Annotated in this window: 56 protein-coding genes (1 of these 56 only partly in view); 20 read left to right on the forward strand and 36 right to left on the reverse strand. The window is 67.9% G+C overall.

Features of this window, described 5'->3' with window-relative positions; translation table 11 throughout:
* The 5 genes from BKA02_RS01635 to BKA02_RS01655 all read left to right on the forward strand — a co-directional run.
* Window positions 1-889 carry the 3' portion of an ATP-binding protein gene (locus BKA02_RS01635; protein ID WP_179430670.1) on the forward strand. 602 nt of this gene lie to the left of the window's left edge, so 889 of the gene's 1491 nt are visible here — the last part of the coding sequence; its start codon lies off the left edge, out of view; the stop codon is at window positions 887-889.
* Window positions 886-1434 (forward strand): hypothetical protein, encoded by a 549-nt coding sequence (locus BKA02_RS01640; RefSeq protein ID WP_218844400.1) that lies wholly within the window; start codon window positions 886-888, stop codon window positions 1432-1434. The genes BKA02_RS01635 and BKA02_RS01640 overlap by 4 nt, the downstream gene beginning before the upstream one ends.
* Window positions 1431-3182: a type IV secretory system conjugative DNA transfer family protein gene (locus BKA02_RS01645; RefSeq protein ID WP_179430672.1), complete on the forward strand. Its 1752-nt coding sequence runs from the start codon at window positions 1431-1433 to the stop codon at window positions 3180-3182. Before BKA02_RS01640 ends, BKA02_RS01645 begins: the two co-directional genes overlap by 4 nt.
* Window positions 3183-3290: 108 nt before the next feature.
* Window positions 3291-3788, forward strand: a complete 498-nt coding sequence (locus BKA02_RS01650; RefSeq protein WP_179430674.1) for a single-stranded DNA-binding protein — start codon at window positions 3291-3293, stop codon at window positions 3786-3788.
* A 20-nt stretch (window positions 3789-3808) separates the two neighbouring features.
* Complete coding sequence (locus tag BKA02_RS01655; RefSeq protein ID WP_218844402.1) at window positions 3809-4444, forward strand: hypothetical protein; 636 nt, start codon at window positions 3809-3811, stop codon at window positions 4442-4444.
* A 63-nt stretch (window positions 4445-4507) separates the two neighbouring features.
* Here BKA02_RS01655 and BKA02_RS01660 read toward each other — a convergent pair whose 3' ends face one another.
* The 7 genes from BKA02_RS01660 to BKA02_RS01690 form a co-directional block, all read right to left on the reverse strand.
* Window positions 4508-4762 carry a helix-turn-helix domain-containing protein gene (locus BKA02_RS01660; protein ID WP_246285956.1) on the reverse strand — a complete coding sequence of 85 codons (255 nt, stop codon included), beginning with the start codon at window positions 4760-4762 and terminating at the stop codon, window positions 4508-4510.
* Between the two features lie 19 nt (window positions 4763-4781).
* Window positions 4782-6068, reverse strand: a complete 1287-nt coding sequence (locus BKA02_RS01665; protein WP_179430676.1) for a tyrosine-type recombinase/integrase — start codon at window positions 6066-6068, stop codon at window positions 4782-4784.
* A gap of 365 nt (window positions 6069-6433) precedes the next feature.
* Window positions 6434-7411 (reverse strand): class 1b ribonucleoside-diphosphate reductase subunit beta, encoded by a 978-nt coding sequence (gene nrdF, locus BKA02_RS01670; RefSeq protein WP_179435125.1) that lies wholly within the window; start codon window positions 7409-7411, stop codon window positions 6434-6436.
* Between the two features lie 37 nt (window positions 7412-7448).
* The gene (nrdE, locus tag BKA02_RS01675) at window positions 7449-9548 is read right to left on the reverse strand and encodes a class 1b ribonucleoside-diphosphate reductase subunit alpha (RefSeq protein WP_179435127.1); all 2100 of its coding nucleotides are present in this window, start codon (window positions 9546-9548) and stop codon (window positions 7449-7451) included.
* Between the two features lie 41 nt (window positions 9549-9589).
* Window positions 9590-10039 carry a class Ib ribonucleoside-diphosphate reductase assembly flavoprotein NrdI gene (nrdI, locus tag BKA02_RS01680; RefSeq protein WP_179430678.1) on the reverse strand — a complete coding sequence of 150 codons (450 nt, stop codon included), beginning with the start codon at window positions 10037-10039 and terminating at the stop codon, window positions 9590-9592.
* 50 nt (window positions 10040-10089) lie between these two features.
* A complete protein-coding gene (gene nrdH / locus BKA02_RS01685) occupies window positions 10090-10320 on the reverse strand; it encodes a glutaredoxin-like protein NrdH (RefSeq protein ID WP_179430680.1) in 231 nt (76 codons plus the stop codon).
* Between the two features lie 391 nt (window positions 10321-10711).
* Window positions 10712-11641, reverse strand: a complete 930-nt coding sequence (locus BKA02_RS01690) for a hypothetical protein (protein WP_179430682.1) — start codon at window positions 11639-11641, stop codon at window positions 10712-10714.
* A 62-nt stretch (window positions 11642-11703) separates the two neighbouring features.
* Here BKA02_RS01690 and BKA02_RS01695 point away from each other — a divergent pair, with 62 nt between their 5' ends.
* Both BKA02_RS01695 and BKA02_RS01700 read left to right on the forward strand, forming a co-directional pair.
* Window positions 11704-12921, forward strand: a complete 1218-nt coding sequence (locus BKA02_RS01695; RefSeq protein WP_179430684.1) for an MFS transporter — start codon at window positions 11704-11706, stop codon at window positions 12919-12921.
* Window positions 12922-12956: 35 nt separating this feature from the next.
* A complete protein-coding gene (locus tag BKA02_RS01700; RefSeq protein WP_179430686.1) occupies window positions 12957-13727 on the forward strand; it encodes an alpha/beta fold hydrolase in 771 nt (256 codons plus the stop codon).
* A gap of 9 nt (window positions 13728-13736) precedes the next feature.
* On the opposite strand, the gene BKA02_RS01705 is transcribed toward BKA02_RS01700, so the two are convergent.
* Window positions 13737-14084, reverse strand: coding sequence for a GntR family transcriptional regulator (locus tag BKA02_RS01705; RefSeq protein WP_179430688.1), 348 nt, complete (start codon window positions 14082-14084; stop codon window positions 13737-13739).
* Complete coding sequence (locus BKA02_RS01710; RefSeq protein WP_179430690.1) at window positions 14081-14971, reverse strand: hypothetical protein; 891 nt, start codon at window positions 14969-14971, stop codon at window positions 14081-14083. Before BKA02_RS01710 ends, BKA02_RS01705 begins: the two co-directional genes overlap by 4 nt.
* Window positions 14972-15089: 118 nt before the next feature.
* Between BKA02_RS01710 and BKA02_RS01715 the strand changes: the two genes are divergently transcribed.
* On the forward strand, window positions 15090-16247 hold the full coding sequence (locus BKA02_RS01715; protein WP_179430692.1) for an acyl-CoA dehydrogenase family protein: 1158 nt from the start codon (window positions 15090-15092) through the stop codon (window positions 16245-16247).
* 80 nt (window positions 16248-16327) lie between these two features.
* Here the strand turns inward: BKA02_RS01715 and BKA02_RS01720 are convergent, their stop codons facing one another.
* The 10 genes from BKA02_RS01720 to BKA02_RS01765 all read right to left on the reverse strand — a co-directional run bounded on the left by BKA02_RS01720 (window position 16328) and on the right by BKA02_RS01765 (window position 26526).
* Window positions 16328-17296 (reverse strand): Gfo/Idh/MocA family oxidoreductase, encoded by a 969-nt coding sequence (locus BKA02_RS01720; protein ID WP_179430694.1) that lies wholly within the window; start codon window positions 17294-17296, stop codon window positions 16328-16330.
* Window positions 17293-18420 (reverse strand): aminotransferase class V-fold PLP-dependent enzyme, encoded by a 1128-nt coding sequence (locus tag BKA02_RS01725; RefSeq protein WP_179430696.1) that lies wholly within the window; start codon window positions 18418-18420, stop codon window positions 17293-17295. Before BKA02_RS01725 ends, BKA02_RS01720 begins: the two co-directional genes overlap by 4 nt.
* Window positions 18417-19454 carry an ATP-binding cassette domain-containing protein gene (locus tag BKA02_RS01730; RefSeq protein WP_179430698.1) on the reverse strand — a complete coding sequence of 346 codons (1038 nt, stop codon included), beginning with the start codon at window positions 19452-19454 and terminating at the stop codon, window positions 18417-18419. The genes BKA02_RS01725 and BKA02_RS01730 overlap by 4 nt, the downstream gene beginning before the upstream one ends.
* A complete protein-coding gene (locus tag BKA02_RS01735; RefSeq protein WP_179430700.1) occupies window positions 19451-20467 on the reverse strand; it encodes an ABC transporter ATP-binding protein in 1017 nt (338 codons plus the stop codon). The genes BKA02_RS01730 and BKA02_RS01735 overlap by 4 nt, the downstream gene beginning before the upstream one ends.
* Window positions 20464-21378: an ABC transporter permease subunit gene (locus BKA02_RS01740; protein ID WP_179430702.1), complete on the reverse strand. Its 915-nt coding sequence runs from the start codon at window positions 21376-21378 to the stop codon at window positions 20464-20466. The genes BKA02_RS01735 and BKA02_RS01740 overlap by 4 nt, the downstream gene beginning before the upstream one ends.
* Window positions 21375-22319, reverse strand: a complete 945-nt coding sequence (locus BKA02_RS01745; RefSeq protein WP_179430705.1) for an ABC transporter permease — start codon at window positions 22317-22319, stop codon at window positions 21375-21377. Before BKA02_RS01745 ends, BKA02_RS01740 begins: the two co-directional genes overlap by 4 nt.
* Before the next feature lie 64 nt (window positions 22320-22383).
* Window positions 22384-23970, reverse strand: a complete 1587-nt coding sequence (locus tag BKA02_RS01750; RefSeq protein WP_179430707.1) for an ABC transporter substrate-binding protein — start codon at window positions 23968-23970, stop codon at window positions 22384-22386.
* Window positions 23967-25088, reverse strand: a complete 1122-nt coding sequence (locus BKA02_RS01755) for a D-cysteine desulfhydrase family protein (RefSeq protein ID WP_179430709.1) — start codon at window positions 25086-25088, stop codon at window positions 23967-23969. Before BKA02_RS01755 ends, BKA02_RS01750 begins: the two co-directional genes overlap by 4 nt.
* On the reverse strand, window positions 25085-25558 hold the full coding sequence (locus BKA02_RS01760; RefSeq protein WP_179430711.1) for a RidA family protein: 474 nt from the start codon (window positions 25556-25558) through the stop codon (window positions 25085-25087). Before BKA02_RS01760 ends, BKA02_RS01755 begins: the two co-directional genes overlap by 4 nt.
* Window positions 25558-26526 carry a 5-dehydro-4-deoxyglucarate dehydratase gene (locus BKA02_RS01765; protein WP_179430713.1) on the reverse strand — a complete coding sequence of 323 codons (969 nt, stop codon included), beginning with the start codon at window positions 26524-26526 and terminating at the stop codon, window positions 25558-25560. The genes BKA02_RS01760 and BKA02_RS01765 overlap by 1 nt, the downstream gene beginning before the upstream one ends.
* Before the next feature lie 113 nt (window positions 26527-26639).
* Here BKA02_RS01765 and BKA02_RS01770 point away from each other — a divergent pair, with 113 nt between their 5' ends.
* Genes BKA02_RS01770 through BKA02_RS01790 form a run of 5 tightly spaced genes read left to right on the forward strand, consistent with a single transcriptional unit; the run spans window position 26640 to window position 31966 of the window.
* Window positions 26640-27440, forward strand: coding sequence for an IclR family transcriptional regulator (locus BKA02_RS01770; RefSeq protein ID WP_179430715.1), 801 nt, complete (start codon window positions 26640-26642; stop codon window positions 27438-27440).
* Entirely contained in the window at window positions 27437-28261 is an 825-nt protein-coding gene (locus BKA02_RS01775; RefSeq protein ID WP_179430717.1) for an amidohydrolase family protein, read from the forward strand. Before BKA02_RS01770 ends, BKA02_RS01775 begins: the two co-directional genes overlap by 4 nt.
* A complete protein-coding gene (locus BKA02_RS01780; RefSeq protein ID WP_179430719.1) occupies window positions 28254-29516 on the forward strand; it encodes an amidohydrolase family protein in 1263 nt (420 codons plus the stop codon). Before BKA02_RS01775 ends, BKA02_RS01780 begins: the two co-directional genes overlap by 8 nt.
* A gap of 12 nt (window positions 29517-29528) precedes the next feature.
* On the forward strand, window positions 29529-30479 hold the full coding sequence (locus BKA02_RS01785) for a carbon-nitrogen hydrolase family protein (protein ID WP_179430722.1): 951 nt from the start codon (window positions 29529-29531) through the stop codon (window positions 30477-30479).
* Window positions 30476-31966 carry an aldehyde dehydrogenase (NADP(+)) gene (locus tag BKA02_RS01790; RefSeq protein ID WP_179430724.1) on the forward strand — a complete coding sequence of 497 codons (1491 nt, stop codon included), beginning with the start codon at window positions 30476-30478 and terminating at the stop codon, window positions 31964-31966. Before BKA02_RS01785 ends, BKA02_RS01790 begins: the two co-directional genes overlap by 4 nt.
* Before the next feature lie 13 nt (window positions 31967-31979).
* Here BKA02_RS01790 and BKA02_RS01795 read toward each other — a convergent pair whose 3' ends face one another.
* From BKA02_RS01795 to BKA02_RS01850, 12 genes are all read right to left on the reverse strand, one after another.
* Window positions 31980-32252, reverse strand: coding sequence for a metal-sensitive transcriptional regulator (locus BKA02_RS01795; protein WP_179430726.1), 273 nt, complete (start codon window positions 32250-32252; stop codon window positions 31980-31982).
* 65 nt (window positions 32253-32317) lie between these two features.
* On the reverse strand, window positions 32318-34492 hold the full coding sequence (locus BKA02_RS01800) for a N,N-dimethylformamidase beta subunit family domain-containing protein (protein ID WP_179430728.1): 2175 nt from the start codon (window positions 34490-34492) through the stop codon (window positions 32318-32320).
* Between the two features lie 26 nt (window positions 34493-34518).
* On the reverse strand, window positions 34519-35541 hold the full coding sequence (locus tag BKA02_RS01805; protein ID WP_179430731.1) for a sugar ABC transporter substrate-binding protein: 1023 nt from the start codon (window positions 35539-35541) through the stop codon (window positions 34519-34521).
* 76 nt (window positions 35542-35617) lie between these two features.
* Window positions 35618-36565: an ABC transporter permease subunit gene (locus BKA02_RS01810; RefSeq protein ID WP_179430733.1), complete on the reverse strand. Its 948-nt coding sequence runs from the start codon at window positions 36563-36565 to the stop codon at window positions 35618-35620.
* A gap of 92 nt (window positions 36566-36657) precedes the next feature.
* Window positions 36658-37488: an ATP-binding cassette domain-containing protein gene (locus tag BKA02_RS01815; protein WP_179430735.1), complete on the reverse strand. Its 831-nt coding sequence runs from the start codon at window positions 37486-37488 to the stop codon at window positions 36658-36660.
* 46 nt (window positions 37489-37534) lie between these two features.
* On the reverse strand, window positions 37535-38302 hold the full coding sequence (locus BKA02_RS01820; protein ID WP_179430737.1) for an SDR family oxidoreductase: 768 nt from the start codon (window positions 38300-38302) through the stop codon (window positions 37535-37537).
* Between the two features lie 66 nt (window positions 38303-38368).
* Entirely contained in the window at window positions 38369-39175 is an 807-nt protein-coding gene (locus tag BKA02_RS01825; RefSeq protein WP_179430739.1) for a sugar phosphate isomerase/epimerase family protein, read from the reverse strand.
* A complete protein-coding gene (locus BKA02_RS01830; protein ID WP_179430741.1) occupies window positions 39172-40668 on the reverse strand; it encodes an FGGY-family carbohydrate kinase in 1497 nt (498 codons plus the stop codon). Before BKA02_RS01830 ends, BKA02_RS01825 begins: the two co-directional genes overlap by 4 nt.
* Before the next feature lie 2 nt (window positions 40669-40670).
* Window positions 40671-41168: a YjbQ family protein gene (locus BKA02_RS01835; protein ID WP_179430744.1), complete on the reverse strand. Its 498-nt coding sequence runs from the start codon at window positions 41166-41168 to the stop codon at window positions 40671-40673.
* A gap of 50 nt (window positions 41169-41218) precedes the next feature.
* Window positions 41219-42124 (reverse strand): carbohydrate ABC transporter permease, encoded by a 906-nt coding sequence (locus tag BKA02_RS01840; RefSeq protein ID WP_179430746.1) that lies wholly within the window; start codon window positions 42122-42124, stop codon window positions 41219-41221.
* Window positions 42121-42969, reverse strand: a complete 849-nt coding sequence (locus tag BKA02_RS01845; protein WP_179430748.1) for a carbohydrate ABC transporter permease — start codon at window positions 42967-42969, stop codon at window positions 42121-42123. The genes BKA02_RS01840 and BKA02_RS01845 overlap by 4 nt, the downstream gene beginning before the upstream one ends.
* 107 nt (window positions 42970-43076) lie before the next feature.
* On the reverse strand, window positions 43077-44468 hold the full coding sequence (locus BKA02_RS01850) for an extracellular solute-binding protein (RefSeq protein ID WP_179430750.1): 1392 nt from the start codon (window positions 44466-44468) through the stop codon (window positions 43077-43079).
* A 258-nt stretch (window positions 44469-44726) separates the two neighbouring features.
* On the opposite strand from BKA02_RS01850, the gene BKA02_RS01855 reads away from it, so the two are divergent.
* From BKA02_RS01855 to BKA02_RS01875, 5 genes are all read left to right on the forward strand, one after another.
* Window positions 44727-45506 (forward strand): DeoR/GlpR family DNA-binding transcription regulator, encoded by a 780-nt coding sequence (locus BKA02_RS01855; RefSeq protein ID WP_179430752.1) that lies wholly within the window; start codon window positions 44727-44729, stop codon window positions 45504-45506.
* Complete coding sequence (locus BKA02_RS01860; protein ID WP_179430754.1) at window positions 45503-46231, forward strand: triose-phosphate isomerase; 729 nt, start codon at window positions 45503-45505, stop codon at window positions 46229-46231. The genes BKA02_RS01855 and BKA02_RS01860 overlap by 4 nt, the downstream gene beginning before the upstream one ends.
* Before the next feature lie 123 nt (window positions 46232-46354).
* Entirely contained in the window at window positions 46355-47647 is a 1293-nt protein-coding gene (locus tag BKA02_RS01865) for a DUF445 domain-containing protein (RefSeq protein ID WP_179430756.1), read from the forward strand.
* 27 nt (window positions 47648-47674) lie between these two features.
* Complete coding sequence (locus tag BKA02_RS01870; protein WP_179430758.1) at window positions 47675-48592, forward strand: agmatinase family protein; 918 nt, start codon at window positions 47675-47677, stop codon at window positions 48590-48592.
* Entirely contained in the window at window positions 48589-48948 is a 360-nt protein-coding gene (locus tag BKA02_RS01875; RefSeq protein ID WP_179430760.1) for a DUF2568 domain-containing protein, read from the forward strand. The genes BKA02_RS01870 and BKA02_RS01875 overlap by 4 nt, the downstream gene beginning before the upstream one ends.
* Before the next feature lie 12 nt (window positions 48949-48960).
* On the opposite strand, the gene BKA02_RS01880 is transcribed toward BKA02_RS01875, so the two are convergent.
* Genes BKA02_RS01880 through hutH form a run of 4 tightly spaced genes read right to left on the reverse strand, consistent with a single transcriptional unit; the run spans window position 48961 to window position 53978 of the window.
* Window positions 48961-49605 (reverse strand): NAD(P)H-binding protein, encoded by a 645-nt coding sequence (locus tag BKA02_RS01880; protein ID WP_179430762.1) that lies wholly within the window; start codon window positions 49603-49605, stop codon window positions 48961-48963.
* Between the two features lie 9 nt (window positions 49606-49614).
* Window positions 49615-50766: an imidazolonepropionase gene (gene hutI, locus BKA02_RS01885; RefSeq protein ID WP_179430764.1), complete on the reverse strand. Its 1152-nt coding sequence runs from the start codon at window positions 50764-50766 to the stop codon at window positions 49615-49617.
* A 4-nt stretch (window positions 50767-50770) separates the two neighbouring features.
* Window positions 50771-52444 (reverse strand): urocanate hydratase, encoded by a 1674-nt coding sequence (hutU, locus tag BKA02_RS01890; protein ID WP_179430766.1) that lies wholly within the window; start codon window positions 52442-52444, stop codon window positions 50771-50773.
* Window positions 52437-53978, reverse strand: coding sequence for a histidine ammonia-lyase (hutH, locus tag BKA02_RS01895; RefSeq protein WP_179430768.1), 1542 nt, complete (start codon window positions 53976-53978; stop codon window positions 52437-52439). Before hutH ends, hutU begins: the two co-directional genes overlap by 8 nt.
* 68 nt (window positions 53979-54046) lie before the next feature.
* Between hutH and BKA02_RS01900 the strand changes: the two genes are divergently transcribed.
* Window positions 54047-54856 (forward strand): IclR family transcriptional regulator, encoded by an 810-nt coding sequence (locus tag BKA02_RS01900; protein WP_179430770.1) that lies wholly within the window; start codon window positions 54047-54049, stop codon window positions 54854-54856.
* A 45-nt stretch (window positions 54857-54901) separates the two neighbouring features.
* Here BKA02_RS01900 and BKA02_RS14465 read toward each other — a convergent pair whose 3' ends face one another.
* Window positions 54902-55036: a hypothetical protein gene (locus tag BKA02_RS14465; protein WP_281370257.1), complete on the reverse strand. Its 135-nt coding sequence runs from the start codon at window positions 55034-55036 to the stop codon at window positions 54902-54904.
* Between the two features lie 164 nt (window positions 55037-55200).
* On the opposite strand from BKA02_RS14465, the gene BKA02_RS01905 reads away from it, so the two are divergent.
* Window positions 55201-56121, forward strand: a complete 921-nt coding sequence (locus BKA02_RS01905; RefSeq protein ID WP_179430772.1) for an AEC family transporter — start codon at window positions 55201-55203, stop codon at window positions 56119-56121.
* Window positions 56122-56123 lie beyond the last annotated feature (2 nt).

Below are 56123 nucleotides of genomic sequence, written 5' to 3' on the forward strand. Positions count from 1 at the left end.
GCTCGACGAGGGCCACCGGCCCTCGGGTCTGACCGATGTCGAGTGGGCGTCGCAGATCGCCTCACGGCGGCGCGAACTCATCGGCGCTCTCGCCGAGACCGTCCTCGAGCGGTCCCTGTCGCCGTTGGAGCACACCGCGATCGACGTCGCCCTCGCCGCCGTCGTCGCCGGCAACGATGTCCCGATTCTGCCTATGGTCGTCGACCGCATCCTCACCCCGGACCGTGGGGGTGATACGGACAGTCGTCTCGCGGAGGACGGCCGGCTCGTCGGTCATGCGCTGAGGCGGCTCGTGGCCGGCGACCTCCAGGGACTGTTCGATGGGCCGTCCACGGTCGTGTTCGACCCGACGCTGCCGATGATCTCCCTGGATCTGTCACGGGTGGCGGAGAACTCGACTTTGATCTCGGTGCTGATGACGTGCTCGTCGGCGTGGATGGAGTCCGCGCTGCTGGACCCGGCCGGCGGGCAGCGGTGGGTGATCTACGACGAGGCGTGGAGGCTCATGTCCCATCCGGCTCTGCTGAAGCGGATGGACGCGCAGTGGCGGCTCGCGAGGCATTTCGGCATCGCCAACATGTTGATCTTCCACAAGCTGAGCGACCTCGACAACGTCGGCGACTCCGGGTCCGCGATGCGCGCCCTCGCTTCCTCGCTGCTGGCGAACGCGGAGACCCGGATCATCTACCGGCAGGAAGCCGACCAGCTCGGCGCGACGGCGACCGCGCTCGGCCTCACCGGCACTGAACAGTCCCTTCTGCCGGGTCTGGGCACCGGGCAGGGCTTGTGGCGGATTAAGGAGCGGTCTTTCGCCGTCCAGCACCAGATGCACCCGGACGAGTTGTCCACGTTCGACACGACCACGCGGATGATTGGGCGGCAAAAATGAGCGAACATGCACCCTCACGCCGCTCCCGCCGTAACCACGCCGCGACGGGCGAATCCGGCCGGGATCTCGTGGTGCCTATTGTACTCCCGCACCTGGTCGTCCGGGTAGACGCGAACGATCGGATCAGCGTCGACCTCGACGGTGGGGCGGTCACCGGGGAGCCGGTTGGCAGGCACGCCCTCGGCGGTCTGATCGACGAGATCCTGCGTCGGCGGAAGGTGCCGGTGCGGGTGGAGATCATCGAGCACGACGGCACCACCTACACGGACGTGCTCACCCCGCCGGCCCCAGAATCCGATCCTGCGCCGACCGCGACGGCCGAGCCCGCGGCGGCGCGGGAGCTGCCGCTGCTGTACGAGGCGACCGGGGACGGTTTCGTGCCTGGGGAGGACGTCGCCCTCGCCGTGATCCTCCGTCATTCCTCCTCTGATGGTGACGGTCATGTGCGGCACATGATCGAGGATCGTGAGCTGCCCGAAGGCGGCGAGGTGGTGCTGTTCGGCCGGATCTCCGGCACGACTCACGTCGTCAGGGGCATGGGATGAACCCGCACCAGCCTTCCCAGGTGCTCGCGAACCTGGGGCTTGCGGCATTGGCTGGTTTCGCGATTCTCGCCGGGCTGCTCCGTGCCGCCGGTAGTGCCGCCGCGTTGCTCACCGGGCATCCGCAACCCACCGGTGGGCCTTCCGCCGGGCTCGGCGTGCTGCTCGCCCCGGCCGACCCGGGGCAGGCCCTCGGTGCTCCGGGGCTGAACCCGGTCGTCTACTGGCTGGTCCTCGCCCTCGCTCTCGCGATCCTCGGAGCTGTCGCGTGGTGGGTGTGGCGGATCGTCGCCCGTGCGAAAGAGACCCGAGCGCAGGACCCACGGCTGCTCCGGGGCACCGCTACGCCGCGTGATGTCGCCAAGGCCGCCGGAGCGAAGGCCCTCGCGAAACGAGCGGGCACGTTCCGCCCTTCGTTGGAAGACCCGTCTCCGGAGGACGTCGGTTACCTCCTCGGCCGGTCGAAAGGGCAACAGGTGTGGGCGACGGTCGAAGATTCGATTCTGCTGATCGGCCCTCCCCGCTCCGGCAAGGGGCTGCATGTGGTGATCAATGCGATCCTCGACGCCCCCGGTGCCGTCATCACCACCTCCACCCGGCCGGACAATCTCACCGCGACGCTGAAGGCACGTCAACGCGTCGGACCCGTCGCGGTGTTCGATCCGCAGCGCCTCGCCGACGGGCTTCCCGCGGGGATGAAGTGGTCTCCGGTGCGGGGATGCGAAGACCCTCTGACGGCGATGATCCGGGCCACTGGACTTGCGACGGCTACGAACTTCGGGTCCGTGTCCGGCGGTGACTTCTGGCAGGGGAAGACCGCGGCCGCCATCCAAGGGCTCCTCCATGCTGCGGCGCTGGATGGACGGGACGCGGCGACGCTGTATCAGTGGGCGTTGAACCCGACTGCTGCAGCGGATGCGGTACGGGTCCTGCAGTCCCACCCGCAGGCGGCGCCCGGCTGGGCGGACTCGCTCGACGCGATGCTGCAAGCAGACCCCAAGACGCGCGACTCGATCTGGCAGGGCGTCTCCCTCGCGTTCAGCGCATTCGCCGATCCGCGGGTGCTGGCGGCGGTGACACCGGGTCCGCGGGACCGGTTCGACCCGGAGACGTTCATCCGGTCTCGCGGCACTCTCTATCTCCTCGCCACCGGTGCCGGCGCGGGGGCATCTTCGGCGTTGGTGGCGGCATTCATCGAGGACCTGGTGGAGACCGCCCGGAAGATCGCCGCGACCTCTGCCGGTACGCGGTTGGACCCGCCGATGCTTCTCGCCCTCGACGAGATCGGCAACCTCGCGCCGTTGCCGTCCTTGCCCACGCTCATGGCGGAAGGCGGCGGCACGGGCATCACCACTCTGCCGGTGCTGCAATCGCTCGCCCAGGCGCGGGAGAAGTGGGGGGAGAACAACGCCAACGCGCTGTGGGACGCGTCGATCGTGAAGGTCATCCTCGGCGGCGCGTCGAACTCGCGAGACTTGCAGGACCTCTCGGCGCTGATCGGAGAGCGAGACGAGATCACCGACTCGGTCACCATCGGCGAGCAAGGACACCGGTCCGCGCAACGTTCGATCCGGCGGGTCGCGATCATGCCCCCGGACGTGATCCGCACCCTGCCGTTCGGGATCGGGGTGGTGATGCTCCGCACCGCCCGGCCCATCATTACTGATCTGCGCGCCTGGCCGACACGCAAAGATGCTGCTCAACTGAGCCACGACCGGAAGGAGATCGAGAAGCTCCTGCGCCGATCCTGACTCGGCGCGGGCTCGCGCCTGGGGTCTGGACCACGCACCTGTCTGGTGTCTCCGCTGTACCGCGGGACACCAGACAGTTCGTTGTTATCAGGAAGGACCTCAGTTCTCATGGCGATCAAGACCTCGCAGGCGATCAACGGCTTCATCTCCGCCGACCCCCGCCTCACCTTCTCCGAATCCGGGCAGGCACGCTTCTACGCGCGCGTCGGCATCAACCACTACGAGCCCCAGCAGGACGGGTCGTTTCGCAAGCTCGACCCGACCTATCACGACCTGATCCAGTTCGGGAAGTCCGCCGAGATGTCGGCAGACCGGTACGTCAAGGGCGACGACATCGTCGCTCAGGGCTACACCCGCGAGTACACCCGCGACGTCAACGGCGAGGAGCGCACCGACGAGCAGTTCGTCGCCAAGCGCATCGCTCCCGATCCGAACATCACCGACTTCACGATCGACCGGCGGCCCGCCGCCGAGCGTCAGGTGGAACGCGAAGCGGAACGTGAGGTCGAGCGTGAGGAGCCCGACCGAGCAGCACAGCTCGGCTCGCCCACTCCGACCGCGTCGCGGGAGACGGAAGCACCCGCGATGGAAGCCGTCGGCCGGTAACGACTCAGGAGGACAGCGACGTGGCCGACACGGACCCGACCCACGACCCCGAACCGGGCGACCCGGATGTGGACTTCGAGCCCGAGACCGACGAGCCCGACATCGAGGACTCCGGCGACGGTCCCGACGAGGGCGAGACCGGGGAGGGCGGCAGCCCGGCAGGCACGGGCGGGAGCGATGATCTCCCGCCCGTGCCTCGTCCGATCAACTGGCGCACCCTGTCTTCCGACGACGCCGAACATGAGTGGCTCGACCTCAACGAGTGGGTGAACTGGCTACGACACGAGTTCGCCCTTCCCGCCCAGATCATTCCGCCGATGTGGCACCGTCATCGCGAGCTCGTCTGGGAGCTCTCCGCGCTCTACACCCGGTGGCTGGGCTGTTACGACCCTGAGCAGGACGCCGCCGGCCCCATCTCGTTCATGACCGACTTCGCCGCCGCGCGCACCAGGTTCCGCGAGTGGGTGCAGATCGCCGGCACCCGGCTCGATCGCGACCGTCCCTCCCGGCAGACGGTGTGGCCCGGCGAAGATCCGATCTCGGCAGGCGAAGAGACCCCGATCACCGATCGGGACGAGGACTTCGTCGACTTCGTCGTCGAGGACGTCACCCGTCGCGCGGAGGCGGAGGCCGCGTTCCTGCGCGGCGAGCCGTAGAGCATGTCCCCAGGAGCACATGGATGTGGGCGGGTCCTTTCGGACTCGCCCACATCCATGCGCTCACTTCGCGGATGGCATCTCGATGAGCAACTTCTCGCGAAGCTCGTCCGCGTCGACCCGAATCAGTCGGCCCACCCGGTAGCCGTGCACGGTGCCATCCGAAATGCGGCGACGCAGCGTCTTGATGGACACTCCGTACGTCTCAGCGGCAACCGCCAACGAGACCAGCGTGAGCGCCGAGGACTGTGAACGATCATGAACGGCCACGGGCCTACCTCCCTTGTTGATGAACTCTTTCCCCACATAGGTGTCCATGGCTGTCCCACGGCGACTCTCACACCTTCCTCGTCGCGTTGATCTGTTCCGCGACACGATCGCTCATGCGATCGGCGAGCTCGCGATCGCGGGCCATCGTGGCGTGCTGGTAGCGGAGGACGACTCGGATGTCGGCGTGTCCGCCGCGGCGCATCAGCTCTGCGAGCGTGGCGCCTTCCTGGGCGAAGATCGTCAGGCCCGTGTGACGGAGGTCGTGGAAGCGGAATCGCGGCCGGAGATCCGCGACACCGTCTCGAGCATCCGCCCAGACGTATCCCCAGCGCGTGTTCGACAGCGGGACGCTGCCGCGGATGTTCGTCGGGATCAGTGGCGCCTTGGCTTCGGTCGCCACGTTGTCCCGCAAGTGGTCTCTGAGCCGGTCGATCATGAGCTTCGGGATGCTGAGCGTCCGCCTTCCCGCGTCGCTCTTCAACCGCTCCGAGTAGTCGCCGGTGTTCGCGTTCAGTTGCCGGCGCACATGCAGGGTCGCGGTAGCGTCGTCGTGCCACTCGATGTCCCTGCGCTGCAGCCCCAGGCACTCTCCGCGGCGCAGCTGGCACCATGCGGCGAAGAGCACCATGATCGCCCAGCGATCCGGCGTCGCCGCATACAGGGCCTCGACCTGTTCCGGGCTCGCGACATCTTCGTCCTCGTCGTGGTCGGCATCGTGCCGCACAGCCTCCTGCTTCGGGATCGAGATGTTCGGCGCAGCCGGGATGATCCCCTCGCGGGCTGCCTGACGCAAGATCATCATGAGCACGATCAGCACCGGTCGCGTGATGCCGTTGAACTTCGACTTCGGATTCAACGGCGAGGGGATCGCGTCGAGGCGATCGGTCATCTCTCGGATGCGCGCCTCGTCGATCTGCCGTACCGGTGTGTCTTCGAACTCCGGGACGAGGTAGCCGTCGACCTTGCTCTTGTAGGAGCGCACAGTGGCGATGGCGCGTTTCCTCCCGCTGCGGTTCGGCTGCGTGCGGATCAAGGCAACCCACCGTTCCGCGTACTCGGAGAATCCGATGGATCGCGCCTTCTCCGCTTCCGCGACCACACGGCGGCGAGCGGCGACCACCGAAGGCGGCTCCCACTGCTGACGGGCGATCTTCGTGTGGACGCTGGCGAGCCACGCACGCGCGTCGGTCTTCGTGAGGAACGTCAGCGGCTTGTCGTCCTCCGTCCGGGCGGTGTACATCTCACCGTCGGGTGCGGGGTAGCGGGCCTGCCACCGGCCGGAGGGGAGCTTGCGAAGGCTCCCCCAGCTCTCACGCCTGACTGCTGCTATCTCCCGGGTCTTGGTGGCGCTCATCGTGTCCTCCGCTGGTCTCGAGCGTACTCACGCGAACCGTCGTGCCACTCCGTGCCACAAAAGGCCAGGAATCCCCAAAACTGGCTTCCCACCTGGCTTTTCTTGTCGCACTTGACATGCCCTATGGCACGCTGTGGCACGAGGTCGGTGGCACGCCAGGACCGAATTTCGGCCGACGGACCACCCCGCTCTCTCCTGGAAGGTGCGGGCGTGCCACCCGCGTGCCACACCCAACGACTGCTGACGTCCATATCCGTCCTCCTCTGTTCTCAGGAAGGCGGCACAAAAAGAGGCCCGGATCTGCAGAAACCTGCAGATCCGGGCCTCCCATCAGCCCTTTTCCGGGCCGGACGAGAACCGGTGCTTTAGAAGTCCCAGTCCTCGTCTTCGGTGGCGACGGCCTTGCCGATGACGTACGACGAGCCCGACCCCGAGAAGAAGTCGTGGTTCTCGTCGGCGTTGGGCGACAGCGCCGACAGGATCGCCGGGTTCACGTTCGTCACATCGGAGGGGAACATCGCCTCATACCCGAGGTTCATCAGCGCCTTGTTCGCGTTGTAGTGCAGGAACTTCTTGACGTCCTCCGTCAGCCCGACACCGTCATACAGATCCTGCGTGTACTGCACCTCGTTCTCGTACAGCTCGAACAGCAGGTTGAACGTGTAGTCCTTCAGCTCCTCACGGCGCTCGGGCGTCTGCGTCTCCAGACCGCGCTGGTACTTGTAGCCGATGTAGTAGCCGTGCACGGCCTCGTCGCGGATGATCAGACGGATGAGGTCTGCCGTGTTCGTCAGCTTCGCCTTCGACGACCAGTAGATCGGCAGGTAGAAACCCGAGTAGAACAGGAACGACTCCAGCAGCGTCGAGGCGACCTTGCGCTTCAGCGGGTCGTCGCCCTGGTAGTAGTCCATGATGATCTGGGCCTTCTTCTGAAGGTTCACGTTCTCCGTGGACCACCGGAACGCCTCATCGATCTCCTTCGTCGATGCGAGGGTGGAGAAGATCGACGAGTAGCTCTTGGCGTGCACCGACTCCATGAAGGCGATGTTCGTGTACACCGCCTCCTCGTGCGGGGTGATCGCATCCGGGATGAGCGAGACGGCGCCAACCGTGCCCTGGATCGTGTCGAGCAGCGTGAGTCCGGTGAACACGCGCATCGTGAGCAGCTGCTCCTCGGGCGTGAGCGTGTTCCACGACTGCACGTCGTTCGACAGCGGCACCTTCTCGGGCAGCCAGAAGTTGTTCACCAGACGGTTCCAGACCTCGAGGTCCTTGTCGTCTTGGATGCGGTTCCAGTTGATCGCCTGCACGTGGTCGACCAGCTTGAGCGATTCGGGGGTCATCATTCTTCCTGTCTCAAAATCCCTGATCAGCAGCCAATTACAGCATGCAGCTGACGCACTCGTCCATGTTCGTGCCCTCAAGGGCGAGCTGGCGCAGACGGATGTAGTAGATCGTCTTGATCCCCTTGCGCCAGGCGTAGATCTGAGCCTTGTTGATGTCGCGCGTGGTGGCGGTGTCCTTGAAGAACAGCGTCAGCGACAGGCCCTGGTCCACGTGCTGGGTGGCGGCGGCGTACGTGTCGATGACCTTCTCGTACCCGATCTCGTAGGCGTCCTGGTAGTACTCCAGGTTCTCGTTCGTCATGAACGGGGCCGGGTAGTACACGCGACCGAGCTTGCCTTCCTTGCGGATCTCGATCTTCGACGCGATCGGGTGGATCGAGCTCGTCGAGTTGTTGATGTACGAAATCGACCCGGTCGGCGGCACGGCCTGCAGGTTCTGGTTGTAGATGCCGTGCTTCTGGATGGACTCCTTCAGCGCGGCCCAGTCCTCCTGCGTGGGGATGTGCTTGCCGGCGAACAGCTCGGCGACCTTCTCGGTCTCGGGCTGCCAGGCGCGCTCGATGTACTTGTCGAAGAACTCCCCCGACGCGTATGTCGAGTCCTCGAACCCGTCGAAGGCGGTGCCGCGCTCGATCGCAAGCTGATTGGAGGCCCGCAGCGCGTGGTACAGCACGGTGTAGAAGTAGATGTTCGTGAAGTCCAGACCTTCTTCGGACCCGTAGAACACGTGCTCGCGGGCGAGGTAGCCGTGCAGGTTCATCTGCCCCAGGCCGATCGCGTGCGAGCGGTCGTTGCCGTCTTCGATCGAGCGCACCGAGCCGATGTGGCTCTGGTTGCTCACGGCGGTGAGGGCACGGATCGCGGTCTCCACCGTCTTGCCCAGATCGTCGGCATCCATCGCGAGCGCGATGTTCATCGAGCCGAGGTTGCAGGAGATGTCCTTGCCGATCTCGCCGTACGACAGATCGTCGTTGTACGTGGTGGGCGTGTTCACCTGCAGGATCTCGCTGCAGAGGTTCGACATGTTGATCCGGCCCTTGATCGGGTTGGCCTTGTTCACCGTGTCTTCGAACATGATGTACGGATAGCCCGACTCGAACTGGATCTCGGCGAGGGTCTGGAAGAACTCGCGCGCCTTGATCTTGGTCTTCTTGATGCGCGGGTCGTCGACCATCTCGCGGTACTTCTCGGTGACCGAGATGTCGCCGAACGGCACCCCGTACACGCGCTCGACGTCGTACGGCGAGAAGAGGTACATGTCCTCGCCGTTCTTGGCCAGCTCGAACGTGATGTCGGGCACGACCACGCCCAGTGAGAGCGTCTTGATGCGGATCTTCTCGTCGGCGTTCTCGCGCTTGGTGTCGAGGAAGCGCATGATGTCGGGGTGGTGCGCGCTGAGGTACACCGCACCGGCGCCCTGACGCGCACCGAGCTGGTTGGCGTAGCTGAAGCTGTCTTCGAGCAGCTTCATGACGGGGATGATGCCCGAGGACTGGTTCTCGATCTGCTTGATCGGTGCACCCGACTCGCGGATGTTCGACAGCAGCAGCGCCACGCCGCCACCGCGCTTGGACAGCTGCAGCGACGAGTTGATGCCGCGGGCGATCGACTCCATGTTGTCTTCGATGCGCAGCAGGAAGCAGCTGACGAGCTCGCCGCGCTGCGCCTTGCCCGCGTTGAGGAAGGTGGGGGTCGCCGGCTGGAACCGGCCGGAGACGATCTCCTCCACGAGGTCGATCGCGACCTGCTGGTCGCCGTCGGCGAGGGCGAGCGCGGTCATCACGACGCGGTCCTCGAAGCGCTCCAGGTAGCGCTTGCCGTCGAAGGTCTTCAGCGTGTAGCTCGTGTAGTACTTGAACGCGCCCAGGAACGTCTCGAAGCGGAACTTCTTCGAGTAGGCGAGGTCGTTGAGCCTCTGGATGAAATCGAACGGGTACTTCTCGAGCACGGCGCCTTCGTAGTACTCCTTCTCGACGAGGTAGTCGAGCCGCTCCTTGAGCGAATGGAAGAAGACGGTGTTCTGGTTCACGTGCTGCAGGAAGTACTCCCGCGCGGCGCGCTTGTCGGCGTCGAACTGGATCTTCCCGTTCGCGTCATAGAGGTTCAGCATGGCGTTGAGGGCGTGGTAGTCCATCCCCTCGTACGCCGGGTTGACCTTGAAGGCCGCCTGCTCGGTCACTGCCTGCTCATCAACTGCGGTGTCCACCATCGTTCCAATCCGTCGCTCACGCGATCGACGTCTTCCTGCGTGCCGAATACCTCTAGCCGGTACAAGTGAGGCACATGGCACTTGCGGCTGACGATCTCGCCGGCGAGGCAGAAGGCCTCGCCGAAGTTCGTGTTCCCCGCGGAGATCACTCCGCGGATGTTGCTCCGGTTGCGCTCATCGTTGAGGAACCGGATGACCTGCTTCGGGACCGCGCCCTTCTCCTCGCCCCTGCCCTGGCCTCCGCCGTAGGTGGGGGTGACGAGGACGAACGGCTCGTCCACGACGAGGGGCTCGTCCTGCCGGTGCAGCGGGATGCGCCGCGCCGGCAACCCCAGCTTCTCGATGAAGCGACCGGTGTTGCCGGAGACGCTCGAGAAATAGACCAGGAGAGGCGCAGTCGTAGCGACGGTGCTCATCGCGCCCTCCCTCCGTCTGGACTGTTCGTCTGGACTCGTCGTCTCAGGCGTCAGAGGCGAGCGGCGAGCTCGTCGATCTTGTCCGGGCGGAAGCCGGACCAGTGGTCCTCATCGGTGATGACGACCGGCGCCTGCATGTAACCCAGCGCCTTGACCTGCTCGAGTGCCGCGGGGTCCTCGGAGAGGTCGTGCACCTCGTAGTCGATGCCCTTCGCGTCGAGCGCGCGGTAGGTCGCGTTGCACTGCACGCAGGCCGGCTTCGTATAGACAGTGATCGACATGGATTCCGCCCCTTCTTCCCTCAGATCCGCATGTTTTCCGGTAGGCCCCCCACCGGGACTCCAATACTACATATGGGTGCCGACATTCGGGGTGACCACAAGGTCTAGTAGTTACATCCGTGTAGTTTTCCACCGTCGTCCCCTGGTTACAACACAGGTTGTCCACCTTTTCATCCACAGGGGCGAAACGATTCCGAAGCCACCGAAGCGCGGATTCCCGCGGCTCGCAGAGCACCGTTCACGATCCGTCCACAGGGGGCACGCTAAACGGGGCATCCGACATTCCCCAGGGTGTGGAAATCGCCCTCCGGCGTGTCGTCGGCGTGTCGCGTCATCCGTGCGCGGCGGGATCGAACAGAGCGCGCTGCGCAACGACTCAGCCGGCGAAGGCTCAGCCCGCGAAGGCGCAGTGCGTCAGCTTGTCGGAGGTCGTGCTGCCGTGCGCCATGATCTCTTCGGTCTGGAACCCGAAGAAACGTGTCCCGTCGGCGGTGAGCAACGGCGCGTCAGGCAATTCGTACAGCGACACGGCCTCGCCCGGTGCGATCACTTGAGGCGCGGATGCGGGCGGCGCGGCTCGGGCGTCGACCTCTTCGTCGATCAGCCCGTCCATCCACTCCGATCGCGGGCACACCCCGCCCCAGGCGGGGATCGGCGCGGTCTGGATCGGATAGGCGACACCGTCGATCCGTTCGACGTGCACCTCGCGCACCTGCTGCCCTGTGCCGCCGCTCGCGCAGTCGGTGGTGTCGAAGGGCAGGCGAAGGACCTGGTCGATGCGATACCCGCCGTCCACAGCCGCCACGTCGTTCACGACATCACCGCACCTGCTCATCCTGGCGATCGGATAGACGACCTGCTCGGCCGCGGGCTCCCCCTCGCCGGGGCGATCGACGCCGAGCCATACGTACCAGAGCCGCAGCACGCCGTTGCCGTCGTGCTGGGTGACGGGAATCGCGACATCGATGACACCGTCGCCGTCCGCATCCGCTTCGACGCCGTCGCCGAGCTCGTATGTCCGCCCGCTGTCGTCCACGGCCGCGCCGTCGGTGAAGGCAACAGGGAACGGCGTCTGCAGACCGTCTGGCGCGAAGGACCACTCGGCCCCGCTCGCCCAGGCGACGACATCCCCCGCGGTCGTCGCCGGTGCGCTCGGCGACGACTCCGGTGAGGTCTCGGACGCACCCGGATTCGACGGCGGAGCGCAGGCGGTGAGCCCCACCCCCAGCACAACGGCGACAACGGGGGCCAGGCGGCGAAGGCCGCGGATCGACCAGGGCCGAGGATGCGGCGCGATGACGTTCGATACGGTGCTGGACACAAGCTCCCCTCACGGCCGACGTTGCGCTCACAGTAGCGCAGCGGCGGCGCTAATGTTGCCTGGTGGCGGGATACCGAGACCTTCTGCGCACCCCCGGAGTGGGCCGCATGATCGCGGCGCAACTGGCGGCGCGATTCCCCAACGGCATGTCGAGCCTGGCGATTCTGCTGCACGTCGAGCACACGACCGGCTCCTACGGCGCCGCAGGTCTCGCGCTGGCCGCGGCGTCGGTCGGCCAGGCCGTCGCCGGCCCCGTCACAAGCCGCTGGATGGGGGCCTGGGGCATGCGCCGCGTGCTCACGCTCACCCTCTCGGTGTGCGTGCTCGCCTTCGTCGCGCTCGCCCTGCTGCCCTTGCAGATCCCCGGGTACATGGCGCTGGGGCTCGTCGCCGGCCTGTCCACTCCGCCGGTGCAGGCGGCGGTGCGCACGATCTATCCGAAGCTCGTCAACTCCTCGCAGCTGACCCCGCTGTTCTCGCTGGACGCGTCGCTGCAGGAGATCATCTGGATCCTCGCCCCCGTGGCGATCACGCTGGTGTCCACGCAGATCGGATCGTCGGTCGGGCTCCTCCTGGTCGCCGCGATCCTCGTACTCGGCGGCGGCTGGTTCATCCTCTCCCCCGAGCTCGGGCGCGTACGCATCCCGCGCAGTCGGCGCGGCTTCGGCGCCGTCGTGCTGCGTCCTCCGGTGATGCTGGCCACGGTGATCGGCTTCCTCCTCATCGGCTCGTGCGCCGCCGTGGAGGTCGGCGTCGTCGCCACCTTCGATCACGGCGGGCTGGAGGCGGGGATCGTGCTGGCCGTGTTCGCGGTCGGCAGCCTCGCCGGTGGCCTGGCCACCGGCCACGTGCCGATCGGTCCGTGGGCGATGGCGCGGCGCCTGGCCGTCGTCACGGTCGGCCTTTCTCTCACCCTGGTGTCGCTGAACGTGTTCTGGCTCGGCGGAACCCTGCTCGTCGCGGGGATCGGCATCGCCCCCGCCCTGGCCGTCCTGTTCGCGATCACGACGGCGAGCGTGAAGTTCAGTGAGACGGCCGAGGCGTTCGGATGGGCCGGCACCGGCCAGCTCATCGGCGCGGCCGCGGGCTCGGCCATCGCCGGATTCCTCATCGACCTCTCCGGAACCCCGCAGGGCGCCTATCTCGCCGCGATCCTGTTCGCGGTGGCCGCCCTCATCGTCTCCGTGGTCTTCGTACGGGCCTTCCCCGACCTGCGCACGCGCGACCCCAGCCCCATTCCCGACACCGAACCGGTGTCGACGCTCATGCAGCAGCCCTGATCCGGCATCCGCTCGGCTCCTCTTAGGATGAGCGCATGCCCGCACCGCTCGTCCTGCCCCGCCTGGTGTGGGGCTCGCCCGACGCCGAGCGGCACGCCCTGCTCGTACACGGCCTCGGCTCGTCGGCGGCCCTGATGTGGCGACTCGGCACGGCACTCGCCGTTGCCGGATGGTGCGCGACCGCGGTCGATCTGCGCGGTCACGGCGAGGCCCCGCGCGCACTCGACTACACGGTCGCCGCCTATGCCGCCGATGTCGGCGCCGTTCGGCCCGACCGCGGAGGGGCATGGGATGCGGTGATCGGGCATTCGCTCGGCGGTGCGGCCAGCACCTCGGCGGCGGCGCACGATGCGGCATGGACCCGTCGGCTGGTGCTCATCGATCCGGCGATCATGCTCACGGGCCACGATGCGGCCGTCATCCGCGCGAGTCAGAAGCGGGCCTTCGACGACGATCGGATCGAGACCGTGCGCGACGAGCATCCGCACTGGCACGAGCAGGATCTGGAGCTGAAGGTCGACGCGGTGCACCGCGCGAGCCGGTGGGCGGTGGAGCAGACGAGCGCGCAGAACTCGGATGACGGTGTCCCGTGGGATGTGCGGGCGGATGCGGTACGGCTCACGATCCCCACGCACGTGATCGGCGCCGACCCGGCCGTCTACAGCCTGTTCACCGGCGATCTCGCCGCCGAGGTGCTCGCCGCGAACGAGCGCATCACGATGTCGATCGTCACTGACGCCGGCCACTCCCCGCACCGCGACCGTCCCGACGAGACGATCCGCCAGCTCCTCGACGCTCTCGACTGACCCTCCAGCTCACCAGATCGCACGGAGGATGCGGATCGCCTCGTCGACGTCGACGCCGTCGCCGAGCGCGGCCGCACGGAGAGAGCGCGCCGCGTCGAGCACCGCGGGCGACAGCGAGGTCGCCTCCGCGCTCACCCGCGTTCCCGCGCCCATGCGAGTCACGACCTGGCCGTTCGCTTCGAGCACCCGATACGCTTTCGCCACGGTTCCCGGGGCGACGCCGAGGTCGGCGGCGAGTTGCCGCACCGAGGGCAGCCGCTCGCCCGCCGCGAGCTGTCCCGACGTGATGAAGCCGGCGATCTGATCGCGAATCTGCTCGGCGGGCGACCCTCCGGACGAACCGATCGTGATGATCATCTCGGCAGCTCACTCCGTCGCGCCGGAAGGGCGGTGATGGCGACCATCATCCACAGCACCGCGCCGATGACGAGGACCGCGTATCCGCTGTACTGCAGAAAGGGTCCGATCGCTGCGAACGTCGGCTGCGCTCGGAGCGGCACGGGGTTGTCCGCCGCGTGAACCAAGCGCATGCCGGCCGTCGCGCCCAACGACAGCAGAATCGTGGAGAGATGGAGTGTGAGGCCACCGGTCACGATCAAGAGGACGTTGCGACTGCGCACCTGCCGTTGCGTGCGCTCACGATCGACGTCCACACCGAGCGGCGGGTGTGCGATGAGCACGAGGGAGAGGAATCCGGCGACGAGCAGGACTGCGAGCAGGATCACGCTCGGAAGCGAGTAGTACCAGCCGTAGATCGTCGTACCGCCCTCCACTTCCCCCAGAGCGATGACGTACATCGTGCGCCGACCGTTGGGGTCCGGCGAGGACGCCGCCCCCGCCGCGATCGTGAGCGAGACGACGAGGATCGTGACGATCGCGGCGATGATCACCCACCTCGGTGTCACGAAGCTCAACGGCGTGCGCCGGCGCACATCCGCGATCCCGCGCGCAGCGCGAGGCATCGGAAAGGATGCGATCACAAGGGCGACCATTGCCGCAGCCAGCGGGACGGCATGCTTCACGGCGATCACGTCGTCACTGTCGAAGACGTCGTACATCCACGTCTGCGCCGACAGGACGATCTCCATCGCCATCGCCGCGGCGATGGCGACCAGGGCAGAGATACGGGCCGCCCCATCGAGCGCATGTCGGGTGCCCCGCAGCAGCCACCACATCAAGGCGATGAGGAGCGCGAGAACCCACGGCCCGACGACGATGAGTCCGGCGAGCCAGTGGATGTTCATCCGCGTCTCCTACCCCGTCTCACGACGTTCGTATCATCCCGTTGATACAAAGCGTACCATCTTAATGACACGCTTTGCTGCCGAGCCCGCGGCCCGTCTGCGGAACTAGCCTGGAGGCATGACGTTCGATCCCGCCGCGCACCTTCCCGACGACCTGCTGGCACGCATCCGCGAGCGGGCGCCGATCCACGACCGCGACAACACCTTCCCCGACGACGACCTGCGCGAGTTGCGGGATGCGGGGTACCTCTCGATCCTCGTGCCCGCCGAACTCGGCGGGGCGGGCCTGGGTCTGGAGCAGGCCGCCGTGCTGCAGCAGCGGCTGGCCGAGGCAGCGCCCGCCACCGCCCTGGCGATCAACATGCACCTCGTCTGGACCGGCGTGGCCAAGGTCTTCTCCGACCGCGGCGTGCCGGGGTTGGAGTTCGTGCAGCGCGGCGCCGCCGCCGGCGAGGTGTTCGCATTCGGGATCAGCGAGGGCGGCAACGACCTCGTGCTCTTCGGCAGCGACACGGCCGCCGAGCCACAGGACGACGGCGCGTACGCCTTTACCGGAACCAAGATCTTCACCTCGCTCGCCCCGGTGTGGACCAAGCTCGGCCTGCACGGTCTCGACACGACGAGCGACGACGCCCCGAAGCTCGTGTTCGCCTTCGTCGACCGCACGGATGCCGTGGAGACCGCCGACGACTGGGACACGCTCGGCATGCGCGGCACGCAGAGCCGCACGACACGGCTGCGCAGGGCCGTCGCCTCTGCCGAGCACGTCGTGCGCCGCATCGACCCCGGCCCGAATCCCGACCCGATCGTGTTCGGCATCTTCAGCGTCTTCGAGCTGCTGCTCGCCTCGGTGTACACCGGCATCGCGCGACGAACGCTGGATCTCGCCGTCGATGCGGCGAGCACCCGGCGATCCAAGAAGAGCGGGAAGACGTACGCGCAGGACCCCGACATCCGCTGGCGCATCGCCGACATGGCCCTCGCCTACGACGCCCTGCCACCGCAGATCGCCGCGCTCGCCCGCGACGTCGACGAGCGCGCGGATCACGGCGCGCGCTGGTTCACCCTGCTGTCGGGTACGAAGCACCGCGCGGTGACGATGGCCAAGCACGTCGCGGATCAGGCGATGCTCGTCGCCGGCGGTTCGTCGTACTTCACTCGCAACGAGCTGTCGCGCCTCTACCGCGACGTGCTGGCGGGCATGTTCCACCCCTCCGATCCCGAATCGGCGCACTCCACCGCAGCGAGCGCCTGGCTCGGCCCCGTGGAGGACTGAAGGGGCCGGCTACTGCCTCGCAATCGACGCGGGAGCACCTCCATTCGAGCAACGGCACACACGATGGTCTTCGGCCCCGATCAGTCGACGAGACGCTTTATCGTGCCCTCACGTGCGCTGTGCTCAGCCGCCGCGAGAACACGCAGTGAGGAAAGCACATCGTCATTGGATGCCGAAGAACCGCTGCAGAGCCGGTCGACGAAGGCACGTAACTGTCGTCGGAATCCTGCGGCGAGGATCTCGGTCTCCTCTCCTTCACACACCGTTTCGCCATCAACGGCGACAGAGCGGTAGCAATCCAGCGTGACGGTAGCGCCAGTGCCGATGAGCACAAGATCATGAACCTTCACGCGCGAGGAAAACGACATCGAAGACGTCATCCGCAATCCCGAGTGGAACCGAACCAGTAAGGAGAAGTCATCGATGACGCCGAAGTCACTTCGTACCGAGTCCGCTTCGCAGACAACGCGGCGCGCCTCGTCGGCGAACAGGTGGCAGATGAGGTCTACGCTGTGAGATCCCCAGTGCGAGATGAGGAACGCCGGCAGTTCACGCCACCACGGGAAGTTGTCCGCACGGTCCACCAGCCGACGTTCGATGGCCTGCACCGGTGAACCGAAACGCCCCGAAGCAAGCACCTCACGGATGGGGTCGATCAACGGAAGGTGGCGGAGCACCTGGGCTGGCATGAGCGTAACCTTGCACCGCTCAGCGAGGGCCAGCAACGCGGTCGCCTCGCCGAGATCATCGGACAGCGGCTTCTCCACCATGACGCCGATGCCGCGAGTCACGAGTGTACGAGCCTGCTCGGCATGCACTCGCGTCGGCGAGCAGAGGATCGCCCCATCGACGCCGTCGGGCAGTTCGTCGATCGACACTGCGGTCAGTCCGGCACCGCTGAGATCAGCCAGCCTGCGGGCTGCGTCCCGATCTGGATCGACGACGGCGACTATCTCGACGTCGGGCAGCTCATTCGCGGCCCTCACGTGGTCGTGCGCGATCCGACCGGCTCCGACGACGGCGAGCCGCGTGATGTTCGGCACAGTCACACTCCGATCCTCTTCAGCTGTGCGAGCACCGTCTCCGTGTCGGCATCCGACGTGTACGCGTGAGCGGCGAGACGTACTCGCCCGTCCCGCGCCCAGACGGTCGTGCCCCGGCGGGCGAGCTCCTCGGCGATTCTGACATGATCGTCGGATTCGAAGGCGATGATCCCGCCCGTCTCGACGCGGTCGTCGGCGAGGATCGGAGTGATCCCGAGTTCGCGGAGTCCATCGCGCAGTACCCGCACCGCACGCCTGTTGTGCTCGCCGATGCGCGCGTAGCCCCACTCTTCGAGTTCGGCGAGGGAGGCCGCAAGCACCGCGAGGGCCGGGAACGCGGGCATCCCCTCCTCGAAGCGCCGCGTGTCCGGATGGAGCCGGAAGTCCGAGGTGAGCGCCGGGAACAGCTCCACCACGCTGCGGTAACCGGCGTAGCTGGGGGCGAGGATCTCGCGGGCGCGCCGAGTGGCCGCGAAGCCCGCTGTGCCGTGCACGCCGAGCTGCCACTTGAACGTCGCCGCGCAGAGCACGTCGATCCCCTCCATCGACACCTCGCCTGCGCCGACGGCCTGCACGGCATCGGCGAACACGAGTGCACCGATCTGCTCCGCACGTGCGCCGATCGACCTGAGATCCAGCCGCTGTCCCGAGCGAAAGCTCACCAGGCTGGCGACCACGAGGCGCGTGCGCTCGTCCATCGCGGCGACGATGTCGTCCTCGCGGAGCGCACCGTCACGGGCAGCGACCAACCGCACTTCGACCCCACGGGACCGCAGCAGCTCGACGTTGAAGAGCGTGGAGGGGAACTCCCCCTCCAGCGTCACGAGCACGTCGCCGTCACGCCAGTCGATCCCCTTCAGCACGATATCCAGGCCGCGGGAGGTCGAGGCGACGAAGGCGACGTCGTGCACGGCGGCGGAGACGGCCGTGGCGAAGCGACGTCGCGCCTCCGCTTCGATGGCCGCGAACTCCTCCCGACCGAGCGCACCCCGAGCCTTTGCCGCACCGTAGCGGTCCCAGGCGGCAGCGGCGGATGCGAGCAGAAGGCCCTCAGCCGCGGTGTTCAGGTAGACGCCCTCGGGCGCGACGGCGAGCGCCTGCCGCGCCCGAGACGCCAGGGAGTCGCTCATGCCGTCACGGGAATCCCGGACGCCGCGCGCTCGACATCCTCGGCGAAGTGGCAGGCAGATGCATGCGCCCCCGCCGCCGGAGGCGTCTCGGCCGACACCTCGCGGAACGACGGACGCTCGGTGACGCAGCGCTCGGGGTTGCCGAGCTGTTCGCGCAACCAGCAGCGCGCAGCGAACGGACACCCGACGGAGGTGTCATCGACGGGTGCCGGGGTGCTGTGCATCCACGGGCGCTCGGGGACGACGCCGGGAGTGTCGACGGGGGCCGCGCCGATCAGCATCCGCGTGTACGGATGCCACGAGCGATTCATGATCTCGGCGCGCGACCCGAGCTCGACGAGCGCCCCCATGTACATCACGGCGATCCGGTCGCAGAAGAAGTTCACCACTCGCAGATCGTGCGTCACCATGACGATGGTGAGACCGAGCGATCGCTTCAGGTCGCCCAGGAGGTTGAGCACCTGCGCCTGGATGGACACGTCGAGGGCGGACAGCGGCTCGTCGGCCACGATGACCGAGGGGTCGACGGTGAGCGCCCTGGCGAGCACGATGCGCTGCCGTTGCCCGCCGCTGAACTCGTGCGGATAACGATCGAGGACCCCCTCGTGCAGACCCACCTGGTCGAGCAGCTCCCGCATCCGCCGCTCGCGCTCGGCGCCCTTGACCCCGATCACCCGGTATCCATCCGCAAGCGTGGCGCGGATGGAGCGGAACGGGTTGAGCGATGCGTAGGGGTTCTGGAACACCATCTGCACCAGGCGCCGGAACTCGCGCCGCCGCCTACCGCGCAGCTTCGGGATGGACTCCCCCCGAACACGGGACTCGCCCGAGGACGCGGTCTCGAAGCCCATGAGGATGCGCGCGAGGGTCGTCTTGCCCGAACCGCTCTCGCCGACGATGCCCAGGGCCTCGCCCTCGGTGACTGAGAGCGACACACCGGCGACGGCGGGCCTGTTGTGTCGGCGTCCGAAGACCTTGACGACGTCGCGGGCCTCGAGGATGGGCCGTTGCGGAGCGCTCTGGTCGGTGTTCATTCCGATTCCTCCTCGGTGGCGAAGTGGCAGGCGGCCCAGTGCGAGCCGTCGCCCCGAGCACGCGGATCGTGGGTGCGGCACTGCTCCGGCTCGCCCTTGGCCCGGTAGAGCGGACAGCGGGGGGAGAAACGGCACCCGGTCGGCCAGGAGCCCGGCCGCGGAGGCTGACCGGGGATGGCGTCGAGGCGCGCCGGCGGCTCACCTCCCAACGGCAGTAGGCTCGCCAGCAGCGCACGCGTGTACGGATGCTCCGGACTGCGGAAGACGTCCTTCACTGGGCCCGACTCGACGATCCTTCCGGCATACATCACCATCACCCGGTCGCCGATTTCGGCGACGGTCGCCAGGTCGTGCGTGACGAAGATGATGCTCGTGCCGTGGGTGGCGGCGATCGACTTCAACAAGGCGAGGATCTGCGCCTGCACGGTCACGTCGAGTGCCGTGGTCGGCTCGTCGGCGATGATGAGCTTCGGTTCCAGGATGAGTCCCTGCGCGATGGCGACGCGCTGCTGCATCCCTCCGCTCAGTTCGTGCGGATATCGACGCATCACGTCTTCCGGATCGGGGAGTCGAACTTCGCCAAGGGCCCGGATCGCCCGTTCCCGGTGTTCCCGTCGCGTCCCGGGGACGGCGTGGTCGCGAAGGATTCGCGTGATCTGTTCGCCGATCGTCGTGACCGGGTTCATGGTGGCGAGCGCATCCTGCACGACGAGCGCTATCTCGGCACTGCGCACCGTGCGCAGCTCAGTCTCGCTCAGGCCGAGGAGGTCGCGGTCCTCGAGGCGCAGTTCCTCGGCGCTCGTGCGTCCGGGGGCAGGCACGGCCCGAAGGAGCGAGAGCCCGAGTGTGCTCTTTCCGGACGCGGATTCACCGACGAGCCCGATGATCTCCCCCGCTCCCGCGGTGAAGGAGACGTCGTCGACGGCGCGGACCGTACCCTCCTGGGTGGCGAACTCGACCGAGAGGCCGCGCACGGTGACGAGCGGAACTGTCGCTTCGACGATGTCAGTCATGAGTTCACTCCTCCGCTACGGGGATCGACGATGTCGCGCAGACCGTCGCCGAGCAGGTTGACGCCCAGCACGGCAACGACGACCACCGCGCCCGCTCCGACGGCGAGCCATGGCGCCTCGTACATGAACTCACGTCCTTCGATCAACAGGGATCCCCACGACGGATCGGGGGGTTGCACGCCGAGGCCGAGGAACCCGATCGACGCCTCGTCGAGGATGCCCCACGCGAAAGCGGTCGTGACCTGCACGATGAGTACGGGGAGCAGGCTCGGGAAGACGTCGCGCCCGATGATCCCGAACGCGGAGGAGCCGACACCGCGTGAGGCCTCGACGTATGGCCTGGATCTCGCCGACACGACGGAACTGCGCACGATGCGGGCGAACTGCCAGCTGTACACGGCGATGAGCGCGACCGTCACCGACTGCGCGGAGGGCCCCAGGAGCGTGACGATGCCGAGGGCCATGACCAGACCGGGGATGGCCAGCAGGATGTCGATCGTCCTGGTGAGCACGGCATCGGCGATTCCGCCGAAGTATCCGGCGGCGACGCCGAACACCGTGCCGATCACGAGCGCCCCCGCCACCGCCGCCGCCGAGACCGTGAGGGACACGCCGGATCCGGCCATCACCCGGGAGAGGATGTCTCGTCCGTAGACGTCGGTCCCCATAGGGTAGGCGAAGTCGGGGGCTGTGAAGGGAGCTCCCGCGTTGAACTCCGTCGGGTTGTAGGGGGTCCAGAAGGCGCCGAGAACGGCTACGCCGATGACCAGGAGCGTCATGATGAGTCCGAGGAGGGCGCGGGGTGTGCGCGCAATGCTGCGCAGCGTGATCGCACGCACTCCTCCCGCCGGTACGGGTGAGACGCGCCTCCCCAGGCGCGAGACCAGTGTCGCTGTCGTCGTGGTGGTCACGTCAGTCTCACTCTCGGATCAAGCCAGGCCTGGATGACCTCGACGGCGAGGTTGACCAGGATGTATATGGTCGCGACGACCAGGATCAGCGACTGCACGACGAGGTAGTCGCGCTGCACGGCGCCTTCGACGAGCAGCCGACCGATTCCCGGCCAGTTGAACAGCTGCTCGACGATCACCTGGCCGCCCAGCAGGGCGCCGAGGTTCATGCCGACGACGACGAGCACGGGCAGGATCGCGTTGCGCAGCACGAACCGCTGGTTCACCGTCCGGGGCAGAAGCCCCCGGATCCTCGCCTGCACGACGAACTGCTCGCGCATCAGCTCGGAAGTGGAGACCCGGACCATCCGGGCGAGGAATGGCGACAGATGCAATCCCAGCACGAGCGCCGGCATGAGCGTCAGACGCAGGCTCTGCCACGGGTCGTCGGCGAACGGCACATAGCCGGCCGTCGGCAGCCAACGCAGTTGCACGCCCAGGAGGAGGATCAGCAGCGTGCCGATCCAGAACACCGGCAGCGACAGACCGATCAGTGCCGCCGGTGACAGGATGCGGTCGAGCCATCCGCCCTTGTGCTTGCCTGCGTAGTACCCGAGGGGGAAGCCGATGAGCACGGTGAAGAGGAGTCCGGCCAGCGTCAACTGCAGGGTCGCCGGGATGCGATTCACCACGAGCGGCGTGAGCGGCGCACCGGTGATGAGCGAGACCCCCAGGTCCCCCTGGAACAGGCCGAAGAACCACGTGAAGTACTGCTCGACGAGAGGGCGATCCAGCCCCCGCTCGTGGCGGAGCTGCGCGATGAGCTCCGGTGTGCCGTTCGGTCCCAGCATGCCGGCGATCGGATCGCCGGGCACGGCATGCACGTAGAAGAACAGCAGGAGGGTCAGTGCCCACAGCAGCGGGATCACGAAGAGTAGTCGTCGGAGGACGTACCTGATCATCGAGAGGACTCCAGTGTCGGTGGGAAGCCCGGGACGACCGTCATGGCCGTCCCGGGCGCGGGCGTCAGTCCGCCAGGGTGGCGTACATCAGAGCACGGTTCGAGGCGTCGGCCCTCGGGTAGTAGCCCGTGAGCTTCGGCGAGGCTCCGATCACCGCGTACTGGGCTCCGGTGGTGATCGTCGGCTGCTCGTCGAGGACGATGTCCTGCACCTGACGGTAGAGGTCGGTGACCTCGGCGGTGTCGCTCGAGGCGATCGCCTGGGCGATGAGCGCGTCGACGTCCTCGTTGCACCACTTGGCGATGAGCTCGTTGGCCGAGCCCTCGCACGTGTACGTCTGCTGGAAGTAGGCGTCCACCGTCGCGTAGTTGTTGCCCGCGTGGTACATCTGGAACTTGTCGGCGGCGACGTCGGTCCAGAAGTTGGCCCGGTCATAGGCGACGGGGGTGATGTCGATGCCGGCGGGCAACAGCGCCTGCTGCAGCATCTCCGTGTTGCACCGCGCCTGGGTCCAGGTGTTCTCATAGGGCACCTCCAGCGCGAACCTCACACCGTCCTTCTCGCGGATGCCGTCGGCCCCGGGCACCCAGCCAGCCTCGTCGAGGAGGTCCTCGGCTTTGGAGAGGGCGTCATCCGCATCGATATCGAAGCGCTGCTCGCCCTCGCTGTAGAAGTCCTGCCCCTCGAAGATGAGGTCGCCGAAGGACACCGGGCCGATGTCGCTCCAGCATGTGGTGAGACGATCGGCACGCGGCGCGAGGTACGCGACCGCCTGACGCACGTCGACGTCGTCGAAGGGCGGACGGGTCTTGTCCAGCCCCCAGGAGAGGATGCCCGGGCTCGGGGCCTCGAAGAACTGGATCGTGCCGGCGTCGTCGAGCCGCACGGCGTCCGCGGGCCGCATGTTGTACGTCATGTCTGCCGTTCCCGTCTCAACCGCCGCAGCCATCGCCGTGGTGTCGGTCGAGTAGGTGTAGGTGATGGTGTCGAACAACGTGAGGTCTTCGTTCCAGTAGCTCTCGTTGGCCCTGAGGGTCGCGTGACTCTGCTGCACGTTCTCCTCCAGCTGCCACGGACCCGAGGTCGCCGTGGGCTGGGTGAAGTAGTCGGGGTCGGCTTCCACGGCCTCCTGCTTGAGGATCGCGGCACTGCCGGTGGCTGCCAGCGCTCCGAGGAAGACCCGCGACGGCTCGGACAGTGTCATGGTCACCTCCAGGTCACCGGTCGCCTCCACCGACGCGAGCGCGGCGAGGCGCCCGCCCAACGCTTCGCTCGCCGCGGCGCGCTCGATCGAGTAGACGACGTCGGCGGCGGTGATCGCGCTGCCGTCGCTGAACGACGCGTCACGAAGCGTGAAGACGTACGTGAGACCGTCGTCGGACATCTCCCAGTCCTCGGCGATCATCGGGATGAGGTTGTTGTCCTCGTCGTAGTCGATCAGGGTGTCGTACATCAGCTCCATCACGCGTAGCGATGCCTGGGTGACGGCGATGGCGGGGTCGAGACCGGCCGACGGTTCGGTCGCGATGATGCGGAACTCCTGTGCTCCGCCGCCCTCACCCGGCTCGGGTGACGACGAGGAGCACGAGGTCAGCAGCAGAGCGCCGGCGACGATGCCGGTGATCGCTGCGGTGAGCGGTTTGCGATTCATGCTGTCTCTCTACTTTCAGGATGGGACTTGTGCGATTGCGGTGTTTCTGGGAGTTGCTCGCCGACGCCGTGCGGCGAGCGGGAACCGGTGAGCCGCTCGGCATACTCGAACAGTGCGGGCAACCCGCCGGTGTGGAGGAAGACGACGGTCGATGATGCGGGGATGCGCTGCGCGACGATGTGCGCGAGGAGCCCGGCGAACCCCTTCCCGGTGTACACCGGGTCCAGCAGGATCCCCTCGGTCGAGGCGAGCCGGTGGATGGCGGCGATGCCGTCAGTCGACGGCACGCCGTACCCTTCACCGACGAAATCGGTGTCGTGGATGACGTCCTCGAGCCCGACGCTCGTCTCCACGCCCAGTCGCCGAGCGGCGCCCTGGACGAGCTCGAGGATCCCTCGAGGCGGGATGTATGCCTCGTGGCTCGCGTCGAGCGGTCCGATCCCGACGACGCGTGTGGGGAGTTCCAGCAGTTCGCAGGCGAGCAGGAGTCCGGCCTGGGTGCTGCCCTGGGAGGTCGTGTACAGATAGTCGAGCGTGGTGTCCGGCGGCAGCTGCTCGACGATCTCGAACAGGGCCTCGACGTAGGCGACGGCGGCCAGTTCGAGGGCGGCCTGCGCCCCCATCCCGACCACGTAGGGCGTGCGCCCCTCCGCCCGCAGGGAGGCGGCCAGTTCCGCCTTCGCGTCGATGACCGAGGCGCCCTGCGGAACGGGATGGATCCGGGCTCCGAGCAGGTTGCTCACGAGGTAGTTTCCCTGAATCGGATCGCTGTGCGCATCCTGCAACGGCACCAGATGGGTCTCCACGCCGAGCCTGGCTCCCGCCGCCGCGAGCTGACGCGAATGGTTCGACTGGGACGCGGAACCCTGGATGAGGCAGTCCGCCCCGCTCGCGATCGCGTCCCCGAGGACGAACTCGTGCTGGCGCACCTTGTTGCCTCCGAAGGCGAGTCCGGTGAGGTCGTCGCGTTTGACGAGCACACGGATGCCGTCGAGCTCGGCGGAGAGCCGCGGACAGTCGTCCAGCGGGGTCGGCAGTGTCGCCAGCCGCGTGCGCGGCAGCTCGGCCAACCGCACTCGGATCTCGGCGATCCGCCCCTGCCACGTCGCAGAGCTCATGCCGCCTCCGCCCTCACACGCACGACCGCCTCGACCTCTACCGTGCTGCCGCCGGGGAGCGCTGCCACTCCGACAGCGGAGCGTGCGTGCGTTCCCGCATCGCCGAGCGCCTTTCGCAGCAGCTCGGAGGCGGCGTTGGCCACGAGGGCCTGCCCGGTGAACTCGGACGCGGAGGCGACGAACACTGTGAGCTTCAGCACACGATCCACACACTCGAGCCCCACGACTGCGTCGAGCGCGGAGAGCAGTTGGATCGTACACAGACGCGCAGCCTCCTGCCCGCGGGAGATGTCGCCCGCCCCCGCCAGGGAGCCGGCGTAGACGACCGCACCGTCCCTCATCGCCGTCTTGCCGGAGACATAGAGCGTGTCCCCGTCGCGGGTGGCCACCTCGTAAGGATGACGCGGGGGCGCCTGCGGCAGCAGGTCGATACCCGCGCTGCGGAGCCGACGGGCGATCCGGTCGTCCATCAGAACTCTTCCCCGATCAGGGCCAGTCCGGCGCGGGTGATCTCGTCGAGCCGGCGGATATGGGCGTCGTGCGGGTCGCTCAGCGGGGCGCGGACAGGTCCGACGTTCTGGCCGCGCAGTCGTGCGCCCGCCTTCACGAGCGCCACGGCGTAGCCGCGTACTTCATCGCGCAGCTCCACCAAGGGGCCGTAGAAAGTGCGCAGCAGCGCATCCATCGTGTCGTCGTCCCCGGCGCGTGCCGCACGGAAGAACGCGTTGGCGACCTCGGGCACGAAAGCGTGCACGGCCGACGAGTAGGCGGTGATGCCGATGCTGGCGTAGGGACGGTACTGCAACTCTGCGGTGAGCGCCCCATTGAAGAAGAGGAATTCGTCGTCCACCGCGAGAGTCGTCATTTGCAGCGCGGGATAGTTGCTGCGGCCGTCTTTGAGGCCGACGACGTTGGGCAGGTGGGAGAGTTCGCGCACCGTCTCCGGCGCGTAGTCCGCCTGGCCGCGCTGGTAGATGATCAGGGGGAGGTCGGTGCTCGCCGAGATACGACGGACGTGGGCGGCGAGACCCGCCTGCGGCGCGCTGACGAGGTAGTGCGGCATCACGAGTGCGGCGTCGGCGCCCGCCTCCTCCGCGATGGCCGCGAAGCGCTGCGCCTGCGCCCAGCCGTAGCCGACGCCGGCCACCACCGGCACCGCATCGGAGACCTCGTCGACCGCGACTCCGATCGCCGTGCGGAACTCGTCTTCGCTCAGCGCCCCGAACTCACCGGTTCCGCAGGCGATGAAGACGGCCGCGGCATCGCCAGCCACACGCGAGGAGAGGTGCGCCCGGAAGGGCTCCTCGGCGATCCGGGCGCCATCGGCCGTGAAGGCCGTGAGGGGAAAGGACAGCACCCGCTCTTGCATCCCCGCGGACATCCGCTCGGCCAGCGCACGGGAGCGATCCGTACGTACAGGGTAAGAAGGCTGTGTCATTGTATGTCTCCATATGTAGCTGTTGTCTTTCACAGCAGTCAGAGGCTACTATAGGGGTCGCGATGATGCAATGATGGACAGGACGAAAACTCCGGATGCGAGAAAGAGGTCTCATGACGGATGTGGCGAGCACCGGGGGCGTGCGGCCGGTCAAGTCAGCGCTGCACACGATCGAGGTCCTCGAGTACCTCGCCTCGAGGAACGACGAACCCGCACGCCTGCGAGACATCGGCGATGACCTGGGGATCCCCCGCAGCAGTCTCTACGCCCTCCTGCGCACCCTCTCCGACCGGGGGTGGGTCCGCCGCGACACGACGGGAACCCTCTACACGATCGGAATCCGCGCACTGATGGCGGGAACCACCTACATCGACTCGGATCCCTACCTGCGCGCCGCGATGCCCTGGCTCGAGGAGCTCAACCGCGAACTCGACGAGACGGTGCATTACGGTCGCCTCGACGGCTCCGACGTCGTGTACCTGACCACCAAGGAGTCCTCGCAGTACCTCCGCTACATCAACCGCGTCGGTCGGCGCCAGCCCGCATCGGTGACCGCCATGGGGAAGGCGATCCTCGCCGACTGGCTCGACGTCGATCTCGACGCGCACCTCCAGGATCCGCTGCCGCAGGTGACGGCGCACTCGCTCACCAGCGTCGACCGTCTCCGAGCCGACCTCGATGAGACCCGGCGACGCGGCTACGCGATCGACGCGGAGGAGAACTCCCTGGGCATCCATTGCTTCGGGTTCGTGCTGCATTCCGTCTCACCGGCCACCGACGCGATCAGCTGCTCGGTGCCCCTCGCCCGCCTCACACCCGCGCGGGAGGACCAGATCGTCGACGCCCTCAAGCGGACGGTCATCGAGATCGAACGACACCTTCCGCGCCTCACCTTCGGACCGGTGGCCTGGTGACCGCGGCGGATCACGGCCGATACCGGGCCCACGACGCGCATGTCCACATCACACCCGGCGCCGTGGACTCCGCCGCCGACGAGAACGCGTACCTGCGCCTGCGCGACGCGCACGGGGTCGGCATCACGGCGATCGTCACACCGTCGACGATGGGCTGGGACAACGAGACGAGCTTCGCCGTGGCCGCCGGAGACCCTGATCGGTTCCGGGTGATCGCGCGCGCCGACGTGCGCAGCCTCGGTAGTGCGCAGCGGGTGACGGATCTCCTGGCCAGAGGCGCATCCGGGATCCGCCTCACCCTCCTCGGCGAGTCCGACATCGCCTGGCTCACCGACGGGTCTCTCGACGAACCGCTCCGCGTGCTCGACGCCGCCGGCGCGGTCGCCGAGATGCACGCCGCGCCGGAGCAGCTTCCCGACGTCGCACGGTTCGCGGCTCGATGGGAGCGGATCGCCGTCGTGGTCGATCACCTCGGTCGCCCCGATCCCGTCGCCGGTCCCGCATCGGCGGGCTTCGCCCGCTTCCTCGCACTCGCCGAGCATCCCAACGTCACGGCGAAGACGCCGAACTCGGCGTTCTTCAGCAGGAGCGGTGCCCCTTTCACCGACCTCATACCGTTCTACGAGACCGCACTGGATGCGTTCGGTCCCAGACGGCTCCTCTGGGCCAGCGACTGGCCCCTGTGCGTTCAGGACGCTCCCTTCGACGCGGCATTCGAACCGCTCACGACCGTGCTCGGCGGACGATCCAGCCGAGACGCCGACCTCATCTGGCGCGAGAACTTCACCCGTGTCTTCACCGGGACGGTGAGCCATGACTGAGCGCTGGTTGCGCGCCGACGCCGTCGTGACCGGAGACGGCGATCTGCTCGCAGACGCCGCGGTCGGCGTACGCGACGGCCGCATCATCGGGGTGACCTCCGCACACGCCCTCGACGGGGAGCAGCGTCGCGTCAGCGAGGACCTCGGCGCGGTCACCCTCACGCCAGGGTTCATCGACGCACACGTGCACCTGCTGTTCTCCTGCGACACCGACCACGAGCGCACCCGGCGCCGCTTCGTCGAAGCCCCGGACGCGGCACTGGCGACGATCGGCGCCCGCAACGCCATGGAGTGCCTGCTCGGCGGCGTCACCACCGCGCGCGATCTCGGCGACACCCGGTGGGTCGTGCGCGAGATACGCGACGCCGTCGCGCAGGGTGTGCTGCCCGGCCCGCGGATCCTCACCGCGGGGGCTCCGCTGACGACGAAGACCGGGCATCTCAACTGGTGCGGCAACATCGCCGAGACCGACGCCGAGGTCCCCGAGCGGGTGCGGGCGCTCCTCGACCACGGAGCCGACGTGATCAAGATCATGTCCAGCGGCGGGAGCATGACCAGGGAGTCGGACCCGTTCACGCCGCAGTTCACCGCTGCGGCGCTGCACGAGGCCGTCGGTCTCGCCCATGCCGCCGGACGACGGGTCGCCGCGCATTCGCAGAACGCCGAGGCGATCCGGCGCTGCATCGCCGCCGGGGTCGACACCCTCGAGCACTGCCTCTGGCGGGGATCCGACGGCCGACAGGAGCCGTCCTCCGACCTCGTTTCCACGTTGCGCGGCGGTTCGTCCACGGTCGTGATCACGCTGGCCGGAATCGCCCGTGCCATGCTCCCCGGCATCTCCGGCTTCACCGCCGACGAAGTGCGAGACGCGCACGCGGCGTCGCACACCGGCAGCCTTGCGGACGACTTCGCCTGGGCGAGAGACGTGCGCGCCTCCGGACTCCCCGTCGTCGTCGCCAGTGACGCGGGCGTGCGATTCACCCCCTTCCGCCGGTTCACCGACACCATCCGCGCCGCCGTGGTCGCGCTCGGGCTCACCCCCGCGGAGGCGATCGGAACGGTCACCGGTCTCGCCGCCGACGCGATCGGGCTCGAGTCGGAGGTGGGCAGGCTCACCCCCGGCCTTCGCGCGGACCTGACGATCCTCGACGGCGCCGACGTCGAACGCGGCCTCGGCGACGTCGTCGCCGTGTACCGCGACGGCGTGCCGGCGATCGACGGCGACCGCGTCATCCTCTCCGATCTTCCCCACTGAATCGAGAATCCGATGTCCAGACACGTCACCGTGAGCTGCGTGACGGCGGCGGCCCTGCCGCTCGGTCGCGATGTCCCGCTGGAGGACGCCGTACACGCGGAAGTCGCTCACTGGACCGAACGTATCGAGGCGGTGCTCCCCCATCGCCCCGACCTCGTCGTGCTGCCCGAAGCGGCGGACCGCCCGCTGATCACGACCTTCGGATCGGACCGCCAGCGCGAGTACTTCCACGTACGCGGAACCCGGGTCCGCGATGTCCTCGCCGAGATCGCCCGATCCCACGGCTGCAATATCGCCTACTCGGCGCAACAGGTCGGCGACGACTTCGCCCGCAACCGCACTGAGTACATCGACCGCACCGGGGCCGTCGTCGGCGCCTACGACAAGAACCACCTCGTCATGCGCGAGCACGACCTGAGCGGTCTGGACTACGGCACGGATGCTCCGGTCATCGACCTCGACTTCGGGCGCGTGGGAACGGTGATCTGCTTCGACCTCAACTTCGACGAACTGCGGCATGCGTATCGAAACCGCGGGGTGGAGCTCATCGTCTTCAGCTCGGAGTACCATGGCTCGCTCATGCAGAACTACTGGGCGTACTCGTTGCGCGCGTACCTGGCCGCGTCGATCCGCCCGCCGGCGCCGAGTGCGATCGTCTCCCCCCTGGGAGAGACGATCGCTGAGAGCACCAATTACTTCCCCGACGTCACCCGCACCATCAATCTCGACTATGCCGTGGCGCACCTCGACGACAACTGGGACAAGCTCGCCGCCGCCAAACGGCAGTACCGCGACGACGTCACCATCCATGACCCGGGACGACTGGGCTCGGTGCTGATCACGGCCGAGTCGCCGGATCTCTCGGCAGCGGCGATCCTCGAAGAGTTCGAGATCGAGACTCTTGACGACTACCTCGCCCGAAGCAGGGCACACCGTGCACGAATCCTGGGGAGAGCTTCATGACCAGCGCCGACGTTGAACAGATCGCCTCGAACGCCGCCGCGGCGGCACCGACATGGTCGCGGATCCCGCTGAATGACCGGGCTCGGCTGCTCGTGAATACGGCGAATCAGCTCGAATCCGCCCGAGCCGAGCTGGTCGCACTTGCAAGCGAAGAAACCGGACTCGGCGAAGAACGACTGAACAACGAACTCACTCGCACCGTCGTGCAAGCACGACTCTTCGGCGACGTCGCTGCGCGAGGTGAGTTTCTCGACGTGCGCATCGACGAGCATGATGACCAGTTCGTGCTCGGACCCCGGCCCGATCTGCGACGATACCTCGTACCGATCGGGCCGGTGCTGAACTTCGCCGCCAGCAACTTTCCCTTCGCTTTCTCGGTCTTCGGAGGCGACAGTGTCAGCGCCCTGGCCGCAGGGTGTCCGGTGATCGTCAAGCTCCACTCGGGCCATCCGCGGCTCGGCGCCCGCACGACTCAGCTCGTGCAAGAGGCGGTACGCGATGAGGGACACCCCGACGGTGTTTTCCAGAGCATCTCAGGACAGGCCGCAGGTGTTGAACTGCTCCAAGATCCGCGCATCCGTGCCGGGAGCTTCACCGGTTCTACACGAATCGGCACCTACCTCGCCCGCATCGCCGCCGAACGCCCGACCCCCATCCCGTTCTACGGAGAGCTCGGCAGCGTGAACCCGGTCTTCGTGTTCCCTGGCGCTCTCGGCGACGACGAGGCCCTCGCCCAAGGACTCGCGGCGAGCGTGTCGAGCTCGGCAGGCCAGCTGTGCACCAAACCCGGCTTCGTCTTCGTCCCCGCCGGCACCGGATGGGCGTCTACGGTGGCCGAGGCCTTGAGCCCTACCCCCGCGCACCGGTTGCTCACTCCGTCGATATCCACGTCCTTCGAAGAGTCGGTTGATTCTGCCTTGCGGGCGGGAGTCACCGGTGTGCTGCGCGGCTCCGTTCGCACCGAGGATGGATTGGCCTGGGTCACGCCGTCGTTGCTGCAAACCGACACGGCACATCTCCTCGCCCATCCGGATCTGGCAGACGAGCTCTTCGGACCCGCAACGATCCTCGTCGAGTACGAGCACATCGACCAGGCGCTCACCGCGGCGACGCAGCTCTTCCCCGGTAACCTCACCTGTACGATCCACGCCGCTGACAACGACGACCAAGTCGACGTGGAGCGGGTCCTCGCCTGGGGCATTGAACATGCTGGTCGCGTGTTGTACGGCGGTTGGCCGACGGGAGTGGGCGTGACCGGCGCGCAGCAACATGGCGGACCGTGGCCGGCGACGACTGACGCTCAGAGCACAGCCGTCGGCACCGCTTCGATTCAACGCTTCCTACGCCCTGTCGCCCTGCAGAACGTGCCTGAGCGTTTGCGTCCGACCGTCCTCGCCGACGCGAATCACTGGAAGGTGCCGCAGTCCCGCAATGCCGAAGGCCCTTCCCAAGCCTGGGGAGATAGCGTGCGAGCAGTCGAGCCCTGACCCGTGTGGATCGTCACTTCCGGTCGAAGTCGAACGCCTTCAGAAGCTCGTCGACGGCTTGCTCGCGCTCGTCGCCGCCCTGCTCGAACATGTGCGTGACGTGCGTGCGCATGTGGTTCTCGAGCAGCAGCCGGTTCAGTGATTCGAGGGACTTCTGGATCGCACGGGACTGCGTGATGATGTCCATGCAGTAGTCCTCGTTCTCGATCATCCGCGTCACGCCGCGCAGCTGCCCCTCGAGGATGCTGGCCCGGTGCAGCGCGCGCTTCTTGATGTCTTCGAGCATGATCCGAGGTTACCGCCCGGATCATTGTGCGCGGTTAGCCGGTCTGTTCTCTTACGGATCCTTCGCTACCGCTGTCTGCTCGGCCTCCGCAGCATCTCGTCGAGGGCGTTCGCGACGACCGTGGAGATGTTGTTGCGATAGCCGTTGTGCGACAGCGACCCGAGGAAACAGATCGAGCCCACGCTGAACACCGCGCCGCCGCCCGGCTTCTCGAGCCAGGTCATGTCGGAGCGCACCTCCGGGCTCTGGGTTCCGCCCAGCCCGGCCCGCGACGCCATCACGTCTTCGCCCGCGAGGAAGTAGAAATCGCTGTGCCCCGTCGACGACGCGAGCACGACGGTCTCGGCAGGGCTTCCTCGGTCGACGTCGAACCGGTCGATCTCGTCGCCGGATGAGCCGTCCATGATGAGACCGAACGTGCCGATGACCTCTTCGTCGACGCCGTCGAAGACGAAGGCGCACTCTTCCGGCAGATCGGGATTGCGTCGATACCCGGGGGCTCTCGAATCCCATCCTTGTGCGGTCATGCCGATGCCCGTGAGGTGGTTCGGCCACCGACCGCGTTGACGCCACATTCCCCCGGGCTCACCGGTCGTGCTGTGATGCCCCTCCCCCGGAGCGCCCTCGGAAGGTCGCGTGCCCACGGGGCCTCGACGCACCTCGATGATGTGAGGACGAGCAGAATCCTGACTGGTCACCCAGTAGAAGCCGTTGCCGCCCAGATACATCATCGATCCACCGCTGTGGACATGCGCATCCAGAGCGTCCAGCATCCGGGCGCTCACGTATTCGGGGTGGCTTCCCGTGAGGACCACGTCGTACTCGGCGAGCAGCGCCGCCCCGTCACGATGGAGGTCATGATCGGTGACGACATCGAAGGAGTAGCCCTTCTCCGTCAGCCAGTCGATGAGATAGAGGTCGGCGCTGAGGTGGCGCGGAGCGTTCTGCAGCCACGCCCGGTAATCCGGCCGGAGATTCGGGATGGGGCGCAGATGCGTCGCGTAGGCGCAGGTGCTGCCGTCGGAGTGCACGTCGTAGAGGCTGAGCCCCCATTCCGGATGCTCCGCGAGCTCCAGATCGCGATGCCCCGGACGAATAGCGTGATCGCTCATCTGGTCGCCCTCGAAGTCGAGTCTCGTCACCATCCGCTCGTTTCCGTACGCGAGGTAGGTGAACGTGGGCAGGAGCACGACGGTCCGTGCCCGGGCTTCCCCGTCGCGCGGGCGAACGACGAACGGCACGTGGTCGATGACATCGCCGGCGCGCAGCTCGACGGCGTACACGCCCGAGGTCAGATCCTCGGGAACCGTGAAGCGCAGGCTCGGCTCCCAGCCGGCATCGTCGAGGTCATCGTCATGGAAGTGGATCGCACCGTACTGCTCAGGCGCCTTCCTGAAGTCCACCTCTTCGTGTCGCCACGAATGTCCCGTCGAGGCGCGCGCCGGCGAGCCGACGACGATGCCGTGGCGCTCGTGTCCGCTGACGTCGACCGCTACCGCACTGCCGGGCTCCAGTTCGAATCGCCACTCGGCGACCGGGATCCGGCTCCCCTCTGCAGCGACGCGGTGGATCTCAGGCCTCTCGATCTTGCCGTTGAAGACGCGATCGGGCACCCACTGACGGCCGTCCAGACGGCAACTCGCGGCCGCGATGACCGCAGAGGACACGATCGATCCAGCCGGAAGCGGCTGCGCCTCGATCTCCAGCGCCACCTCCTCGCCGAGGCCCCTCGACTCCGCGCACCGGAGCACGAGCGGACCCCCCGCCGGCACCTCGAGCTGCACGCGGTACCAGCTCCCCCTCCGCCACGCGATGGTGAGATCGGCGAGACGGGCTTCGTCGGCGCCTCGGAGGCCCAGTCGACCCGCCGCGTCGACAACGATGCCAAGAACGGTCGCACCGTTCGCCGCGAGCAGGGTGAGGACACCCTGCTCGCGGCCAGACGAGGGCGTCGTGGGCTGCATGAGCACCGACAGGCTCAACCCTTCGACGGACTGCGTGCCGACGGAGGGAACGACAACGCACGACCCGAGGTGCACGTCACGCAGGCCACCACGCACGGTCTGCGCGATGAACTCCGGCACGGGAAGGATCTTCCGCCCTGGCCCCGCCGGATTATCGTCGCCGTGCTGTAGTCGCACCAGGTCGACCTCCACGAGGTCGGCGCTCGCGCTCATCATGAGGTCGACGGCTTCGCCGGGCTCAGCCGAGAGCGTGTTGAGGTATCCGGTCAGGGTCATCGTGGGTTCCTTCCGCGTCTGCGGGGTCAGCTGCACTCGGTCTTGTACCGGAGCGATTCGCCCTTCGGGGTGTCCACGTCTTCGCTCGTGAGGATCTCGACGGGTGCGTCCACAGTCTTAGATACTTCGTCGCCACGCAACTGGTTCGCGATCTGCTCGATCGCGAGCTCACCCATCGCGAACGGCTGCTGAGCGACCGTGGCCTGGAGGACGCCCTCTTCCAGGAGTTCGATGTTCGCCGCTCCCGCATCCCAGCTGACCATCTTCACGGCGCCGACGACGTTCGCATTGCGCAGGGCTACTGCCGCGCCCGTGGAGTTGAGGTAGTTCGTGGTGTAGATCGCCTTCAGGTCTGGATACTTGACCAGGGTCGAGGCGGCGTTGGCCTGGATGACGTCGGCCGAGATCTCCGGGTATGAGATCGACACGACCTCGATGTCGGGATATTCCTCGAGCGCGTCCTCGAAGCCCTTGATGCGAGCCTGGGTGATCGGGTTCGTGGCCAGGGAGCCGATCGCGGCGATCTGACCCTCTCCACCGATGAGCTCGGCGAGGTAAGCGGTGATCTCCTTCGCTCCCTCATAGTGATTGGATGCGATGAACGAGTCGTACAGCTCTTCGTCGTCGAGCTGCGCATCGACATCGATGACCGTGACCCCGTCGGCGCGGGCGGACTGCACGGGAATGCCGCCGGCGACGGGATCCGCAGGTGTGTAGATCAGCGCGTCGGGGGCGTTGGTGAGCATGTTCTGCACGATCGTGGTCAGTTGCGCCTGATTCTGGTTTTGTGGGGCCTGCAGTTCGCCGACGTCCATGCCGAGCTTGGCGCCGGCCGCTTGTGCGCCGCAGGCGACCTGCACGTAGTACGGATCGCCGGACTGCGGTCCCGCGATGGCGATCGTGGCGCCGGCGACAGGATCGTCGCCGGCGCCTCCGGACTCGGGAGCGGTGCTGGAGCATGCAGCGAGCGGGCCCAGCAAGAGCACGGTCGCCGCGGCCGCGGTGAGAGTGCGACGTGAGCGGGACGTGGTGGAGGCAGTGCTGTTCATTTCGGACTCCTATGTCGTGTGAATGTGAAGGGGAACTGCGGGTGTAGACGGAGAGGGTGGCACGGGTGCGTGGTTGTCAGCCGGGCTGTGCACTGGAACGCCTCAGGCTGCGGATGCGCCGCAGCCGATCGAGATAGAGCGCGCCGACAAGCACCGCGCCGGTGACAACCTGTTGCCAGAAGCTCTGCAACCCGGCGATCACGAGACCGCTGGCGAGGACGACGGGGATCGCGTTGCCGATCGCTGTGCCGGCGATCGTACCGACGCCGCCGAACAGGCTCGCACCGCCCAGGATCGCCGCGGTCGCTGCGGTGAGCGCATCGAGCGAGTGACCAGAGATGTTCGTCGTCCCGTAGATCGAGAGCGAGAGCCAGCCGGCCAACCCGGCCAGGAGCCCGGAGAGCCCATAGATGACGGCGAGGTGACGACGGACGGGGATGCCGGCCCTTACGGCCGCCTCCTTGTTCGAGCCGATCGCATAGGTGTGCCGGCCGAACACGGTGGAGTGCAGAGCGATCGCGGCGATGATGGCCACGGCGGCGGCGATCACGACCACCCACGGCACTCCGAGGACCCGCCCGACGCCGAACTGCGACATCGCCGCCGGCATCCCGCTGAGGTCCTGTCCTCCGGTCGCCACCTGGGCCAGGCCCAGAGCGGCACCGAACATGCCGAGCGTGACGATGATCGGATTGAGCTCGGCGTACGCCACGAGCAGTCCGTTCACCCAGCCGAGAACCAGGCCGCAGGCGACGGCGACGGCGAGCCCGATGAGGGCCGTCGTCCAGCCGTCTCCTCCCACCTGCCGCATCACGATCATGCTGACGACGCCCGAGAACACCAGCACGGAGCCGACCGAGAGGTCGAACCCGGCGGTGATGATGACGTAGGTGACGCCGACGGCGAGGATCAGCATGATCGATCCCGCCAGGAACATGTTGCGAACGTTCGCCGTCGAGAGGAAGGGCTGTCCGTTGATGATCGCGAACACGACGACCAGCAGGATCAGGGCGCATGTGACCACGAACAGAGGGTGCTGCCAGACGCGCTCCACACGCTGACGCCATGTGAGAGGTTGAGTTGGGAGGACGGGAGCGCCCAACGTGTCGAGAGGGGTCATCGTGTTCCTCCGGTGGTTTCGGTCGAGTCGGTATCCGGCTGCACGCTGCCGCCGGTCATGGTGGAGACGAGCAGCTCGAGCGAAGCCTCCGCCCGCGTGTAGCTCGCGACCCGCTGACCCAGTCGCAGCACTTCGATGCGGTCGGCCACCGCGAGCACATCGGACATGTTGTGGCTGATGAGGACGACGGCAAGGCCACGATCGGCGACCCGCTTGACCATGTCGAGCACACCCTTGGTCTGCACAACCCCCAGCGCCGCGGTCGGTTCGTCGAGCAGCACGACCGTGCGTGCCCAACTGACCGCGCGGGCGACGGCCACCCCCTGACGTTGACCGCCGGACATGTCGCTGACGGAGCCCCTGCGAGGATCGGCGGTCACACCGAGCTGTGCGAACTCGCGCTGAGCGACGGCCGTCATCGCCTTGTTGTCGAGGAAGCCGAACCAGCCCAGCGGTCCCTTGCGACGCGTCTCGCGCCCGAGGAACATGTTGGCTACCGGCCCCATATCGGGCGCCAGTGCGAGGTCCTGCCAGACAGTCTCGATGCCCGCATCCTGTGCGTCCGTCGGCTGGTGGGCACGGAACCGCTCGCCGCCGACGAAGACCTCGCCATCGTCGGGCGCAAGCGCGCCGGAAAGAACCTTGACGAGAGTGGACTTGCCGGCGCCGTTGTCGCCTATCAACGCCGTGACCTCGCCAGCTCGACAGTCGAAGTCGGCGCCGCGGAGCGCCTGGACATGACCGTAGGAGACGCGGATGCCGCGAGTGCTGAGCGCCGTGTCCGTCGGGCGCGGAGGGGTGGGTGCGCCGACGGGGCTGCGAGACATCTCAGAATCCATGAGGAAGCCTTTCGATAGTGATTGCGGGTTCGGGTCAGACGGCGGTGTATCCGCCGTCGATGGTGACCTGCTGCGCCGTCATGTAGCTCGACACGTCGGATGCGAGGAACACGACGAGGCCCGCGATGTCCTCGGGTGTTGCCATGCGTCCCTGCGGGATCAAAGACACCCACTCGGCTTCGAGCTCGGGCTCTCGCTCGATGATCTGCCTTGTCAGGTCGGTGAGCACATATCCCGGTGCGATCGAGTTCACGCGGATGCCCGATGGGGCCCATTCGACGGCCAGCGACTTCGCGAGATGCGCGACTGCGGCCTTGGACGAGTTGTAGGACGCCGCCCACTGCGGCACGTTGACTATCGAGCCCGACATCGAGGAGATGAGCACCGCGCTTCCAGTCTGCCCCGCCTCGAGGAGGGTGCGCCCGAACGCCTGGGCGGAGAAGAACGTCCCGGTGAGGTTGACGTCGATCACCTTGCGCCAGTTGCTCGCCGTGACGTCGATGGAGTCCTCGTTGATCTCGATGCCTGCGGCGGTCAGGAGCACGCGCGGAACGCCGAGACGCTCGGTGATCAGCGTGAAGGCCTCACCGGTGGCACCCTGATCTGTGACGTCGAGACGGACGCCCAGAGCACGCACGCCGAACTCCTGGGCGATGGAGGCCGCGGTCTCCTCGACTGTGTCCAGGAGGTCGAGGAGCGCGACATCCGCACCCTCCTCGGCGAGCGCGCGAGCGACGGCAAGGCCGATGCCTCGTCCGCCTCCGGTCACGACGGCGATGCGTCCTGCGAGATCGGTCTTCATGAGCTTTCTCCTTGTGTCTTCGGGTCTTCCGATCGCCGACGGGATGTCGAGTGGAATCGTGGGTGGTCAGGCGTCGATGAGCTCGCGCAGGCGCGCTGCCGTCTGGGGCAAGGTGGTGGCAGGGTCGCCGCTGGTCGAGCATTCGAGGTTGATCGCGCCGCGGTAGTCGATGTCGCGGAGCGCCTGGAAGATGCCGTCCCAGTCGAGCGCACCGTATCCCGGGAGCAGACGGTTGCTGTCGCCCAGGTGCACGTGACGCACGTGGGCGGATGCGAGGCGGAGGGCATCGGGAATGCTCGACTCCTCGATCGACATGTGGAAGGTGTCGGGGAGCAGTCCAGCATTCGGATGCGCCACCCGCGTCACGACATCGAGGTTGTCGGCGACCGAGTTCAGATACCGGCTCTCGTAGCGGTTGAGCGGTTCGAGCAGCACCGCGCCCTCGGAGCCCGCGACCCGATCGAGCAGCTCGGCGTAGAACGCCGTGAACTCCTGGTCCTGTGCGGAGGTGAGCTGCTGGTACGGGTCGAACAGGGGCATCGGGTCCTGTGGTCCGTACTCGAACTCGATCTCGGTCACGAGTCCGAGCTCGGCGCACACATCGGCAGCTTGACGATACATGTCACGGCAGCGCGCACGCAGCTCGCTGTCCTCGGACATGGCGTTGCCGTAGATGTCGCCGGTGAGGACGAACTCGACGGGCCGCACGCCGGTGCGGGATTCGAGGGCGACGAGCTCGGCGTGCACGTCGCGATTCCACGCGTCGACCGGCTGGAACACGGCAATGGCCTCGTACCCCCAGTCGCGCAGCAGCTCCGCCTGCGCGGTGAGCGAGTCCGCGGGGATCATCGGGGTCGAACAGCAGAGGATCATCTTCCTCCTCCTTCGGGTTGGGCCTGTGGATGCTGCGCACCGTACAGGCGCGTGAGAACGTCGTCGAAGCGGTCGTAACGCGCACGGCTCGTCGGCGACGTGCGGGGACGGTATACCTGGACGTCCGGCATGTGCAGCCGTGCGGTGTCGTCGATCGACGACAGCTCGCCAGCGGCCACCAGCGCGAGGATCGCCGCCCCACGGCACGCAGCTTCCTTCTCGTCAGGGACACACAGGTCGACACCGCAGACATCGGCCTTCAGCTGATTCCAGAACCGGGACGCCGTGCCGCCTCCCGTGCTGACGATCTGGTGCACCTGCTCCCCGGTTGCCCGGATCGCGTCGATGTTGCGACGCAGCAGATGCGCGAGACCCTCCATGACCGCATAGGCCATGTCGACGCCGTCGTGGCGCAGTTGCAGGTCGACGAATGCTCCACGCGCCCGGGGGTTGAAGTCGGGCGGGTTGAGGCCGGTCAGATACGGCAGGAACAGCGGAGCCCGCCCATGATCCCGTTCGTTCAGCTCGCGCTCCAGCCGGTCGTATGGCAGGCCGCCGGCGACGGCGTCGCGGAACCAGTCGAGGGCGACGCCGCCGCTGTCGGCACAGCTGAAGAGCACGGTCTCTCCCGGCCGCAGACCGGCGTGGAAGGACATCCCGGACGCCCGATCGAACGTGCGATCCGTGGCGAGGAGTGAAACGGCCAGGACTGTGCCTGCCGAGGCGCTGACCTCGCCCGTACCGTACGAGGAGGTGCCCAGCATGGCGCAGAAGTGGTCGAGGGCGCCGGCGTTCACGGTGTAGGACGCGGCCGGCGGAAGTCGATCCGCGAACTCCGCGAGGACGGGGCCGACGATCGTGCCGGCCGGGACCGTCTGCGGCAGCGTGCGGGGATCCACGCCGCAGAAGTCGAGCATCTCGGGCCAGTAGCGGCGGCCGCGGACATCGTAGAGGTAGGTGAAGCCGCGCGTGGTCTCCTCGCCGACCGCGCGGCCGGTGAGCCGCAGCAGGATGTAGTCCTTGACCATCAGGACGTGGTGCGCCGCGGCGAGTATGTCCGGCCGATGCGTGCGAAGCCAGCGCAGCTTGGTGGCCGGCCACGTCGGCACGGCCTCGGTCTCACCCGTGACAGCGAAGGCCTCTGTCGTGTCGAACCTCGCTCCGATCTCCGCGGCCTCGGCCGTCGATCGCTCGTCCATCCAGGAGATGGCGGGCGCGATCGCGATGCCGCGAGCATCGGCGAGCACGAGCGACTCGGCCTGACCGGTGAGCACGATGCAGCTCTGCGCGTCTGAGGCGGCCCCCGCCTCGGACGCGCAGGAACGAACGAGATCGAGGACCGAACCCAGAACCGAGTCTGCATCGAACTCGACGAACGCGCCGTCCCGCGAGTACTGCATCGTCGCGCTCGCGGCCGCGAGTTGACGTGCACGCTCGTCGAAGAGCACGACCTTCAGATTCGTCGAGCCGAGATCCACCGCGTAGACGAGCATCGTCAGCGACCCACCACGGTGAGCAGAACGGTACGCTCCCGCGCGCGAACGGAGTCGAGGTCGCCGAAGTACACGCGACCGAACTCGCCCAGCACGGGCGCGCCTTCGACGACCGGAATCGACTCCGATCGCCCGACGATCGAGGAGATGATGTGCCCATCGGTATTCAGGCCCCACGACGGATGCTCGCCGCGCAGCTCGGCGGCGTTCTTGATGTGGATCGGACCGGGGTGCAGATACTGTCCCTCGTGCCGGGCCGGCGGCGCGATCTTCGCGAAGACGTTGAGCGTGTCCTGCAGGAGCAGCTGGGTACCGTAGTAGGTGATGTCCTCGGACTCCTCCTGAATGAGCACGCAGCAGCTGGTGTGCGGGGTGAACGCCTGCACGAGCCCCTCGGCGAGACCGGACTCCGCGACCACGCGGAGCACCTCGTCCGTGATGTCGAAAAACTCCTGACGCGCCGGCGTGCTGACGGAGATCGATTGCGTCTGGATTTCCATATGGATGCTCCCTGCTGACGAAGAGGACGAGAACGAGAACGCGGGATCGGTCATTCCGCCGACACCGCCCCGCCCGTCATCCCGGCGACGATGTGCTTCTGGACGATGAAGGCGATGATCAGCACGGGCAGGATCGTGACCGTGCCCACCGCGGCCACCTGACCCCACGAGGTTCCGATCGGGGTTATGAGGCTCGGAATCGCGACGGGCAGCGTCTGCGTGTGCCGCCCCGTCAGCACGAGGGCGAAGAGGAACTCGTTCCACGAGTTGATCAGGCAGAAGATGCCCGTCGAGGCGAGGCCGGGCTTGACGATCGGCAGGATCACCCGTAGGAACGTCCGCCATTCTCCGCATCCGTCCAGTCGCGCCGCTTCGTCAAGCGAGATCGGAACGGCCAGGAAGAAGCCTCGCATCATCCAGACCGTGAACGGAAGGGCGAAGGTGAGGTGGGCGGCGATGAGCGCGAAGTACGAATCGCGCACACCCAGCGACGAGGCCAGGACGAAGAGCGGTACGGCGAGGACCATCGCCGGCAGGAGCCGAGCTGCCAGGAGCGCCATCATGAAAGTCTCGCCCTTGCGCATCCGGCTGAGGCTGTAGGCGGCGGGGACGCCAACAAGCAGCGCGAGGCCGGTCGAGACGACGCCGACGATCGCCGAGTTCACGATGTTGTCGGTGAAGCCCTTGTCGAGGAACGCCTCGCGGTAGTTCTCCAGCGTCGGCGTGAATAACAGGCTCGGTGCGGACGAGAAGATGTCCACGCGCTCCTTGAACGAGGTGAGGACGAGCCAGATGATCGGCGACAGATAGACGAGGATCAGGGCCGCCGCGACGACTCCCACCACCGCGCGGGCGATGCGGGTGCGCGAGCGGCGCGGCGACGGCGCGACGGCGCGGGCCCGCTCGGCGCCGCGGGTGACTATCGCGCGGGTGTTCACTACGGTCGAGGTGCTCATGCGTCGGCGCCCTTGCGGTTGAGGAAGCGGAACAATATGGCGGAGAGCGTGGCGACGACAGCGAAGGTCGCCACCCCCAGCGCCGCGCCGTAGCTCATGTCGAACGCCGCAAAGCTGATGCGGTATTGGAAGATGTCGTTGACCGTGGTCGCCGATCCCGGTCCCCCGCCGGTGAGGATGTAGACCTGGTCGAACTGGCGGATGGCCTCCGTGGCACGGAAGAGGACGGCGACGATCAGCACGGGACGGATCATCGGGAGCATGACGTGCCAGTAGAGCTCGAACGTGTTGCACCCGTCGAGTTCGGCGGCCTGGATCTGCGCCTGCGGCGCGGCCGACAGGCCCGCGAGCACCATCAACGCGATGAAAGGGGTCCATTCCCAGACATCCATGACCACGAGTGCGGCGAAGGCGCCGCCTGCGCTGTCGAGCACACCGGCCTCGCCGACCAGACCGAGCGCACGGAGGAAGTCCGTCATGTAGCCGAACTGCGGGTTGAGTCCGAAGCTGAACATCAGGCCGACGACGAGCGGCGTGGCGATCATGGGCAGAAGCAGCGCGGAGGTCACGATACGACGACTGCGGATCAGACGAGACAGCGCGACGCCGACGATCGTGCCCAGCAGGGTCTCGATTCCCACGGCCAGCACGACGTAGGCGATCGTGACCAGCACCGCCCTTCCGAACTGCTCATCACCCAGCATTCGGATGTAGTTGTCGAATCCGATGAATCGACCGTCGGCCTCGGCGTCGACGGGACTGTACGACTGAAAGCTGAGCACGACGCTGTAGATCAGGGGGAAGGCCAGCACCAGCGCCAGGATGACGAGGCTGGGCGCCTGCATCCCGACACGCGTCCAGACCGCTCTGTTCCGGTGCCGCGTCCGGGGGACGGCGGCCCGGCCGCCCCCCGGACGCGGGTGTCTCACCGGTGAACGTTCTGTCGTCATGATCAGAAGGCCTTCAGCGGGAGCTTGTCGCCGAGGATGCCCTCGATCTCGGTCTGCGCGTCTTGGAGCGCCTTCTGGGGCGTCGAGTCACCCACGAGCGCGGTCGACACCTGCAGGGCGAGCTGATCGAGAATCTGCGGCCACTCCGCGTTGCGCGGGCGGGCGAGGGCGTTCTCGAGGCTGAGCAGCTGCTGCGGCCAGGACGGAAGCGATGCGACCAGTTCCGGGTCCTCGAACGCGGCTCGCGTGGCCGGCACACCGCCCATCTCTCCGATCTGCTTCTGCACGGACTCGGACAGCGCCCAGGCGACGAAGAGGTACGCGGCGTTCTTGTCGACCGCCTGCTTGCTGATCGTGTAGGTCCAGGCGCCGTGCAGCGCGTGGTGCTCGTCTCCTTCGGTCTCGACGGGCACGTCTGCGTAGCCGATCTTCCCGACGACTGCGGACTGCGATTCATCCTCCATCGCACCCGCTGTGTCACCCCAGGAGATTGCCTGCGCGGCGATGCCCTGCTGCAGGTTCGCGGTGACCTCGTCCCACGTGGCCGACGTGAATCCCGGGGGTGCGAACTCGCCGAGCGACTTCATGTACTCCAGACTCTCGACAGAGGCGTCACTGTCGACGATGAGCTCGCCGTCGGCATCGACGACGCCGCCGCCGAAACCGCCGGCGTAGTTCATCCACTCGAAGACGGCCGCCTCATGCCGCTTGCCAGCCATGGTCACGCCGTACATCGCCTCGCTCAGGGTGTCGCCTGCGAGCGTCTCGCCGGCGTCCCGGGTGAAGAACTCCGCAATGTCGCGGTACTGCGCCCATGTCTGGGCCGGCGCGAGATCGTAGCCGTACTCGGCGGCGAACGCCGCCTTCTCGTCGGCATTCTCGAACAGATCGGCGCGGTACATCATCATCGTGACGGCGCTGTTGGACGGCATCCCGTAGGACTTGCCGTCCCAGGTCGCCGCCGTCTCCCAGAGTCCGGGGATGATGTCGTCCTGGTCGAAGTCCTCGCCGACCTTGTCGTCGTTCTCCTCGATGAGGGGGGTGATCTCCTCGACGTAGTCGCTGCCGGCGTACGCGCCGAGATAGTCGTAGGGGATCGAGACGACGTCGTAGTCGCCCTGGGCGGTCGAGAAGTCCAGCGTGACGCTCTGCACGAGCTGCGCGAACGGCGCCGTCTCGATGTTCACCTCGATACCGGTCTTCTCGGTGAACTCCGGCGCGAGCTGGGCGAGGATCTCAGAGTTCAGAGTGGCCTCCGCGAGCACGTTGAGCTCGGTGCCGGCGAAATCCTGCGACCAGCCGTCAGCGGCGTCGGGATCGACCTCCGGAGCGGAGGAACCGCTGCAGCCGGCCACGGTGATGGCCAGGACGGTGGTGATGCCTGTCGTGAGCACTGCGCGAGCAGACGTCTTCCGGCGGCCGTGGGCAGTGCGGGTGAAGAGGTACATCGGCGTCCTTCCTATCGGCAGTGATCGGGTTCCGTGACCTCAGCATTGTGATCGCGTTTCACATTAATGTAATGGATTCACATCCAAGCCGCAAGATGTTCATGGCAACAAATGTGACTCATTCACATATGCCTCGTGATTGTGATAGATTTTCTATGCGAACCCATGGGGATCGTGCCGATGAGACGGACGTCGGAGGGATCGATGAGCACAATCACTCCTCAGCGCAGACGCGTGGAGATCGAGTCGCTGATGAGCGGACAGGCCGAGGTGGACATCCAGAGCCTTGCCGCGCATTTCGGCGTCTCCGAGATGACCATCCGGCGTGATCTCGGCACGCTCGAGGAGGAGGGCATCGTCCGGCGGCTGGTCGGCGGACGAGCACTGCTTCTGGACGCGAAGAGCCGGGAGCCCGCTCTCTCCACCCGAGCGCAGGCGGCGCACGAGACCAAAGCACACATCGGCCGCGCCGTGGCAGAGCTGCTGGTCGACGACGAGGTGGTGTTCATCGACGGCGGGAGCACTGCCTTGGCGGTCGCGCATGCCCTGCGCGGGAGCGGCAGGCGTCTCACCGTCCTCACGCGGAGCCTCCTGGTCGCGTCGGAATTGGCGGAGGAGACCGCCATCGAGATCTTCATGCTCGGAGGGCGAGTGAAGTCGTCAGAGATGCTGACCACGAGCTCTGCAGCCGCGGACGACCTGCGTCACTACAACGTGGACTCGTACGTGATGGGAATCAGCGGAGTCCACCCTCAGCGCGGCCTCACGGACTACGACCCTGACGAGAGCGCGGGCAAGCGCCTGGCTCTGGAGCGTTCGGACCGTGTGATCCTGGCCGCCGACCATTCCAAGCTGGGGCGCGTGCTGATGTCCCGCGTCGCCGCCGTCGAGGAGATCGACGTACTTGTCACCGACTCGGACCACGAGGCACTCGCGAGCATGCCCTCCACGCTCTCCGTCGTGATCGTGGAGCCCTCGCAGTGACAGCGGAGTCGCTTCTTCGTCCCCCCTTCTTCGAGATCGGACCGAAGAACCTGCTGCGTCTACCGGAGATCGTGTCCGTGGCGGAGGCTGCGGCCGTCGCCGGCGAGCGGCACGGCGTGTCGGTTATCCTCACTGTGCCCACAGCTCTGATCAGCGCGGTGCGGAACGCGATCCCGGGAGTGTTCGTCTTCGCCCAGGGAGTCGACGACGACGAACTCGGAGACAGCGTCGCACGCGTACTGCCGGAAGCACTCGCGGACGCCGGAGCGCACGGCGTCATGCTCAACCACGACGCGAGTCCGCTGCCGCCGCCATTGCTCGCACGAGCGATCCGCCGTGTGCGGGAGCAGCATCTGCTGACGATGGTCTGCGCCGGCGACGAGGACGAGGTGATGGGCCTGCTCGACCTCGACCCCGAGATCGTTCTCTTCGAGCCCGCGACGCTGATCGGCAGCACGAAGAGCGCGGACCGACCGTGGATCCCCGCGGTCGACGCACGCGTGGCCGAGCATGCACCGGACGTGATGATGATGCACGCCGGCGGAGTCGCTCGCCCCGATGATGCCTACGACATCATGCGCGCCGGCGCCGACGGGACCGGATCGACATCCGGGGTCCTGCGCGCCGCATCGCGCGCGACGGCGGCGGCCGAGTTCATCGAGGCGACACGATGCGGGTTCGACGCGCACCGTGCTGCAGCGGGGACGTTGGCCGAACTCACCTGACGTGTCCCCGGGTGCGCTGGCGCGCCGGTGCTCACCATGCGCACGAGAACTGGACTTGCATTCACCCTCGTTCCGCCGCATGGTCGGTGCGCAACGCCTCGTGCGCCGTGCGAGGATGACGACATGCCGCGCACACCGATGGCCCTGCTCTCGCCCGCCGATCAGGAACGTTTGCGCGCCCTCCGCCTCATGAAGGGCGTCGCGCTGGGCGCGCTCGTGTTCATGGCGATCGTCTTCGTCATCGCGTTCTGGCTGCAGGGGCAGTACCCCTGGCTCGGATATGTCCGCGCGGCGGCCGAGGGCGGCATGGTCGGTGCGCTGGCCGACTGGTTCGCCGTGACGGCGCTGTTCCGGCATCCGTTGGGCCTGCCCATCCCGCACACCGCGATCATCCCCACGCGCAAAGACGAGATCGGGAGCTCCCTGGGCGAGTTCGTGGAGACGAACTTCCTCTCCGGCGACGTGGTGCGCACGAAGCTCAGCGAGACGGCGATCTCCCGGCGCCTCGGCGAATGGCTCCGCGACTCGCCCGAGCACGGAGTGAAGAACGCCGAGCGAATCACCGCGGAAGCAGCGACCATGGCCTCCGCCGTGCTGCGCGCCCTCGATGACGACGACGTGCGCGACCTCATCTCCGATCTCGCGCGCGAGCATCTCATCGAACCGGAATGGGGTTCGCCCGCGGGGGCCTGGCTGGAGCGGATCGTCGACGCCGGCGCCCACCACGGCGCCGTGGATCTGGCCGCCGACAGCATCGGCGCCTGGCTCGACAGCAATGCCCAGGCTTTCGCGGGACTCGTCTCGCGTCGCCTGCCCGGGTGGGTACCCAAGCTCGCGCATCGCTTCGTCGACGAGACCGTGTACAACGAGGCCGTGAAGTTCGTGCGCGCGGTGCAGGCCGACCCGAACCATCCGGCTCGGCACGCGCTCGACGGGTATCTGGCACGCCTGGCCGACAACCTGCAGCACGACCCGGAGACGCGCACCCGCCTGGAGAACGCCAAGGCCGCCGTGTTCGACAGTCCGCGCGTCGGCGCGCTGGCCGCGGAGGCGTGGAACACCGCCAAGGCGGGGCTGCTGCGGGCGCTGGCCGACCCGCAGAGCGGACTGCGCATCCGCGCCCGCGACGCCGTCGCCGAGGTCGGGTCACGCCTGGCCACCGAGCAATCGCTGCAGCATCGCGTCGACGGCTGGGTGACGGACGCCGCAGTGTTCCTCGTCGACCGCTACCGGCACGACATCGCCTCTGTCATCACAGACACCGTCGAGCGGTGGGACCCCGCCGAGACGACAGAGAAAATAGAGTTGATGGTGGGTCGGGACCTGCAGTACATCCGGCTCAACGGCACGATCGTCGGCGCCATCGCGGGCGTCGCGATCTTCACCGTCGCGCACGCGCTGATCCCCGGGGTCTGATCACTCCCCCTGTCGGAAGGACGAGAGATGGCCCTTTCTCAGGATCCGCTCTGGACGCGCGCGGGCGACTGGCCCGCTCCCGACGGCGCCGCGGATGCGGTGCTCGTGGGCCTGCCGACCTGGCGCACCTCGCTCTCGCCCACCGGCGCGCACGCGACTCCGGCGGCGATCCGCGATGCGCTGCGCCGGTACAGCGCCACTCTGCTCGGCCCGCCCGTCGTCGATCTCGCCGACGTGCTGCGGATCGCGGATGCGGGCGACGTGGCAGAACCCGACGGAGACGAGGGCGAGGCGGCGGCGATCGAGACGGTCCGCGCGCTGGCGGCGCGGTCCCGCCTCGTCGTGGCTCTCGGCGGCGACAACTCCCTCACCTATCCGACCGCGCTGGGGGTCGGGGCGACGGGGCTCATCACACTGGATGCGCACTTCGACCTGCGCGACGGCGTCTCCAACGGCACCCCTGTGCGGCGCCTCGTCGAAGACGACCCGGCCCTCACCTCCGGCACCCGGCGGGTCGACCCGACCCGCATCGTGCAGATCGGCATCGCCGACTTCGCCAACTCGCCCGCCTACGCGCGGCGGGCGGCGGAGTGGGGCATCCGTGTCGTCATGCTCGACGAGCTGCGACGCCGCGGGATCGACGACGTCATCGCCGAGGCCCTCGAGGTCGCCGGGGCGGGTGCGGATGCGCGCATCCATCTCGACATCGACGTCGACGTGTGCGATCGATCGGTCGCCCCTGGGTGCCCCGCGAGCGTGCCAGGCGGGCTGGCCGCGTGGGAGCTGCGCGCCCTCGTACGCGGCATCGCCGCGGATGCGCGGGTCGTCGGCGCCGACATCGCCGAGGTCGATGCGACGGCAGATGCCGAAGATCAGCGCACGGTGCGGCTGGCAGCGTTGTGCGTGCTGGAACTGCTCGCGGGCGTGGCCGGGAGAAACGCATGAGCGACGCCGATCCGTTCGTCGATGCCTCACCGTTGCGCGGCATCGCGCTCGTGCTGCGGTTCCTCCTCGAACTCGCCCTGCTCGTCGCCGTCGCCATGTTCGCCTGGCATCTCGCTCCCGCGGACTGGGGCTGGCTCACGGCCGCCGTCGCCGTGGTCGTCGTCGCCGTGCTGTGGGGACTCCTGCTCTCCCCCAAGGCGCGCTACGACATCCGGCCCGCCGGTCGCTTCGCCGTGGAACTGGTGCTGTTCGCGGGGGCGGCGGCAGGGTTCGTCGTGATCGGGTTCGGCATCGCCGGCGTCACAGGCTTCGCCGTGTGGGCGATCGACCGCCTCGTGCTGGCGCTCACGCGCTGAACGCCAGGAACGTCAGAGTGCGAGCGCCTCGGCGACGGGACGCTCGCCGTCGTTGAAACGGATCGTGCGGCCGATCGTATCGGGCATCCTCAGTGTCTCGGCGATCACGAGGGCGACATTGGCGCGCGATACCTCGCCCGAGGTTGCCGCAGTCGCATCGATGAGCCCGGTGGGCTCCGCATCCGTCAGTCGGCTGGGGCCGAGCACCGTCCACTGCAGATCGGAGGCGCGCAGGTGCTCATCGGCGGCGGCCTTCGCCTCGGCGTAGGCGAAGAACCCGTCGGAGGGATCGACGCCGTGGTTCGTCTTGGAGCGGAAGTACGACACCATGACGAAGCGCGCCACGCCGGCGGCACCCGCGGCATCCATCGCGCGGACCGCCGCCTCGAAGTCGACGGCGCGCGTGCGCTGCGGGTCCCCTCCGCCGGCGCCGGCCGACCAGACGACGGCGTGGTGGCCGGCGATGACCTCGCGCAGCGCGTCGGCACCCTCTTGCTCGACGTCGAAAACCACCGGCTCGGCGTCGGCCGCGCGCACATCGTCGGCGTGCGCGCGGTTGCGGATCAGGGCGGAGACCTCGTCTCCGCGGGCGGCGAGCAGGGGTGCGGTCAACAGCGCGATCTTGCCGTGGCCGCCGATGATGAGAATCCGTGCCATGCCTTCACCCTACGCGCGGGAATCGACCCGACGGCCGTCCTTCCAGACGGCGGCGATGAGCGGCACCCCGGGCCGGTAGGCGAGGTGCACCGCCGAGGGCGCGTCGACGAGCACGAGGTCGGCGCGGGCACCGGGGGCGATGCGGCCGATGTCGTCGCGGCACAGTGCGGCCGCTCCGCCCACGGTGGCGGCGCGGATCGCCTCGGTCACCGTCATCCCCATCTCGCGCACGGCCACGGCAATGCAGAACGCCATCGAGGAGGTGAAGCTCGAACCGGGATTCGTGTCACAGGCGAGCGCCACGGTGACGCCGGCGTCGATCAGCCGCCGCGCATCCGGATAGGGCTGGCGCGTGGAGAACTCCACTCCGGGCAGCAGTGTCAGCACCGTGTCGGAGCCGGCGAGCGCGGCGACATCGTCATCGCTGAGGAACGTGCCGTGGTCGACGGATGCGGCGCCGAGCTCCACGGCCATGCGCACCCCGTCGCCCGGACCGAGCTGGGCCGCGTGCAGGCGCGGGGCGAGGCCGCGGGCCATGCCTGTTTCGAGGATGCGCCGGCTCTGCGCCACCGTGAACGCGCCCGTCTCGCAGAAGACGTCGATCCACCGGCAGTGCGGAGCGCAGGCGTCGAGCATCGGCCCGCAGACGAGGTCGACGTACTCCTCGGCGCGGCCCTCGTACTCGGCCGGGACGACGTGCGCGCCGAGGAAAGTGACCTCGTCGGTGACCTCGGCCGCCAACCGCACGAGGCGCTCCTCGTCGTCGACGGTGAGGCCGTATCCGCTCTTGATCTCGACGGTCGTCGTTCCCTGGGCGTGCAGTTCGTCGATGAAGCCGCCCAGGCGCGCGCGCAGCTCGTCGTCGCTCGCGGCACGGGTGGCGGCGACAGTCGAGCGTATGCCACCGGCGGCATAGGGCTCTCCGGCCATGCGCGCCTCGAACTCCGCGGCGCGGTCGCCGCCGAACACGAGGTGGCTGTGGCTGTCGACGAACCCCGGGATGACGGCACGTCCACCCGCATCGATGCGCTCGTCGGCGCCGGGCGCCTGGGCCTCGGCGCCGACCCACGCGATCCGCCCTTCCTCGACGAGAACGGCGGCGTCGTGCAGGGGCGCCTCGTCGACGCCGGTGGTCAGCTCCCCGATGTTGGTGATCAGCATGGCGTCACAGCATCGGGATGCTCAGGCCGCGCTCGCGGGCGATCTCGCGGGCGTGCTCGTAGCCGGCGTCGACATGGCGCATGACACCCGTGCCGGGGTCGTTCGTGAGCACCCTCTCGAGCTTCTGCGCGGCCAGCTCCGAGCCGTCGGCGACGGTGACCTGCCCGGCGTGGATGGAGCGGCCGATGCCGACCCCGCCCCCGTGGTGCAGCGACACCCATGAGGCGCCCGACGCGGTGTTGAGCAGGGCGTTCAGCAGCGGCCAGTCGGCGATGGCGTCGGAGCCGTCTTTCATCGCCTCGGTCTCGCGGTACGGCGAGGCGACGGATCCGGAGTCGAGGTGGTCGCGGCCGATCACGATCGGCGCCGACAGCTCCCCCGAGGCCACCATCTCGTTGAACTTCAGCCCGGCGAGGTGGCGCTCCTTGTACCCGAGCCAGCAGATGCGGGCGGGCAGCCCCTCGAAGTGCACGGTCGAGCCGGCCTTCTCCAGCCAGCGGTGCAGCGAGGCGTCTTCCGGGAAGAGGTCGGCGATCGCGCGATCGGTCTTGCGGATATCCTCCGGGTCGCCCGAGAGCGCCGCCCAGCGGAAGGGCCCGCGCCCCTCTTCGAACTGGGGGCGGATGTAGGCGGGCACGAACCCGGGGAAGGCGAAGGCGTTCTCGAAGCCGCCGAGCCTCGCCTCCGCGCGCAGGGAGTTGCCGTAGTCGAACACGGCGGCCCCGGCATCCTGGAAGGCCACCATGGCGCGCACGTGCGCGGCCATCGACGCCCGCGCCTTCGCGGTGAAGCCCTCCGGGTCGCGGGCGGCCTCGGCCTTCCACTGGGCGAAGGGGACCTCGGCCGGCAGATACGACAGCGGGTCGTGCGCGCTGGTCTGGTCGGTGACGACGTCCACGACCAGCTCCCCCGCCTGCTGGCGGCGGAGGATCTCGGGGAACACCTCGGCGGCGTTGCCGACGACGCCGACCGACAGCGCCTCGCCGGAGTCTTTCGCGGCGAGCACGCGGGCGAGGGTCGCATTCAGATCGGTCGTGTACTCGTCGAGGTAGCCGTGCTCGACCCGGCGCGACAGCCGCGACTCGTCGACGTCGACGACGAGCACGGCGCCCTCGTTCATGGTGACGGCGAGCGGCTGGGCCCCGCCCATGCCCCCGGCCCCCGCGGTGAGGGTCAGCGTGCCGGCGAGCGACTCTCGACCCAGCGACCGCGCGACGGCGGCGAAGGTCTCGTACGTGCCCTGCAGGATGCCCTGGGTGCCGATGTAGATCCACGAACCGGCCGTCATCTGCCCGTACATGGTCAGCCCGAGCTGCTCGAGGCGGCGGAACTCGGGCCAGGTGGCCCAGTCGCCCACGAGGTTGGAGTTGGCGATGAGCACCCGCGGCGCCCATTCGTGCGTGCGGAACACGCCCACGGGCTTACCGGACTGCACCAGCAGCGTCTCATCGGGCTCGAGCTCGTCGAGGGTGCGCACGATCGCGTCGTACGCCTCCCAGTTGCGGGCCGCACGCCCCGTGCCGCCGTAGACGACGAGGTCTTCCGGATGCTCGGCGACCTCGGGATCGAGGTTGTTCATCAGCATCCGCTTGGCGGCCTCGGCGCCCCAGCTCTTCGCCGTGCGCTCGGGACCGCGCGGGGCACGGACGGTGCGAGCTCCGGTCGTGGTGTCAGTCATCGGTCTGCTCCTTCGCAGCGCGCAGGACCGCACCCGAGCGGACGAGCTCGGTGACGGCCTCCATATCGGGTGAGAGGAATCGGTCGGACCCGGGGCCCGCCGCGACGGTGCGGACCAGCTGCAGAGCCGCGCCGGTGGCGGGGCCGGGGCGCAGCGGCGCACGCAGGTCGAGCGCGCGGGCGCCGGTGAGGATCTCGATGGCGAGCACGCGCGCGAGGCCGTCGAGGGCGCGGCGCAGCTTGCGCGCCGCCGCCCATCCCATCGACACGTGGTCCTCCTGCATGGCCGACGACGGGATCGAGTCGACGGAAGCGGGGACCGCCAGGCGCTTGAGCTCGGAGACGATGCCCGCCGAGGCGTACTGGGCGATCATGAGGCCGGAGTCCACGCCCACCTCGTCGGCGAGGAACGGCGGCAGGCCGCGGTTGCGGGCGGGATCCAGCGCCCGGTCGGTGCGCCGCTCGGAGACCGAGGCGACATCGGCGACGGAGATCGCGAGGAAGTCGAGCACGGCGGCGACCGGCGCGCCGTGGAAGTTGCCGTTGGATTCGATGCGGCCATCGAGGGTGACGACGGGGTTGTCGACGACGCTGGACAGCTCGCGCCCTGCGATCGTCTCGGCGTGGGATGCGGTATCGCGCGCGGCGCCGTGCACCTGCGGCGAGCAGCGCAGCGAGTAGGCGTCCTGCACGCGCCCGTCCTCGGGCCCCTTGTGGCTGTGCACGATCGGGGATGCCCCGAGGAAGGCGCGCAGGTTCGCGGCGGAGACGGTCTGGCCGTGCTGCGGGCGCAGCGCCATGAGGTCTTCGGCGAAGACGGCGTCGGTGCCCAGCTGCGACTCGATCGACATCGCCGCGGCGAGATCGGCGGTGTCCAGCAGCAGCTCCAGGTCGTGCAGGGCCAGGCACAGCATCCCGAGCATCCCGTCGGTGCCGTTGATGAGGGCGAGGCCCTCCTTCTCTTCGAGCACGAGCGGTTCGATGCCGGCAGCGCTCAGCGCCTGCGCCGCGGAGATCGGCTCGCCCTGCGCATCGTGCACTTCTCCCTCCCCCATCGCGGCGAGCGCGATGTGGGCGAGCGGCGCGAGGTCTCCCGAGCATCCGAGCGAGCCGTACTCGCGCACGATCGGCGTGATCCCGGCGTTCAGCATGTCGGCATACGTGCGCACCACGACGGGCCGCACCCCGGTGCGCCCCGAAGCCAACGTCTGCAGCCGCAGCAACTGGAGCGCGCGTACGACCTCGGTCTCCACCTCGGCACCGGTGCCGGCGGCGTGGGAGCGGATGAGGCTCGCCTGCAGCTGACGGCGTCGTTCGGGGGCGATGAAGGTCGTCGCGAGGGCCCCGAATCCGGTGGAGACCCCGTAGTGCGGGTTCGGATCGGCGGCCTTCGCGTCGATGACGGCGCGCGACGCCGCCACGCGGTCGAGCGCCGCGGAGGCGACGTCCACGGGCACGCCGTGACGGGCGATGGCGACGACGTCGGCGACGGAGAGCGGCGCATCGCCGAGGATGACAGGGGAAGGATGCGGCATGCACCGATTCCACACCCGTCGACACCACGGTGCACCCCGCGACGCCGCGAATCCGTCTGGGATCCCAGATGTTGGTACGGTCCGCGATCTGGCATCCTGAGGTCGTGGATCCGGATGCTCTCCCGCCCAGGCCGCAGGTGCCCGCCGCCGATCAGACCCTGCGGATTCTGCGCCACCTCGCCCGGCGCCCTGCGCCCGTGGCGGCTTCGGCGCTCGCACGCGACCTCGGCATCCCGCGATCGACCGTCTATCACCTGCTGGCAACGCTGGCCGATCACGGATTCGTCACCCACCTCCCGGACGAGCGCCGGTGGGGGCTCGGCTCCTCCGCCTTCGAGCTCTCCGGCGGGTACTCCAGGCAGGAGCCCCTCGCCCGCTTGGGCAGACCGCTCATCGCGGCACTTGCCGACAGGGTGGGCGAGAGCGCGCATCTGGCGATCCTCACCGGGCGTGACGTGCTCTACATCGTCGAGGAGCGCGCACCGCGCCGACCGGCGCTCGTGAGCGATGTCGGCGTGCGCCTGCCCGCGCACCTGACCGCGACGGGTCGTGCGATGCTCGCGGCGATGCCGGCGGCACAGGTGCGTGCGCTGTATCCCGACGCCTCCGCGTTCACCGATCGCACAGGATCCGGTCCCCGTCGGCCCGCAGAGCTGCGCGACCTGCTGCGCGAGATCCGGCGCACGGGGATCGCCGCCGAGCACGGCGAGGTCACCGGCGGGTTGCGGTCGGTCGCCGTCGCCGTGCGGGACCACACCGGCTGGCCCGTCGCCGCCGTCGCAACGACCTGGCCGGACGAGCTGGAGCGTGCCGTCGACGGCACGGTGGAGGATGTCGCGGAGGTCGCCGCTGAACTCGAGCGCCGCCTGCGGCGCTGACGACCTCCGCGATCACGGACGACCTGGAGCCGGACTCGATCCGGATCAGCCCTTCGCGCCCTTGCGGGGCTTGAGGAACGACTCCGGCTCCTGCTTGGCGCGCTTGACCTGGCGCTTCTCCTTCAACGACAGCTTGGCGACCTTCTTGCCTCCGCGCTGCTGTGGTGCTTTCCCTGACATCGGAACTCGCTTCCCCTCGGATGTGGCTGGCGGGTGTGCCCCTGACCATAGCCCATCCGCACACGAAGTCAAATCAGCGTCTGAACAGGAAAAAAATCCGCGCCTATCCCCACATGAGCGCCCGGTGTGACAAGTCGTGCCGTACGGCCGGATACGCTCAGAGGGTGCTCGAAACTCTCACCGGATTCGCCGTGGTGGGACTCGCCATCGCCGTCGGGTACATCATCGGACGCATCGACCTGCTCGGCCCGCACGCCCGCGAGGTGCTGTCGCGGCTGACGTTCTTCGTGCTCTCCCCGTTCCTGCTGTTCACCGTGCTGGCCCAGGCGGATGCGAAGGTGCTGTTCTCCTCGTTGCTCCCGGTCTCGGCGGTCGCGGCAATCGTCGTCTTCGCGCTGTACGCCACGGTCGCGCGGGTGGCGTGGAAGCGGAGCCTGGGCGAGACCGTCATCGGCACGCTCTCGGCGGGACAGGTCAACTCCAACAACATCGGCATCCCGCTCTCGCTCTACCTCCTGGGCAGCGCGGCGTATCCGGCCCCGGTCATCCTCATGCAGCTGCTCGTGTTCACGCCGGTGACCCTGAGCATCCTCGACACCGTCACGCACGGCCGATCGTCGCTGGGCCGCACGCTCGCGCGCACGATCACCAACCCGATCATCATCGGTTCGGCACTGGGAACCCTCATCTCGGTGCTCGGCGTCGAGCTGCCGCCGATCGTGCTCGAGCCGGCGACGCTGCTGGCCAACGCGTGCGTGCCGGTGCTGCTGATCAGCTACGGCATCTCGCTGCACGGCCAGCGTGTGCTGGGCGCCGTCGGCCGGCGGCGCGACGTGCTGCTGGCCTCGACGCTCAAGCTCATCGTCATGCCTGTGATCGCCTGGGCCGTTGCAGAGTTCGTGTTCGGGCTCAGCGCGCATGAAGTGCTCATCGTCGTCGTGCTCGCGGCGCTTCCCACCGCCCAGAACGTGTTCAACTACTCGCAGCGCTACGACATCGGCGAGCCCATCGCCCGCGACACCGTCTTCATCACGACCATCGGATGCATCCCCGTCCTGCTCGTGGCGACCGTGCTGCTCGGCTGACG

Origin of the sequence: Microbacterium pseudoresistens (assembly GCF_013409745.1) — a bacterium.
In the GTDB taxonomy this organism is placed as follows: Bacteria; Actinomycetota; Actinomycetes; order Actinomycetales; family Microbacteriaceae; genus Microbacterium; species Microbacterium pseudoresistens.

Bases quoted from the DNA above. Each gene is read 5' to 3' on its own strand.
- BKA02_RS01640 (WP_218844400.1), top strand. From the start codon at position 886: ATGAGCGAACATGCACCCTCACGCCGCTCCCGCCGTAACCACGCCGCG.
- BKA02_RS01645 (WP_179430672.1), top strand. From the start codon at position 1,431: ATGAACCCGCACCAGCCTTCCCAGGTGCTCGCGAACCTGGGGCTTGCG.
- BKA02_RS01650 (WP_179430674.1), top strand. From the start codon at position 3,291: ATGGCGATCAAGACCTCGCAGGCGATCAACGGCTTCATCTCCGCCGAC.
- BKA02_RS01660 (WP_246285956.1), bottom strand. From the start codon at position 4,762: ATGGACACCTATGTGGGGAAAGAGTTCATCAACAAGGGAGGTAGGCCC.
- BKA02_RS01665 (WP_179430676.1), bottom strand. From the start codon at position 6,068: ATGAGCGCCACCAAGACCCGGGAGATAGCAGCAGTCAGGCGTGAGAGC.
- nrdF (WP_179435125.1), bottom strand. From the start codon at position 7,411: ATGACCCCCGAATCGCTCAAGCTGGTCGACCACGTGCAGGCGATCAAC.
- nrdE (WP_179435127.1), bottom strand. From the start codon at position 9,548: ATGGACTACCACGCCCTCAACGCCATGCTGAACCTCTATGACGCGAAC.
- nrdI (WP_179430678.1), bottom strand. From the start codon at position 10,039: ATGAGCACCGTCGCTACGACTGCGCCTCTCCTGGTCTATTTCTCGAGC.
- nrdH (WP_179430680.1), bottom strand. From the start codon at position 10,320: ATGTCGATCACTGTCTATACGAAGCCGGCCTGCGTGCAGTGCAACGCG.
- BKA02_RS01700 (WP_179430686.1), top strand. From the start codon at position 12,957: ATGCCCGCACCGCTCGTCCTGCCCCGCCTGGTGTGGGGCTCGCCCGAC.
- BKA02_RS01705 (WP_179430688.1), bottom strand. From the start codon at position 14,084: ATGATCATCACGATCGGTTCGTCCGGAGGGTCGCCCGCCGAGCAGATT.
- BKA02_RS01710 (WP_179430690.1), bottom strand. From the start codon at position 14,971: ATGAACATCCACTGGCTCGCCGGACTCATCGTCGTCGGGCCGTGGGTT.
- BKA02_RS01715 (WP_179430692.1), top strand. From the start codon at position 15,090: ATGACGTTCGATCCCGCCGCGCACCTTCCCGACGACCTGCTGGCACGC.
- BKA02_RS01725 (WP_179430696.1), bottom strand. From the start codon at position 18,420: ATGAGCGACTCCCTGGCGTCTCGGGCGCGGCAGGCGCTCGCCGTCGCG.
- BKA02_RS01730 (WP_179430698.1), bottom strand. From the start codon at position 19,454: ATGAACACCGACCAGAGCGCTCCGCAACGGCCCATCCTCGAGGCCCGC.
- BKA02_RS01735 (WP_179430700.1), bottom strand. From the start codon at position 20,467: ATGACTGACATCGTCGAAGCGACAGTTCCGCTCGTCACCGTGCGCGGC.
- BKA02_RS01745 (WP_179430705.1), bottom strand. From the start codon at position 22,319: ATGATCAGGTACGTCCTCCGACGACTACTCTTCGTGATCCCGCTGCTG.
- BKA02_RS01750 (WP_179430707.1), bottom strand. From the start codon at position 23,970: ATGAATCGCAAACCGCTCACCGCAGCGATCACCGGCATCGTCGCCGGC.
- BKA02_RS01755 (WP_179430709.1), bottom strand. From the start codon at position 25,088: ATGAGCTCTGCGACGTGGCAGGGGCGGATCGCCGAGATCCGAGTGCGG.
- BKA02_RS01760 (WP_179430711.1), bottom strand. From the start codon at position 25,558: ATGGACGACCGGATCGCCCGTCGGCTCCGCAGCGCGGGTATCGACCTG.
- BKA02_RS01765 (WP_179430713.1), bottom strand. From the start codon at position 26,526: ATGACACAGCCTTCTTACCCTGTACGTACGGATCGCTCCCGTGCGCTG.
- BKA02_RS01770 (WP_179430715.1), top strand. From the start codon at position 26,640: ATGACGGATGTGGCGAGCACCGGGGGCGTGCGGCCGGTCAAGTCAGCG.
- BKA02_RS01780 (WP_179430719.1), top strand. From the start codon at position 28,254: ATGACTGAGCGCTGGTTGCGCGCCGACGCCGTCGTGACCGGAGACGGC.
- BKA02_RS01785 (WP_179430722.1), top strand. From the start codon at position 29,529: ATGTCCAGACACGTCACCGTGAGCTGCGTGACGGCGGCGGCCCTGCCG.
- BKA02_RS01790 (WP_179430724.1), top strand. From the start codon at position 30,476: ATGACCAGCGCCGACGTTGAACAGATCGCCTCGAACGCCGCCGCGGCG.
- BKA02_RS01795 (WP_179430726.1), bottom strand. From the start codon at position 32,252: ATGCTCGAAGACATCAAGAAGCGCGCGCTGCACCGGGCCAGCATCCTC.
- BKA02_RS01800 (WP_179430728.1), bottom strand. From the start codon at position 34,492: ATGACCCTGACCGGATACCTCAACACGCTCTCGGCTGAGCCCGGCGAA.
- BKA02_RS01805 (WP_179430731.1), bottom strand. From the start codon at position 35,541: ATGAACAGCACTGCCTCCACCACGTCCCGCTCACGTCGCACTCTCACC.
- BKA02_RS01815 (WP_179430735.1), bottom strand. From the start codon at position 37,488: ATGTCTCGCAGCCCCGTCGGCGCACCCACCCCTCCGCGCCCGACGGAC.
- BKA02_RS01820 (WP_179430737.1), bottom strand. From the start codon at position 38,302: ATGAAGACCGATCTCGCAGGACGCATCGCCGTCGTGACCGGAGGCGGA.
- BKA02_RS01825 (WP_179430739.1), bottom strand. From the start codon at position 39,175: ATGATCCTCTGCTGTTCGACCCCGATGATCCCCGCGGACTCGCTCACC.
- BKA02_RS01830 (WP_179430741.1), bottom strand. From the start codon at position 40,668: ATGCTCGTCTACGCGGTGGATCTCGGCTCGACGAATCTGAAGGTCGTG.
- BKA02_RS01835 (WP_179430744.1), bottom strand. From the start codon at position 41,168: ATGGAAATCCAGACGCAATCGATCTCCGTCAGCACGCCGGCGCGTCAG.
- BKA02_RS01840 (WP_179430746.1), bottom strand. From the start codon at position 42,124: ATGAGCACCTCGACCGTAGTGAACACCCGCGCGATAGTCACCCGCGGC.
- BKA02_RS01845 (WP_179430748.1), bottom strand. From the start codon at position 42,969: ATGCAGGCGCCCAGCCTCGTCATCCTGGCGCTGGTGCTGGCCTTCCCC.
- BKA02_RS01855 (WP_179430752.1), top strand. From the start codon at position 44,727: ATGAGCACAATCACTCCTCAGCGCAGACGCGTGGAGATCGAGTCGCTG.
- BKA02_RS01865 (WP_179430756.1), top strand. From the start codon at position 46,355: ATGCCGCGCACACCGATGGCCCTGCTCTCGCCCGCCGATCAGGAACGT.
- BKA02_RS01870 (WP_179430758.1), top strand. From the start codon at position 47,675: ATGGCCCTTTCTCAGGATCCGCTCTGGACGCGCGCGGGCGACTGGCCC.
- BKA02_RS01875 (WP_179430760.1), top strand. From the start codon at position 48,589: ATGAGCGACGCCGATCCGTTCGTCGATGCCTCACCGTTGCGCGGCATC.
- BKA02_RS01880 (WP_179430762.1), bottom strand. From the start codon at position 49,605: ATGGCACGGATTCTCATCATCGGCGGCCACGGCAAGATCGCGCTGTTG.
- hutI (WP_179430764.1), bottom strand. From the start codon at position 50,766: ATGCTGATCACCAACATCGGGGAGCTGACCACCGGCGTCGACGAGGCG.
- hutU (WP_179430766.1), bottom strand. From the start codon at position 52,444: ATGACTGACACCACGACCGGAGCTCGCACCGTCCGTGCCCCGCGCGGT.
- hutH (WP_179430768.1), bottom strand. From the start codon at position 53,978: ATGCCGCATCCTTCCCCTGTCATCCTCGGCGATGCGCCGCTCTCCGTC.
- BKA02_RS01900 (WP_179430770.1), top strand. From the start codon at position 54,047: ATGTTGGTACGGTCCGCGATCTGGCATCCTGAGGTCGTGGATCCGGAT.
- BKA02_RS14465 (WP_281370257.1), bottom strand. From the start codon at position 55,036: ATGTCAGGGAAAGCACCACAGCAGCGCGGAGGCAAGAAGGTCGCCAAG.